The following is a 57,671-nucleotide window of genomic DNA, read 5'->3' on the forward strand; positions in this document are numbered from 1 at the left end:
GCTGAGCATCCGTACTGGTGGACTGAGTGGTCCTGCCGTAAAGCCTGTAGCTGTCCGCATGGTCAATGATGTTGCAAAGGCAGTTAAGATACCTGTTATTGGTCTGGGTGGAATTTCCACAGCTGAGGATGCCATCGAGTTCCTTATGGCAGGAGCTACCGCTATCCAGATAGGAACTGCAAACTTCATTGATCCGCAGGTTACGATTAAGGTGCGTGATGGTATTAATGGCTGGCTCGATCGTCATGGTTGTAAGTCAGTCACGGAAATCATTAACTGCCTCGCATAGGTTATGTAAAGATATATAATGAGTAGGGGCTGGTTCACGATTTTTGATTTGATTTATTTCACAGGTGAGTGGTTGGATGAACATTATCATAGCCTCCGTGGCGTTGATGGAGTAGGACTTGTTTTCTTAGGCACCATGTTCGCATTGATCGCTTGTCTGGGATATTTGAATACTTCTTTATTCCATCTGACAGGCTGGCGGGAGAATGTCGTCATGTATATGTCATTAGTGTTGCTCTATCTGATAGTATATTACGTGTACAAGGTGCGAGGGCGTCACGGTCGCGTGATGGCTCATTATCGTGGTTCCATCTATGATTCTCCCCCTGTCCACTTGATGGTTTTCTTAGGGTGGATGTTTGTTCCTGTTATACTTATCTTGTTGGTTAGGGAAGTCTACGGTAAGCAGTTTTAACGTCATCAGCTGTCCATTATGTGACTTCGCTTTTGAACCAGTGTCGTGAACCTATGAAAGGTATGAGGAAAAGGGCGGGCTGTTCTGCATAGGTAGTGTTTGTTTATCCTTGGTGGTTAACCCGTTCAGTGTGCAATGAGAGCGTGCTATATAAATTTGTTTCATGGTTATAAAAGGTTATATTGAATGAATAAGATGTTGTTGGTAGTCGACCCACAGGTCGACTTTATCAGTGGTTCACTTCCTGTAAAAGGTGCTGCCGGGGCGATGGATGCGTTGGCAGAGTTTGTAAGGGTGTATGGTGATGGATATGCTGTGAAGATTGTTACTTCAGACTGGCATCCTTATCATCACAGTTCTTTTGCTGAAGAAGGTGGACAATGGCCGCGTCATTGCGTACAACATTCAGTTGGTGCGGCGATATGGGAGACATTGTTGGTAGCTCTTAATGAGTCAAAGGGAGGTTTTACCTTGTTGTATAAGGGCGACAGCATCCAGAAGGACGAGTATTCTATTATGCAGAATGAGGAGTCAGCTGGTATTTTAAATCAGTTGATAAGGGCGTTGAAGATAGATCAGATTGATGTATGCGGCCTGGCAGGAAACATCTGTGTGCTGAATACTGCAAAGGATTTAAGGGATATGGTAGGGAGTACAAGGCTGAACATTCTCGAGTCCTATTCCCCCTCTTTGGATGACGGGTCGGCTTTGAGAGCATTTATGTCAACCTTAAATCCAAAGGTCATTTGATGTTCTCACCACTCCAAGATGCTGCGAAAAGCTATCGAGTAAGTAGAGAAAAAACACCCCTTTTGTAAGAATAAAATCAATCGCAGAAAATTACAGATGCTTAATTGCATCGCAACTAAGCCTTAATTGACGTGCAACTAAGGCTTAACTGGAGGCTTAAAGGGCGTTAGTTAGAACGTAATTTGGCACTGATAATTTTCTGTTTTGTAATCAGCTGATAGCCTGATGGTTGCACGCTTGGCGTTTTGTGGTGTTTGTTTGTGATAAAAAAGTTTTTCCAGTATATTGTGTAAAGATATTTCGTTGCCTCAAATCAGTTGTTCAAGAACCGTTTTCGTATTCTTGAAAGGTCTTCATGCGCCTGCACGGTGACGAATGTCAGTTTTCTTATTAAGAATAACAAAAGGTAATTTGTGGCAGTCAGCTTTTCTGTTCTCCACTGACTGTTCTGGGTTAGAGCCTGTTCGTCTTGCTTATCAGCAGCGCATCAAGCATTGTCATGGCAGCCATAGCCTCAACGATGGGTACAGCACGGGGCAGTACGCATGGGTCATGGCGACCATGCACGTCCATGGTGATGGGTTCTCCTTCCTTGTTTACTGTTTGCTGTTCCATGAGCAGTGTAGCAACCGGTTTGAAAGCTACACGGAAATAGATGTCTTCACCGTTGCTGATACCTCCTTGTATTCCACCGCTGTGGTTGCTCTGGGCTTTGGGCTTTGAACTTTGATTTGTGGTGTTGGCAGGCAGAAACACATCGTTCTGCTGGCTTCCCCTCCACGAAGAACCGGCAAAGCCTTCACCGTATTCAAAGCCCTTCACGGCATTGATACTGAGCATGGCAGCACCTAATAGTGCATGGAGTTTTCCAAACTCCGGCTCACCTAATCCCACAGGACAACCTTTGATGACACAGGTGACAACACCGCCGATGGTATCGCCTTCACGTTTTACCTGTTCTATGAGTGCTTCCATTTCCTTGGCTTTCTCTGGGTCTGGGCAGCGGACAGGGTTTGATTCGATGAGGTTGAAGTCGTAATTGTGGTAATTTCCATCAAGATGAATATCGCCTACCTGTGAGGTATAAGCTATGATGCTGATACCTTGCTGGTGCAATACAAGTTTTGCCAAGGCGCCAGCAACGACACGTGAAAGTGTGATGCGGGCTGATGAACGTCCGCCTCCACGATGGTCACGGATGCCATACTTGCTATAATAAGTATAATCGGCATGCGACGGACGGAAAAGGTCACGGATGCTATCGTAGTCCTTTGAATGTTGATTGGTATTGCGTACAAGGAATCCGATAGGTGCACCCGTCGACTTTCCTTCAAACACACCGCTCAGCAGTTCCACCTGGTCTGCCTCCTTGCGGTCGGTTGTGATGTGGCTCTGTCCTGGTCGACGTCGTGCCAGTTCATGCTGAATGAAGTCTGTGTCGATTGTTATGCCAGCCGGCATACCATCGACTACACCACCGACAGCAGCCCCGTGGCTTTCGCCGAAAGTGGTTAGTGTGAAGATTTTTCCAAATGTATTCATAAGAGACTGGCTGTTATGGAAAGCCTTACCCAACTCCATGAAAGAAGGGATGTGGCTGGCGATGGCAGGGTATAGCCAACCTTTCCCCATTGAATCTTTTTCCTTTATTTCCTTTCATTCAGTGACCATGCTGGACTTCAAAGGGGGTTAATGACACCCGCAGCAGCCCTCTTCGCCTTCTTCATGACCTCCGCAGCTGCAGTTGCCGTCACAGTTGCCACCGCCACCGCAATCGCCACCGCAGTCACCTCCACAGTTTCCGTTGCAATGATGCTGGTGCATCTGCTCAAAGAAGTTCTTTACTTCCTCTTCGCTTGCTTCACGGTTCTCAATGACATGACCACGGAACAGAAGGTCCTTGCCTGCAAGAGGGTGGTTGAGGTCAATGGTAACCTTGTCTTCAGACACTTCTAATACCTTACCCAGGAAACGCTGACCTTCCTCATTCTGCAAAGGTACGATAGCATCCTTGTATATATTAGCCGAATCAAAGACTCCATCAGGTGAGAAAGTCTCCTTGCCGAGTGCCAGTACGCTCTTGACATCATACTCTCCATAAGCCTGTTCCTTGGTGAGTGAGAACTCGAAGTCATCATTCTTTTCATATTTCACAACCTCCTGTTCGAAGGCTGGCAGTGCCATCTCGCAGGCAGTATAGAACTGCATGGGAGTCTGCTCCTCGGTCTTTTCGATGAGTTGTTCTTCACCGTTTTCTGTACTGTATAATTCGTAACTGACTACGATGAGTCGATGCGTATTATTCTCCATTGTTATTTTTTATATATAATAGTTGTTATATGTATCTGCAAAGGTAATGATTTAAAACGGAATAAAATATGGTTAGTTACTGTTTTTTCTTTTTCATACTATTATTCTATATGTTTTATAAGGAACAGCAGGGTAGTAAGTGTGTGTTTGTTACTGATTTAAATCAAACGCATTGATGTGTGTCAAAAATACATGCAAAAAAAGAACGAAGTGTGACAGATAGCCATTCTGTATGTGGATAATTTTGTAACTTTGCAACTGTAACAAGTAATTTAATTACAGAATATAAGATTTTAATGAGGATTTAAATAATTTAGAAAGGATAATGAATATGAAGAAGATTGTATTGACAGTGGTAGCAGTAATGAGTATGACAATGGCTTTTGCAGCTGGCGAGAACGATAACAACAACACAACCACAAATGCATATAAGTTCAATGTAAGCACATACGCTTTGAGCCGTGCACTGAACCTCAACCGGGATCAGATTGACATGGTAGAAGACGTAAACCGCACATTCGCTGCAGAGATGATGAATGCGTCAGTTGCCGACAGCTCTGAGCGTGAGGCAAAGGTAAACGAGGCTATCAAGAAGGATTTGTCTTACATGCGTTACATTCTGAACAACCGTCAGTACCGTGAGTATGTAAAGTTTCTCAATGTTACATTGAACAACCGCGGTTTGACTAAGTAAACAAACAATCCCACCCTCTTTGTGAGAGGACGGTTTCATACGGAATAAGTGAAAGGCTATGGGTCAGGAAACTGATCTGTAGTCTTTTTATTTTACGGCAGGTTCTTGGATTTCCATGTAGGAATCTTCGCTTTATGGATGCCGTTAGCATCTTGTGTTTTCTTGTATTCTCATTCAATCACATACGCAGCTTTGCCCTTTCATGAAGAACGGCGGGACAGTCCGTCTGTCGGGCAAAAGCCAATCAACTTTTCGGAACCAACCTTCAGACTTTCGTCTGTTGTCGGCTAATCGTATGTAAATATGTTCTGCTTTCTTAGGGTATTACATCTCTTTCCTGACAACAAGTTGAGTCCACATCGGCAATATATTGCATCGTGTTTAGCGCTCAACACCATTGGTGTTTACCAGCAACACGCCATGTGACTGGCAACAACACATCAGTTGAAAACGGCAAGAAGGGTTCATCATTGTCATTATATAGTAAGATACTGAAGACTACCTTATGCGTACTATGTTTATCGGACGGCATTATTTTCATATCCCATTATCAGACAATGACAAAAGTCTTTGTGATGTTATGATTTCAATACACTCTGATTCAATGGTTCTTCTTATAGCTCAGCACAGCCCATCCGCCCATGAAGAGTCCTATTCCCAAAAGGGCAAGAATCTGATGCTGGATGCTGCTGAAACTGCCACCGCGGATGAAGACCGTGCGCATGGCTTCGATGAAGTAGCTTACGGGGTTAATATACGTGGTGAGATAGGCAGCGGACGGCATGGAACGTGTCGGAGTGAAAAGACCAGAAAGCAAGAGGAGTATCACGACGAAGAACCACATCACGAAGATGGCTTGCTGCATGGTGTCGGAGTAATTGGATATTATCAGTCCGAATGACGAGAAGAACAATGCAAGCAGCATGGCGAGGAGATAGATGAGTGCGATGTTTCCCACGGGCGTTATGCCATATACAATCCAGGCCAGCAGGAGGCAGACGGTAATGGTGAAGAAGGCGATAATCCAGTAAGGAACAAGCTTGGCAAGGATAAACGTCCACCTGTTTACCGGAGTGACGTTTATCTGTTCTATCGTCCCGGCTTCTTTCTCGCTCACAATGTTAAGCGTTGGTAGGAATCCCGTCATCAGCATCATCACGATGGCAAAGAGTGCCGGAATCATGAAGAGCTTGAAGTTAAGATGCTTGTTGTAGAGGAATAACGTTGACACCTTCGACTGCACAGCAGCTGCGGAAGGCACAGCATTGGCTGTAACAATCTGGCTGAGATAGACCGAACCTATCGAGCCTTTCGTCCCATTGACGGCATTGGCTGCGATGAGTACCTGCGGCATGTGTCCCAATGTGAGGTCACGGCTGTAATGCTGTGGTATGATCACGGCAATGTCAGCCTCGGAATGTTCTATGTTGTTGAGTGCTGCCACATAGGTAGGTTGCTGTCCATGAAAGATGAAGTATCTGTTGGCTTCAATCTCATGTACCAGCCGTTGTGATTGTGTGGACCGGTCGTTGTCAACAACGTCCACGACAATGTTCTTTACCTCCATGTTCATTACCCAAGGCATGGCACACATGATTATAATCGGGAAGACAACGATGAGCCTTGAAAGAAACGAGTTACGGCGAATCTGTGTGAACTCCTTCCGTAAAAGATATTTCAGTGTCATAGACTTCTATTCTAATCGTTTATTGAACTTTACGAGCGAGAGAGTAAGTAATCCGACAAGCATACCTATAAGAATCGTCATCTCACGGTACACCTGTTCAATGCCAACGCCCATGATCATCAGTTTACGCATGGCGCAGGTATAGTAGCGTGTCGGGATAATTGCCGATACATACTGTAATATGCGGGGCATTGACTCAATCGGGAATATCATGCCCGAAAGCATCACGGTAGGCATCAGCAACACCATGGCTGAGAGCAGCAATGCGACAAGCTGGGTCTTTGCAACATTGGAAACAAACAGCCCTAATGAGAGGGACAGGAGTATGTATATGGTGGAAATAACGAATATCCAGAACAGGGAACCTTGTACCGGCACCTCCAGTACGAAGGCTGCCATGAGGAGTATTACTATCAGGATGACGAAGGCAAGCACCAGGTAGGGTATAACCTTTGCGATAATGATCATCAGGGGGTGTACAGGCGATACAAGAAGCACCTCCATGGTACCTTTTTCCTTTTCCCGGACAATGGAGATGGAGGTCATCATGGCGCAGACCAATATCAGCAATGTTCCCATAATGGCAGGGACGAAGTTATAAGCCGACTTCATCTGTGGATTATACAGTAACTTGGTATTTACGATACTGCTATCCGTGTTCATGATGACTGCACTTGCATAGTTCGACCACTGCTGTGCCATGTTGGGGTCGGCAGCATCTACAATGAACTGAAGTCCTGTCCGCCTGCTTGCATAGTTCTGTGCAAAGACGACAGACATGTCTGCCTTCTGGTTGCGGATAATCTGTTCTGCCTCGGCAGGTGTTGAGACAATATTTATGATTGTGAAATACTCTGATGCAGCCAGATGGTTGACAGCCTGCTGGGTGACGTGGTCAGCATTACTCATGACAATTACCGCACGCACATTCTTCACGTCGGTTGTGATGGCAAATCCGAAGAGAAGCATCATGACGACTGGCATGCCGAAGAGTATCAGCATTGTACGCTTGTCACGGATAATGTGCTTAGCTTCCTTGATGACAAATGAAATAAACTGCTTCATTATATATTTTAATGTATTCATTCTTAATCCGAAGTTCTTGTAGCTTGTCGTGCCAGATACGTAAAGACATGCTCCATGTCGGGCTGTTTGAGTTCCCGTTTCAGCTCATCGGGTGTGCCTAAAGCCTTGATCTTGCCATCCACCATGATAGAGATGCGATCGCAGTATTCGGCTTCGTCCATATAATGGGTGGTCACGAAGACTGTTATTCCCCGTTCTGCAGCGTTGTAAATCAGTTCCCAGAACTGACGGCGTGTAGCAGGGTCTACGCCGCTCGTAGGTTCATCGAGGAATACGATTCCCGGTTCATGGAAGATGCTGACAGAGAAAGCCAGCTTCTGTTTCCAGCCCAATGGCAGGCTGGCAACCAAGGTGTTGCGGTGTTCGGAGAAGTCCAGCCGTTGGAGAAGTTCATCGGTCTTACGCTGTATCTCGTCATCATTCATGCCGTAGATGCCGGCAAAGAGGCTGATGTTCTCTGCGACGGTAAGGTCTTCATAGAGTGAGAACTTCTGGCTCATGTAGCCAATATGCTTCTTGACCTGCTCATACTCGGTGCGTATGTCAAAGCCTACGACCTTTCCAGTCCCACTTGTGGGTTGATTCAAGCCTGTAAGCATGTGCATGGCAGTGGTCTTTCCAGCTCCGTTGGCCCCAAGGAAACCGAAGATTTCTCCCTTCTTGACGGTAAAGGAGATGTCGTCTACTGCGTGGAATGTTCCAAATGCCTTGACAAGATGTTCTACTTCGATGACATTCTCAGTCTCATTGCCTGTCTCGTTGTTTCCCTTGTGTTCAATACCGGGTGGATTGAATATGTCCCTGAACTTATGGAGTATTTTGTCAGGAGTACCAATGCCCTTGATACATCCTTCTGACAGGAAGGCTACGCGCTCACAGCTCCTCACCTCATCAAGGTAAGGAGTGGATGTAACGATAGTTGTCTCACTTTCTTTCAGTTGGGAAAGTATCTCCCAGAACTCCTTACGGCTGACAGGATCAACACCTGTTGTCGGTTCGTCAAGGAAGAGAACACTTGGTTGGTGAACCAATGCACAGCAGAGAGCAAGTTTCTGTTTCATTCCACCTGAGAGAGCCCCAGCCTTACGGTTATTGAATGGTTCAATCTGTGAATAGATGGCTTTGATGGAATCGTAGTTCTCTTCTACGGTTGTACCGAATAGCGTTGCAAAGAATTGTAGATTCTCTTCTACCGTTAGGTCTTGATAGAGTGAAAACTTGCCGGGCATATATCCAACTCTTTTCCGTATCTCATTCATCTGCTTTACCACATCATAACCATCTACGGTGGCTGTACCTTCATCGGGAAGAAGTAACGAGCAGAGAATGCGGTACATAGAAGTCTTGCCTGCACCGTCAGGTCCTATAATACCAAAGACTTCGCCTTTTCTTACAGAAAAGCTGACATCATGCAGTGCCTGTACTTTGCCGTAATGCTTGGATATGTTATCTACCTCGATTGCATTCATCATCATAAACTGAATTTCACTTCACCATACATCCCTATCTTTACATAGCCGTCATTCTGGAATTGTACCTTGACAGCATAGACCAAATCGGCACGTTCGTCATCCGTGAGAATTGTCTTAGGCGTGAACTCCGAACGACTTGAAATCCATGTAACAACGCCTTCGTAGATTTTCTTCTGCCCATCGCCATAGTCAGCCATGACCTTTACTTTCTGACCAAGTCTGACACTCTTCAGCTGGCTGGAGGTAATGTAGGCACGGATAAACATCTTCTTCGTGTCTGCCACCTTGAAGAGTGGCTTCCCTACAGACACGAATTCCCCCTGTTCAGCATACTTCTCCAGGACTGTTCCAGTGATAGGACTTTTCACAAAGGTATGGGTTATCTGGTCATTAAGTTGTGCCTGTTGGGCATGTAGTCCAGCCTGTTGTGCTTTGACTCCAGCCTGTTGTGCAGCGATACCGTCAATCTGTGCGGCAATGCCTTTGTTCTGTTCGGCTAATGAAGCATTCTGACTGGCTATCTGTTCTTCTGTGGCAGCGAGTTGTTTCTGCAATACCAGTATCTGATAATCTATGTCATCAACCTGTTTCCGTGCAACAGCTCCGTCCTGTAGCAGCTCGGCGAAACGCTGGCGTTCATGTTTTTGATTGGCAATCTGTTGACGTATGGATGCCAGTTGCTTCTCCAAATCCAGCTGTTTGCTTGCTGTTGCCCGTCTGTTGGCAGCCAGTTGTCGTTTATTTGCTTCCAGTTGTCCATGGGTAGCAGTCAGTTGGTCATTGTTCGTAGCCAGTTGGTCACGCTTCAATGTTAGCTGTCGGGAATCAATCTGCCCAACTGTCAGTCCACCATTGAGCAGCTGTCCTTCGGCAACATCAAAGTTTATCAGTTGCCCGGAGGACTCAGCAGACACGGTGACTTCCGTGGCTTCAAACGTTCCCGTAGCATCATAATCTTTTTTGTTTTCTCCACAGGATGCCATCATAAAGGCAAGACAGGCTAATAAAAGTATTTTCTTCATATTTGTCAGTTGTTTTATTCATTATTGGTATATTGCAGGTTATACATTTCCTTGAGCATATCAATCTCGTGGATAGCCTGTTGCGCCTTGGCTGCATTCTCATTGTTGATTTCCCGAAGCAGACTGTTTGTATCAATGATACCATGGGTGAGCCTTGATTCCGCAGCCTTGCGTACATTGGTGCGCAGGACAATAATCTCGTTGTCAGTTTGCATCATGGTATGGTATCGGCTGATATTCTCTGTCTGTTGTATCTGTTCCATATTGTTGTTGAACAGGAACACCTCACGTGCATTCTCTATCATTTCACGCTGTAGTCGCAGCTTTGCCTTGTCGTTCTTACGGGTATAGAGTGCTCCCACATTCCACGTTAACTTCACACCTACAACACCATTGAGGCTCCACTTGTGACTCAGCATGTCTTCAAACATGTTAAGTCCCGGATATCCATAATAGCCTTGGGCAAAAACACCTAACTTAGGTCTCAACAGTGCATCCAGACCCTTTTCCCGTGTATCGGCAAGTTGCAGTTGATTATCAAATAACCTGAGTTCCGGGCGATTGTTGGTTGAAGCAGCTGCTTTGATGATATCCGGCTTTCGGAGGTTGCTGACCTCAATACCACAAAAGACACTTAGCATCCGTTGTAGCATCAGCCGCTGTGCTTTCAGACTCGTATTCTGTTGTGCTGCGTAGAGCCGTTCAGCCTTGACATTCTCAAAGTCACTTGTGGCAGCCGTACCGCTCTTTACCATTGCCGACAGTTTCTTTTCACTCGACAACAGTAAAGCCACGACATCGTCGTTCAGCTTGATCTGTTCGTCAAGAAGCAAGAGAGAAAAGTACATCTCATTGACACGCTTGCGTACCTGGTACAGATTAGCTTCAGTTTGTGCCTCTTGCACCTTTCCCTCCTGTCGGGCTATCTTGTTCTGACTGCTGATGGCACCACCGTCATAGAGGGTTTGGTGGAGGTCAACACCAACTTTATATTGATCCTTGGTCAGCCCTTTCATCTTGAGTCCCATCTGCTGATACATATTCTGCATGCTTTCAGGCCACGCTACAACATCACTTTGATAAGTTGCCAGTGCTGAAGCTGTAACCTGTGGCAGCCATCCTTTCTGAATATTCCTGACCGTCAGATGAGTTGTCTGTGCGATTAAATCATACTGTTTGATAATGGGATAGTTCTTCTTGGCAGCCGACTGACATTCTTCCAGCGTCTGTGCCTGGATGACAGTAGCAAATGCTATTAACGAGAACAGTATTATTTTCTTCTTCATATTCTTTTTATCGTTTGATAATCAGTTGTTTCCTCTTACATGGCAAAGATAGGTCTTTTGTCGCACTATGTGGTTGTCAGATGCACAGAAATTATTGCTTTGTTGTATGATTCGTATGTTTTAATGCTCTGTATTAGGAAAAATAATGTTAGATTTGCAATTAAATCATACAATAAGGCAATACTATGGGTAGAGCAAAGACCGTAAGTCCGTTCTCGTTGAATAATATAGACCTCGGCGAACTGTCTGAGAAACATGGACAGTTTCTTGCAAACGACGATGTTGTGCTCGTCATTAATGGGCACATACAGTACAGTCCGTTTCTGGAGGAAGGAAAGATATACCAGGTTGTGGAGCCGCGTTTAGTGCTTGCCATGGAAGGTAATGCCGATATTTGTATCAACCTTCAGGACTGGCATATTGAGAAAGGAGCCATGATGCTTCTGCCTTCCGATACCATTCTTGAGGTCAAAGAGGTTTCTCCAGAAACACGTATCGTTGCTGTTGTTTTCAATGAAGGGATAGAAGTTTCAGAGGAAGCCATATTCACAACAGCACCGTCCGAGTTTGACCGCATATTGCGTATGGTCTATCTCACTTGGGATTTTGTGCAGCTCAAGCCTTATCGACGCAGGACTGTCCAGAATCTTCTGAAAGCGATGGTGTCTGATATTCAATATATTAAAGACATTGAAGAGAAGAATGAAAAGCATAATCACACCACACGCACACAAGAGCTCTTTATACAGTTCAAGCGTCTGATACATCGGCATTGTACCCATGAACGCTCCATACCTTTCTATGCAGAACAGCTTCATGTGACCCCGCACCACTTGTCGGCCATCATTAAGAAAGCCAGCAGCCAAAGCGTCATGTACTGGATTAACCGTGCTACGATTCAGGAAGCCAAATTGCTCTTGAAGACCAATGATGTGATGGGCTACGAGATAGCTGACCGGCTGAACTTCCCCAGTGCATCGGCTTTCTCCAAGTACTTCAGGCGTGAGACGGGCATGACACCTCGGATGTATCAGGAGAATGTGAGTAAATAATGTTTCTGAACATTCCGACAGCATCCGGCAGGGAAACATTGTAAATGCCAAATTGGTCGTTGGAAATTCTTACTACTTGCCAAATGCAGCGAAGTCTTACATGACGAACTTGAAGAAAACCGCCTTTTTTATGAGAACAAAATTGCGTACAGGAAGTTTATAGATGCTTACTTGCGTTGCAAGTAAGCCTTGATCGAGGTCTAACTAAGGATTAATTGAAGGCTTAAAGGGCGTTAGTTAGGAGGCAATTAAGCACTGATAATTTTGCTATTTTGTAACCACCTGATAGTCTGGTTGTATGTTTGTTTTTCTGTTGTGTCTGTTTATGATTAAAAGACTTTTTTCGTTGTCTTATGTAAGTTAGTGCTGACCGGTAAATTTACCCCTTACAAGTTAGTCTTTAGTGCCTGAATATATGCCTAATAATACCAATATGGGAATCTCTCTTCTATATTCTGCCGATGTGTTGTTGCCCATCACACGTGGTGTTTTTGGTAAACACCAATGGTGTTCAGTACTAAATACCTTGCAATATGTTTCTCTGTATGGGAGCAATCTTTTGTCAGAAAAGAGTTGTACTACCCAAAGCAAACAAACCTTATTTGATAGTGAGGGCTTACTTTTCCAAAGACAGCACGATATTATCCATTTAAAAGAGATTCCGCATGGGAGCGCATACTATTTGAGTTTTATCGGACAATAATATATGTAAATGCATTTCATTGTTTCAAATCAGTTGTTTGAGAAGCGTTCTCATACTTTTAAAAGAGCTTTCACGTGTCTATACCGTGACGAATGTTTGTCCCATTATCAGGCAATAACATTTTTGTTATGAGCTTATGATTTAATGAATAGATTTAGGATCAATAGCTCTCAATAAGATTATACTTCTAATGAATCGAGGTAAAAGCTAAAAAGGCTTGTCTCACGACAAGCCCATTTATAATACAAAAACATTATGAGTTTGCAAATCATACGTAACTCATTGATTTTCAGTACTATAAAGCTATGTCGGATTAATCCTCCACTGAGTCCAAGACTTTAGGGTATTTTGTGCAAAGATACTAAACTTCTAGGAGACTACCAAACTAAAAGGTAATAAAAAAGTAGCCTAACTTCTCAGTCAAGCTACTCAGTTACAATATAAAATTTATAGAAGGTTTTTATAATGAAAGTAAAACTAACTAACTTATTCTATTAGCCCTCTTTTCTTAGCCTCTAATATTGCCCTTAATACTAGGTCTTTAGTATCTGGGTTAATTATTGCACTATCAAACCTCTTTAAGAAATCTAAATCATCTTTATTTTTTTTCTCAGCTACTACTACCTCTTTCAAGCCCTTTAAGTTCTGTAGCAGTTCCTCATACATTCCTACCTGTTCCTCTACCTTCTTAACAAGTCCTTCCAGCTCTAAAGGTCTCTCATCTGTCACCTCAGCTAGGTATGTTCCAAAGTACTTGTTACGTTCCTGCCTAGTGGTCTTGAAAAGGTCTGCTACTGTCTCAAACTCTTTAGTCTCATTCTTTCTTGTTACTTTAATCATTGTTTACTGTCGCTGTTTATAGTGTGCCTCCACTTCTTTGTTATTACTTAATTATTGTTTTGTGTGTTGCAAAGTTAGTACGTCCTAGGTGGTCTTGCAAGTATTACTAAGATTCTGAATGTACACTATACAAAATACCTTCTATTAGTGTCCCTAGCTTGTCTGTATCGTCTTCTTCTAATAGGTCTAGGTTGCTCTTTAGTGTCCTTCTATCCCCTGTCTCCTTGAATGTCTCAGCCCACTTACTTTGTTCTAGGCTTGCTGGGTGTTTGGTTGGGTTAAATCTATATCCTGCCCTATCTAGTACTTCATAGGCAACAGTATAATAATGTCTGCTACTCTTACCAAGCCTCCTTAGTTCAGCTTGTATATCTTCATTCATACTACCCTGTCTAATCTGTTCCTGTAGCTGTTCTGTTAGGGTAGTTAGTTTTTTAGCCCTGTCTTTTACTTCTATACCTAATTCTTTCAGTGCAGCTATTACCTTCTTTCTATCCTTCATACCTACCTCTATTTCTATCTTGCCACCGTCCACTGTAAAGTAGTTAGTCTTCTGTAGGGTAAAGTTAATAGCACTGTCGATTAGTTCCTTAGTTGCTGGGTAGTTATAGTCTAAGCTAGGATATTTCATACTAGCCCACCTCTTCTTAACCTGTTCCCTGCTAAGTCTATATTCAAGCCCTAACCCCTGTAGCACCTCTTTAGCCTGTTCCGTCTTGCCTGTCTCTACCCTAATCATCAAGTCCTCACCTGCCTTAACAATTAGGTCATTAATCCACTGGCTAATATTTCTAGGGTTAACTGTTTCTAAGACCCTAACCGCCTCAGTATCTAGGTTAACGCTATATTTCTTAGTAGGGCTTGTTCGTCTCATCATTTCTATATCGTCCCTACCTGCAATGATTCTATACACTGTCTGCTCACTACCTATCCCAGTCAGTGCTAGTATCTCCTTTATACTGTACTTCTTACTTCTATACAGTCTAACTACATCCTCCTGCTGCTCACTACTTAATCTAGCCATATCTTTAGAAAATTAAAAGCCCAACCTACTAAAAGACTGGGCTAGTTACTTACTTACTTAACAGGTTCACTATATACCTCTTCCCTTGTTTCACTATCTACTATGCTAACTGTACCTCCTTTATAGTCTTCAAAATAACTATAACTTGTACCGTTATAAGCCTTAATGTAATCTAAGCAGTATTCATAGCTCTCACTAAAACCTTTGCAGCTACTATCTAGTGAATCATTAAACACTACATCAAATTTCCTAGTCTGTTTCATATTGCTAATGTTTTTAATTATTACACTGCAAAGATAGGTAGAATATTCCAACTATCAAAATAAAATAATATCGGATTGTACTAAAAAGAGTTAAAAAAAAGATTGTCCGTGATACCCTTTACTAGATACCACGGACTACAAAGACCTATTCTACTTCCTCTTTCTTATCCTTATCTTCCTCCTGTTCTATCAGCTTCTTTACTATTGCCTTGTTCGTGCTTATCTCATAGGACTTGAACTTTTGATTTATATAGAGTGTACACCCAAATATAGCACCCCCAAACGTAAGAGCCATAGAAAAATAAGCTAAGACACTATTCTCTACATATTTAAGCATGAAAAAACTAATATAACATAGTACAGCACCACTGATTATCATTAGTACAGCGGTCGTATAGCTGATTAGGTCTTTATGTTCCTTTGTCATTCTTATCATCATTGTATTATATTAGTATGTAGGAGTGATTTTATACAAGTTCCAGTATTTCCCATCAAACAGGACTTTTACCACACCTGTCCAGTCTCCAGATATTACAGTAGATTTCTCTAGTACAACCCCACTATTACCGTATCTGATTATAGTATGTTGTTTGTGAGTATCTCCGTCTACCATTACTGTTAGTCTACCCTGACCTCGTTTGTATATAGTATATTCCTGTCCAGTCTGTAGGGTCTGGGGCAGTTCACCATGTTTCTTTAGGTAGCTTATCTTTTCCTCGGTCGTCGGTTTTATACTAAGTTCCTTGTGAGTTAGGGTGTCGGTATCTGGAAGTTGTAGGGTAGTGTCTAGGTTTCCTGCCAACTCTTCCTCAACCTCTGCACTGTTTACTATGATATTCTTACAATATGTGTCAAGTCTATGTGAACCTGCCCCTATAATTCTGGTATATTCCCTCAGACCATACACATTGCCGTCTAGTATTGTAATTGCAGAATCCAGACTGTTACTCACACTGCTTATCTTTATGGCATCTTGACTGTTACTTACTATGTCTAGATTTACGTCTCTACTATAGGGACTGATTGCTACCTTACTATAGACACCTTTTTTCTTAATAGTCTCATCAACCCTAGAACTAAGACCGTGACTGTGTATATTAGTCTCTACCGTCTCATTGTCAACTCCCTTAACAGTACCACGATAATAAAAACCATCTTCCCCTACCTTATAAATACCTGTGGGACTTTCAATATAGCGAGTCTTAATTTTACCGTTCTCAAACAGTGCCGTTTCTGTATTGCCGTTCTTAATCTTTACCTTCCCTGCATCTAGTACAATATCACCATTCCGTACCTTAGCCTCTATCTTATCTGCACTCTGTTTAAGGTAAGATTCAGTGCCATTTATTCTCACTACACTCAAGCCCTGTATGTCTATCCACCAGCTCCTATTAGTATCTTGTCCTGTTTGGTATGCACTTTCAAAATAAATAGAAAGCGTGTTATCTACTACTTCTACTATCTTACTAACTGGCTGACCACTCACTATATTTGCAGGCTGTGAATAATCTAAGACTGAATCCTTACCAATTACTACCTTAAGTCTAACATCTGCTGCACTGAGGTAGGGTGTGAATCTAACCAAGTACTGACCGTTTGGAATTGCGCTACTATTACTATCAAACAAGACGGTATAGTCAATATCCTGTAACTGTCCCCCTGCCTTGTCAATATCAAATAACATCCTAACCGTGTCCGTGCTGTGATTGTAGGATATACTTTGTGCCGGGTGGTGGTCGTTGGGAAAGTTCTGTACAAAATCAAATCCTACCCTGTTCCTGCTGTAGTAATTATATATATCACTACTACTAGGACTCCAACCTGTCACTGTATTTCCTTCTTCTAGCTTTAAATCCCAGAACTTAATACTAACATACTTCAGCCCATCACTATAGGAATTTAGCCTTAGTTGGTAATGGTCAGTGGTTGGGCAGGTAAAAGTCCAAACCCCTTCACTCTCTGCATTTTCGCTTGTGAATAGTAGGTTATCAGATTTACCACATAACCACACTGTATAAGATTTCTCCGTTTCTCCACTATGACCGCTACTAAGGTGACCATCTGATTTTAGCTGTAGTGTATATTTCTTACCTGCTTCTAATAGTTCAGTTTCTACACCTCTATAGTACATATAACCGTCCTTTTCTTTGCTAGTATGTAATAGTGGGGTAGGCTGTCTAAAATCAATAACACCATTTAATAAGTTCTGACCTCCAACACTGAAATCTCTAACAGTCTCTTCAACCCTGCTAACCTTACTTTCAGTTTCGCTAGCTGTCTGTCTGAGTGTGTTAATGTCTCGTGTTGTGGTCTTCTTAAGGTTATCTAGTTCTGTCCTTGTCCCTGCTACTGTCTGCTCTATACTACCTGCTTTCTGTGTGAGGCTACTGATATTACTTTCAGCCCTTCCTAGCTTTCCTGTTACGGTGTCTAGGTTGGTCTTATTATTCTGTACCTGTGTCTTAATAGTGTCTGCCGTCTGAGTTAGCTGTGTTACCTTATTCTCAACTGTTCCTATCCTACCTGTTACATTATTAATACTCTGCTTTGTGTCTTGTACTTGTGCCTTGATTTGGTCTGTAACTGAAAAAACGGTACTTGGTAGGACGGAGACAGGGATAGTGAATGAGTCTACCAGCTTATCACCGCTTAGCAGGTTAAATGTAAAGGTAGTCTGTCCAGTATATGGTAGTGTCTGTGAGTGCTTAAACTTACCTTCCCTGTTAATTCCAATAAGTCCACCGCTATACTGTATCTTATTGGCTGGTGTATTATCAGAACTTACACTACTTGCACTCTGACCTACTACCTCTATCAGCCCTAAGTCAATGTTTAGGGATAGTCTATTTGTAGTATCTACCACTGCTACACTACCGCCCCTGTCATAGAGTTTATAGTATGGTGTTGGGTCTAAGTCTCTACCGTCTCTACCACGTTCACCCTGTGCAGATATACCTAGGTTCTGATTTCCAACCCACCATACACCGTTTACAATTCTAGGGCTAAGTCCATCACTACCACGCTCTCCCTTTTCGCCTCGGTCTCCTTTATCTCCTTTCTGACCTACTGCTGATATACCTGTGTTTGTATTACCTATCCACCACACCCCATTTTTAATAATAGGTGTACTTCCATCTTGTCCGTTCCTACCTGCTGCACTAATACCACTATCCTTATACTTGCTTTGGTCTTTATCCCAAATCATCCAATTACCAGTACTTCCAATATAAGGTGTACCACTAGCGGTTAGTTTAATTCTCTCAGCTATGTATTGTTCAAGTGTCTTTCCTGTCTCAACCTTAAACTCACCTTGAAACTTATTACCACTCTTACTTAGTACGTTCTGCCTGTATGGTTCAAGTTGGTAGCTAGATATTCCACTATACTGTACAATACTAGGGGCTTTAATAGTAGGGTCTAAGTAGGTTGAGTTATAAGCACTGATAATTATAGCTGAACTTCTTGTAGTATCTGTTAGGTTTCCAAGTTGTACAATCTCATCACCTACAGAAGGGTTACTATTACTCTTACTGTCCTTATCGGTATTGCTTAGGATTATGTAGTTATAGTCCCCATCCGTACCTGCCTCTATACATTTCCTCCAATAATACGTACTGCCTGTATTTAAGTTAAAAGTCTGACATACTACTAAGTCATTGGCTAGGAACTGATTTACAACTTTCTTATTATCATCGCTATTTTTCCAGCTACACTTAAAATTACCATTACCCTGTACCTCTACCTTATCAAGTTTAGCACTAGCAGGGGTTAATATTAATTGCCCACCTACAGCCCTAACTTCATCTATACTAAGACTAAAGAAATGTGCTGCTTTGTTGACTGTCAGATTATCTACTACTATATCCTTACCTGTTAACCTCTCTGTATCTACTCCCTTAGCTGTCAACTGTTGAGTATTGTGTGTTTGGGTTGTTAGGTCGGTTATAGTTCCTGTATCACTGTTTAGGTTTGTGGTGGTTAGTGATTGGCTAGTATGTGATTGAGTAGTTAGGTTTGTAATGGTAGAATCTGTTGCACTTACACTTCCTCCTATGATAGTGGTATATCTTAGTTCCTGTCCTGTCACGCTATCTATCTTACCTGCTTGCGTATTGATAGCCTTTGCACTAATACTACCGTCACTTTCGATATTACCAACTTCCTTTAGGTCTCCGCTTATGTCATGTCTACCATCATATACCTGTCCCCAAAGTAAGTGAGGCTCTAAGGTACTATTCTGACTGCCACCTATACCACCACTTCCACCACTGCCTACACTTTCCTTTTTCTTTGCATAACTTACTACTTCTATCATATCTCAATAAGTGTTATCCTCGCTGTTTTATTTCTTATGTCCCTACTAACTGACTGTACTAGGAACTTCTTACCTAGGGTCTTAGATTGATAGGTACTTGTAAAATCTATCCTAGTGTCATTCAATGTTACCTCTACCTTAAGTCTAGGTCTTGACATGAGACTATAATACTGTCTAATATAGTGTTCTTCTGCCTTACCTGTCTCATCAAGCACCTTATTATATATACTTCTCACAGGTAGACTTGTTGAGGTACTAAAGACACTGTTTAGGTACACCTCATTTTTAATACCTTTTTCCACTGCCTCACTACTGCTAAGCTGGGTGATAAACTTAAACTCTGTCCCATCATGCTTGTTTATATACTTAGTCTGTGCTGCACTTGAGTAGATTAGGTCATTATCGCTAGTACTTTCCAGCTTACCACTATCACTTACTAAGTTACAAGCAAAGTTTTTAATAATGATATTCTCTGTGTGTGCTAAGATATACCTACTACTACTTGTCCACTTAGTAGACCTAAACCATGTTCGATGTCTTCTTACTATCTTATCCCAAACTAACTGAATAGGTGCAAGTATCTTAAAACTCACTTTACCGCTAAGCCTGTCACTCTGTTTAATTGGTATTGCTGTTCCTTCCTTGCCGTCTAAGTTCATGGTATAGTCGATAGTATTCTGTAGGTTGTGTTCCTGTCCTATTATGTAATCACCAATTTTAGGATTAATACCGAGTGACATAGTGGTCTTATATTTAGTAGTGCCGTCAACGTCCTTATAGGTTAGGTCTGGTCTAGCTTTAATCTCTTCCATTGTGAGCCATTCAAACCTACTAGCACCGTACACATCCAAGACCGTTTCAACACAATACTTAGACCCTATCTTAAGTTCACATTCTAGGATAGGTAGCTTGTGGAATTTATCTGTACTATCACCAACACTACTATACTCAAACTTTAATCCCTGTGCTGCCTTATCCTTAGTCCATGGTTGAAAATAACTACCTGCACTATTATATAATGGTTTGTCGGTATTATAAGTTGCGCTATAATGTTTCCTAGTATAGTACCTTCCTTCACCGTTATACTCAGACTTTACTAAGTTACTGCCGTAGATAATACTTGGCAGGTCATAAAATGGTACTTCTGCCTTAGTCCCTTGTGTCTTAGCTGCCCCATGTTTTAGGATTTGGTCATAACTAGACAACCTACTAGCCCTACCTGTACTACTTTCATATAAGATAGGCTGCATCAACAAGCTACCACTAAATACTAGGTAATTGGTCGTTTCACTGTCTGGGGGACTAAATACACCACCGCTCTTATTACCTACATATTCAATCAGTGGGGAACAATTCTTAAGGTCTGTATCGCTTGGCTTATGTCCTTGCTCCGTATCAGTCTCATTACCGCCTACACTGATAACTAAGTAGTCGTCTGTGTCTATCTTACTAGTTGGGCTGTTATCTGTTGCCTTAGCTTTTCTCTCTACAGTACCAAGTCTTAGCAAGGCAGGGGTTAGTGGGTGTTCTCTGAGGTACTGTGCCACTTTATGCTGATTGATACCTGTCCCGTTCCCGTCAACCTCTAACATATCCTCACTCTTACGTAACTTCCATGTCGGATTATACATAGACCTCATATACCAGTCCGTCTCTGTTAACGAATCGTATGTAGTTGGTTGTCCCTTTACTGCTGCATTAAAAGCCTCGTTCGCTCTCTTACCACTACCTAAGCTACTAATCTCAGTGAGTATTAACTGCTGACCCCTGTAATGTGATTTTAGACTGTCTTCTGCTAAGGGTGATTCTATGATAGTGTCTTGTCCTTCTAAGCTACAGGATAATTGGAACTGATTAACTACTTCACTAGTACTAAGGCTTGTATCACTTCCTGCATAGTGTGAATGGTTAATACTGATAGACTGTGGCTGCTTACCTACTACCTCATCTGTCTGTATATCTAACCAGCTTATCGCCTTACCCTGTACCAGTGTGTCCCAATCATAGATATAAAAGTCTAATCCTTCCTGTCTGATATGAAGATTTAAGTATTGCATGACTTCTTTTAGTAGGTCTTCATTCGTCCAAGTGCTATCCTCATCTTTGCCAATTATGAATAACTCACTAATACCTAGCTCGTCAAATACTGTACCTTCCTTTCCCTTTGCCGTTCCCTTAGACTGGTCATATAATAATCTAGGCTTTTGGTTGTTGCTTAGGTTTAGTCCCCTTAGGTCAAACATTCCTTCTATGACCTGCTTAAAACTGGTACTTCCTGCCTCTTGTACTGCCTGTCTATAGTTTAAGGGTACTATATTCTTGTAACTAGTATATTGAAGGGTACTAAGAAAGTCTGTACAGTTAAGGGTAAATTCATCAATACTACTATTAAATGGTTGGCTGAAAGTGGCTGGCTCTACATATCCTGCAAAAACACACTCACTACCCTTCCAAATGTTAACTACTATATCTCTAGCAGCAGCAGTAAAAAGTAAGTCACCTAAGTAATCAGAGACAACTAAGTTAATAGTGGCTGATTTTCTTATGACGTGTTCTGTGAGGTCTTCTATACTCTCTTCTATCTGTACAGGGTCAGCAGCAAAGTATAAACCGTCCTTGCCTATCTCCTTAACAGTACCACTAGAACCACTCTTAATAATGACGGTTAGTAGTTCATCCGATAAGTCCCTAAACTCTCCTCTTAATATCATAGTAACCTCCTTCCTGTCTTACTCTGAACCTTGCTATAATTACTTAGGGCTAGGTATAAGTCGCTTCCTTTCACCCTTACACTGCTAACACCTACACCATTACCTCCTAGACCTGCTGTATTATTATCTAAGAGTCTGAATAGATTAGACTGTTGTGTATTGGTTAGTATCATCTCGCCTGCATTCACTCTAGCTAAGTTATGGTCACCAACGGTCTTACTACCTTGAAAAATACCGCCTTGGCTAAACTTCTTTAACTGTGATATTGTACTAATCATCACTGCTGTCCCTGCGGTGATTGCAGCTGCCCATCCCCAGAATCCTAATTTTGCCTCTTGTGCTGTTGCTTGTGCAAAACCTAAGATAGTCTGGCCTATCGCCTGTAAGACTAGGGCTGTTTTGGCAGCGTCTCCTTTCACACCTAATTCTTGCATAGTTTCTCCTAGGTATGATAGACTTGCACCTAACTTCTCTGCACTATTTGTCTGTTTATTAGTTAGTGCCTCCTTTAAGGCTTTTACATTATCTATCATCTTATTTATACCGCTACTCTCAAAACTACCTAAGCTATCCTTAACCTTCTGTAGTTCCTTAAAACTATCGACTGATTTCTGTAGCTCCTCAGTAAGTTTAGTAAGTGCTGAGTAATCAAGTCCCTTTAGTTCTAAACTTCTACCTAGTTCCTGTCCTAACTGTCTAGCCTTGTCTAATAGTGGTTGTAGTAGTTTATTGCCGGCTTCCTGTTCGTCCTTTGCCTGTTGGTCTAGGTTCTTGTTATAGATATTCAGATACTTCTCCTGTGCTACTTGGATTGCAGCCCGTCTTTCCTTCTCAATATCCTTAAGCAGTTCACTATTGCCGTGTGCCTTCTCTACCAGTGCTGCACTCTTCCTGTTTATCGCATCTATTTCGTCTTGTAGGTCGGCTTGTCTGAACTGTTCTAATTTGGTATAGTAGTCGTCAATTAGTTTAAGCTGATTATCAAGTGCCCCCTGTGATTTGATGGTATTGTTAACCTTGTCGGAATTATATGCACTGGTAATCTGTTCCTCACTGTTCTTCCTTGTGTTCTTCTCGTTGGTAATATGGTCGGTCTCAATAGTCTGCTTGACACTTGCTTGGTCTCCTGCTATCTTCTCGGCTGTCCTCTTTCTTTCCTGTTCTGCTTTCTTTGCTGCTGCCTCTGCCTCTGCGATAGCTTTCTCCCTAGCTTTCTTGATTTCATCTGCTTTTTTAAGTGCCTCCTTGGTATTCTGTTCCCTTAGCTGCCTTTCTGCTGTATAGCTTGCATTCAGTTCATTCTCATACTCGTCTGTACCCTTCGTTAGTAGTTTCAGTCTTTTATGATGGTATTCTACCTCAGATTTCAAGTTTTGACCGTGCTTGGCTACATATCGGGCGTGTTCCTTGTCGAGTGCCTCTAATTGTGACTTCCTAGACTTCTCCTGTGCTGCCTGCTGTTGGTTTAGTAGTTCTCTGTTTGCACCTACTTGGTAGTTCTTGGAAAAATTATAACCGTCCCTCAGTATCTTACCTGCATTTTCAACCAGACCCTCAAAGTTACCATGTAGGAGGTCATTAATTACGCTGGCTGCAGCTTTAAAGGGGGTTATGATGTACTGTAAGACTGAATTACCTACACCCATTATCACAACCTTTAGCTTATTGAAACTGCTACCTAGGTTATTAAGCTGTGGGAAAGTCTTTTTAAACCAACCTACGATGTCTTCCCAGTGTGATATAAGGCTGGAAACTGCTGTAATCAACAGACCTATACCAATACTAGACAGGGCGACTTTTAAACCCTTAGCTGCCACACTTCCAGCCCTCTGTGCTATTGTTAAACCTTCTGTTGCAGTTGTAGCCCCGACCGTTGCTGTAGAGTTTGCTGTTTGTGCTGCTGTCTGTTCATCTGTTACTGCTACCCCTGCTTGTCGTACTGTATTATTTGCTACCGCTGCCGTTGTATTAGCAGTTATTGCACTACTATTGGCTGTCTGTGATAGGGTATTAGCTGAGATTGCCGTCGTGTTGTTTGCCTGTTCTATTCCTACTAGCCTTAAGAGTGCATGATAAGCCCTGTATGTACCGCTAGCTTGATTCATAAAGGTATTCTGAAGCTGAGTTATACCGTTCAGAACACTCATAGCACCAGCAAGTTTAGTAAGGGTCTCTTTTGCATCCTCAGATTCTACTCCAAACAAAGCCAAACTACCAGCTACAGTCTGAAAAATACCTATACCTGTACCTGCAACATCTAGGGCAGCACTTAAACCTCTGGTATCATTTGCAAAGCCACTAATCACACCACGAGCATCTCCCATAGCGTCCATAATACTACCTGCACGGGCGGCAAGTTGTTGGAATTTCTCACTTGCAGGGTCTACACCATTTAGTAGCATCTGGCTCAGCTCACCCTGTATCGCTTTTAGTTCCTGCTTAATATTACCACTACTAGACTTAAATACAGTCTCAGTATTACCTACTTCACTTTTTACTTTATCTATAATGGACTTAAACTGTTTATCATCAAGTCTTATTTTGGTTACTAAATCTTGTGCCATATTCCTTCGCTTTCTGTTTAAGTCTTTCTATGTCCTCTTTGGTTGGTAGTGGGTCATTATCTCCTGCCTTGTCTACTAAGTCATCCCAACCTAGGGGCATGAATTTCCGTGGGTTATTTTCTTTTGTACCACCCCATACTTTGGCAGATGTAAAAATAGTCTGTCTTGCTATTTCCCAGTCATCCATCCTAGCACGATATAAGTTTTTAACTAAGATGTGTAGCTCTAACATACTCATCCTGTCTAGTACATACTCTGGGGATAGATTACCTTGATATACTAAGATACTAAATACATCTGCCATACTTAGTTTTTTCCCTTATCCTCCTCACCTTTCTTAGTGTCATCCTTACCCTTAAACTCTGCTTGTCTTGCTAATTCTGCTTTCATGAACTCTGTATAGACGGTAAAGATACTAGGGTCTTCATCTATGCTGTCTAAGAGTTTATCAAATGTAAGGTCAGTGTCTTTGTTACCAGCTAAGATACAACAATACAGGAATAGGTACTGGTCGCTAAGTGTATCTAGGCTAAATAACTTACTAGCTGCTGCCTCAAATAACATCATTGCACGTACTGAGTAGACTAGCTTATATTCCTTGTTGTTAATAGTTACTGTATTCATGATTGTATTAAAAAATTATTGGGCTACCTACTACACCCTTGTTAGTTTTGGATATAATAGGTATAGCCCTGTTTCATTATTATTTCTTTTATGCTGTTGCTACCTTCTTAAGTGCGCCTACACCTGTAAAAGTAGCAGAAAATGTAGCGTTATCCTCATTTGGTGCACTACACTCTAGGGATGTAATTAATACCTTGCCTGTATATGTGCCAGTAGTTGAAGGAACCCAACCGCCTTTAGTTACCTCATCTGCCTTAGTCTTATAGTTCTTCTCTAGGGCAAAGACTGCATCTATAGGGGTCTGTGCTGTCATTATATCAAAGAGTTGTTCAAAGCCTACACCTTCACCATCATTAGACATTAGGTTTTCAGTTGACATCTCCCAGCTGATTTTGCCTGCCTGTGCTGATACCCACTTACCGCCACTGTCCTTAGATGTAGTTTCTGTAGTATCTTGGCTAATTGAAAGACTGTGACTAGTTGCAAAAGCGATAGATTTACCATTAATAAAAAGCATTAGGTCACGTCCTTTTGTTACACTTGCCATATTATGTTATTTGTTTTTTATGTTTACTGTTATACTAAGTAGCTGTAGAAATGTGTCTTCCCTGTATTCCTCGCTAGTGTCTTGTAGTTCTAGGTCTGTTATTTCAAGTCCCCCTATAGTTCTACCTTGGCTTGCTAATAAGACATCTATTACCTTACTGCATATTCCTAGCCCCTGTCTATAATCACTGCTAGCTACTATAAAAGACATTCTAACCTGTGTATCATAAACCAGCTTATCTTTATTAGTGCTAGGTGTTAGTCCGTCCCTTCGATATACAATGAAAGGGAAACTAGTACCTTTATCAGCGACTAGTGGATATACCTTACTTCCTACTTGCCTACTTATATCCTCGTCTTGTAGTAGGATAGATTTAACTACCCTTCCTAATTCTAAACTCTCCATTACTTCTTATTCCATATCTTATCAATAGACTCAGAAAATAACCTACCCATAGAGTCCTCAACTTCTGACATCTTAGCCTGTACAGTGGGTTGGAAAAAACTATGTCGCTTATGAACACCCCTACTAGCACCTGCCTTTGTACGTCTCAGCTGTGTACCAAGTTCCCAAAATTTTAAGCGAAAATCAGCCATGATATGCACCTTAGCCGTCTCACTATCTTTACTTGGCTTACTGTACTTGATACCAGACTCTAGCGTTTTACCGTTCCACCAGTTAGGACGATTATAGCCCTTGGTTACTGTTCTGAGACTCTGTTTAGCTGCCTTAACTAGTATATCACTACCTTTTTTCAGTGCCATATTCTTAGCCTTAGTCTGTTCACGTCCTGTTAGTTCTGTGAATTTCTTAACCAGCTCTTCCGCCCCTGTTAGTTCTAAGTTGTCGTTATTCATTGATTAGCTCTGTTTCTATTACCTTCTTTTGTTGGGCTGGTACTGGAATGACACTTAAGACCCTGTACTTCTTATCCTTGTACATTATATAGTCTGTGTGTTCCTGTATTTTAACGTACTGCCAAACTTCAAAAGTAACTTGATAGGTATAGACTAGTTCATCACATACTACCTCTCTAGCCCCTGTCTTATAACCTACATTTGCTCTAGTAGTTGTTAATAGGCGGTGGTGATTAGTAGTACCTCCGAAATCGTCTTGTATTATTTCAGTCCGATAAATTGCTATGGTGTCTCTTAGTAGTCCTGTTCTCATTGCTGTACCTTTTCCTTTCCGCCTGTAAATTTCTTACTGTAATTCTTGTATAAGTCTAGTAAGTAGGTTAGACTATAGGGTAGCTCTGTGTGACTACTAAAAGCTATAGATTCACGGTTAGCGTATAAGTTTGCTGTTAGAATTAATATAGATTGAACTAGGGGAGGCGGTAATGTAGTCCTCCCACTAGCTATTAAGATATTTTCTAACTTATCGTCTATATGTCGTTCTACTGCTAATTCCGCTGCTTGTTCTAGGTCACATAAGTACTCATCGTCTTCATGAAAACTTGAATCTATGTTAAGATGTTTTTTTAGTTGCTGTAAGTTTACGTACATATAGAAACTTAGTTAACTAATTAGACTGCGAATGTACCAAACTGGAAAGCCTCCGGTCTGATAAGTGCTGCATCAAAGTAAGCATTAACTACTAAGCGAATCATACCATTAACCGCCTGAGTGTAGTTATCAACGACAATATCCAGACCGCCCCAACTTCCAATAGCTAGGTTACTGAAATCACCTACTACAAAAGTCTTAGCCTCTACGTTTGATGTTGAGAAAACAGGTGTACCGTCAAGCGTACCATCCATATAAGCAAGTTGTGCAGTACCCTTAGAACCCTTCATCATGTTACGGAAACTAGCACGTGCAGAAGGACTAGCAATATAAGAAATACCACCTAGTACATTAGCCTCTTCTACCTTTGCCTCAAGACCTACCAAGCCCTCAAAATCAGTAACCTTAGTAGGAGTCTTACCGTTGAAGATACCTGCTGGCTGATTTGCTGTTTTCCCAGCCTTACCTAAGATTGTAGACTCTAGCTTAGAATTAATTGCATTAATTAAGTCCTGCCTAATTGCATTCTCTACACCTACTGAATCCTGCGCAAGTAACATCTTAGAAATATCAACATAAGCCGTCAAACGCTTTGGAGTGAGAGTTACATTATTAAACAGTACATTGCCGTCTGTAGCTGCTGCTGTCTCACCTGCCCAGTTCACATTAGAGCCTGTCATTACTGGAATCTGTGCGCTATTAGTCAAGCCAGTATAGAACTTTGCACCTGCCTGTACTAGAACATTCTTTGCACGGAGAGGCTCGATAATATCGTATAAGTCTGTTGCTACTACATCTGCACCCTCTGAGGCAACTGTTACGGCTGCACGTGTTTCCATGGTTGGGATATAAATCTGACCTACAGTATTAAGACCTGCTGCCCTCATTTCCTTCATACCCTCATTACAAACTGCTGCCGTTACATTATCGAGCTGTCTGTTTTCTGCTACGTTACGGATTGCTCTAAGTAAACTAAATCTCTGTTCTTTCATCGTATTAATATTAATATGTTTGTGTGTTCGTGCTGAGCGTGTTTCTTCTTTATCTTCCTTATCTTCACCCTCAACATCGTTATCCTTGTCCTTATCCTCGTCTACTACTTCCTCATCAGACTTCTCTACAGTCTCTTCCTGTACTTCTTTATCTTCCTCGTCCTCTGTGTCAGTGTTTTTCTTTTCTACTTCTTCCTGTGTTGGTACTTCTTCCTGTACCTCCTCATCAGTCTTCTCTACAGTCTCTTCCTGTAATTCTTTCTTTTTTTCGTCCTGCATTTCTCTTAGTTGGTTAAGTTTATCTAGTGTCCTCTGACTAACTGAGGTACTACTATAAGCTGGATTCCAAACAGGGGAGACATCATGTAACTCATCAATCTTAAGTATCTCCCTGTATTGCCGTCCGTCTGTTCCTGTCGTCCATACCTCGCTACCTTCATCTGTGCTAACTGTAAAAGCGAAACTGCTACTATCAATGTCACCACGTCTAAGGTATTCTAGTAATTCATTCCCCAGATCCGTATTAGGTGCTGTGAAGGTATATTTAAGTCCTCGTTCGTCTAGCTGTAATTGTAGGCTACCTGTACCATTCTTAGACCTTGCTAGTACCTTGTCTTGGTCGTGGTTAAATAGGCAAAATACATCAGACCTCATTAGTACTTCCTCAGTGATTGCAGCAGGGTTAATAGTCTCATAAAATCCTAGGTCTTCACTTTGGCTGTTAAAAACTACTGCATAACCTTCTACTGTTCTACTGTCTTGACTTACTACTGGGGTACTTTTGGTTGCACGTACTTCTATGTTGTTATCCTTCCTCATCTGTACTACTTGTTAGGTTTGTCTTACTTACATCATTATAGGCTAGGTTGTGACTGTCTCCATTTTCAACTGGGTTATATCCTAACTGTTTTCTAACTTCATTGATACTTAGGACACCCATACTAAGAAGACTGTTATAGTACCCTGCTAGTTCTGCCTTGTTCGTTCTCAGTATTGCAGTTTCATCTAAGCCTATTTCTAATCCTGTACCGCCTGTTAGTTTCCTGTTTAGTTCCTCCTCTATCATCACAATATAGGGGTTAAGCGTGTAAGTAAGGTATTGTAAGTTAGATTCACCAACACTACTATAACTACTCTTGCTTAAGTCGCCTAGTAGTACAGGGCTGATATTAAAAAATCGTGCTATATCAACTACACTAAAATTTCTAGACTCTAACATCTGAGCATCTGAGCCGTTAATACTGATTGGCTGATAATCCATATTTACAGGCAGCACCACTACACCGCCTCCTTGATTACCTTGCCCAAATGTAGACCGCCAATTAGTAGATATTGCCTGCTTTTGTTCCTCACTTAGATTACTGTGCACCTTGATTATACCGTTCAAGTTACAACCATTGCTAAAAAAATTCTCTGCTACCTGCTCTGTTTGCTGTGCTATATTGAGACTTCTAGCTGCATGACTCAGAACACTAATACCCTGTACACCGTCAACACTGTACCTAAGAAAATGTAGAATCTCACTAGGTTGTATCTGTCTAGCACCAATGTACGAACATGTATAGTATAGGGTGTTATCTTCCTTTCTATAATTACACTGTACATCATCAGCTGGTAAGTATCTAAGTCCTACTACATCCTTACCCTTTTTCTCAATTAGTACATAAGCGTTACCCTTTAATAAGACTGACTGTACTATATTCTTAAGTAGTGTATAGCGTGTCATCCTATTGTTAGTAAAAATGTCATAAAGTGGGTGTTTGTCTAGTAAGTCTGTCCCCTTTGTATTCTTTGCCTTGACTTGAATAGGTAGGGTAGCAATTGAATCACTAATAAGGTTAACTGCACAATAGACCGCACTAAGACTCATAGCACTGCCAGACTGATAACCAAAGCCCCATCCTAGACTTTCTGATAAGTTAGGGTTATAAAAGGGTTGACCTCGTTTTTCTGGCTTGTCCCTACTTATATTTATACCTAGTATTTTCATAGTAGTTAAAAATTAAATCCTGTTATTTCGTTATTATATCGTGGCTGTTCTAAATATTTACCTAGTGCATTTAATGTAGAGTGTACACCGTCTATCTTACGTTCGCTGTTATTATTCTGCTTAACAGGTTTGATATTACCGTTACTGTCTTCCATGATTTCACAATTACCAAACATCCAACCTGTTATTAAGTTTTTATCTAGCTTGAGTGTGCCATTACGTGCTATCATTTCCAAGTGCCTAGTAGGTCTATTCATGCTGCCTGTAGTTTGGCTGTATGGTTGGCAGTTAAATCCTAGTTCTGTTAGCTTAATAATTGCCATTGTACTCTGCCACTGGTCATAACTGATACACTCAATAGGTAAAGTCTTGTTTATAGCCTGTATGTCTTCAATTATCCTGTTATAATCTACTACATTGCCTTCTGTGATATTTAGATAACCTAGTCCTTGCCAAAATTTATACTTATCCCTGTTGCTACTCTCACTTAGGGCAGACTGTGGCAAGTAGTACCAAGACTTAGAGTAGATTGTATTGTCGGTTGGTATTACTAAGGTCATTGCAGTAATATCACTAGTCGAAGATAAATCTAACCCTAAGTAGCCTGTACACCCTTGAAATTTTGGGTCTTGTAGGTCTATATGTGTCATTGAGTCCTGTATATATCTACTAGGAATCCACTCACCCCTTTCATTACTACACCAAATATTCATTAACTTAGTCTTATAGTTAGTGAGTAATAAAGGGCTATTCTTTGCTTTCCTTAGTTCAGATTGTAAGTAAGATTCTGTAACAGTTAAGCCTAGGTTTGGTTGACACTTTACCCAGTTTTTAGGGTCTTCTATGTCGTCTTCCTTGTCTAGTGTATAGATAGCTGAAAATATACTATCATCTTCTGCCTTACCTTCTAAGATACTTATAAATGTACTTCTTAAGGTGTAGCATGGATTAGACATATCAAAGCCTGCTGTAGTAATATATAACTGTAGGGGCTGAGTTCTCATACCTGTACTACTAGTTAAGACATTTGCAGTATTATTAGATTTGGCTGCGTGGTACTCATCTAGACAAAAAGCAGAACAGTTTAGACCGTCCAATTTATCAGCCTCACTACTCACGCACTTCATAGTAGACTTAGTAAGGGGAAACTTAATAGAATCCCTGTAATAGTTAAAGTACTTACCCTTCTTGTCTATACTACTGATAAAATTCTTAGACATCGTGAAAGCTAGCTGTGCCTGTGAGTAACTATTGGCTGCAAAAATTACTTGTGCTTCGCTTTCTCCATCTGCTATTAGGTGATATAACATAAGACCAGCTGCTAGTGTAGACTTTCCACATTTTCGGGCAACTTCTATATAGACTTCCCTAACTACCCTAGTATTATCTGAACACCACTTAAAGCCGTATATACTTGCTACTACCCATTTCTGCCATTCCTGCAATACTAAGGGCTTACCTGCAAATTTACCTGTAGACTGTGGTAGCTTTTGTAAGAAATTAACTACCTTATCAACTGCCTTAGAATCAAAGTACCTATCTTCTTTGTCAAACCAGCTTAGGTATCTAGAACAAGCAAGACGAACATACTCACACGCTACTACCTTACCGCCTAAGACATCCCTAGCATAAGATTTGTACTTCTCATCTATCATTGTGTTATCCTAGTATTAAAGGTTCTGGGTAGCCTGTCTTGTAATTATAGGCTAGTACTTCCTCCCTATTAGTAAGTCTTTTAACGGCTTCTATATGAGTTTCTGTAGTATTTAAGCAGTCTGTAGCGTAAATTTCTATAAGACCTAACAATTTTTTCCACTGTGCTAAAGGATAGGTAAATGTGTGACCGTGATAAATCTTGGTCATCGTCTCCTTGCCTAACTGTTCATGTGCTAAGAGTGCTGCATATAAAATACACCTTTCCTGTTTATCTAGCCACATCTTTAGACTACCAACCTTGAAACTATTAATCTCATCTGAACTGTCATAATATCGTATGTCATAAATCTTCTGTTCTATTGCAGTCTGTAGTAGTTCTTCTGGGGTTGGCTCTCTATGTTCCTCTACTATATCTTCTTGTTGGTCAGTAGTTGGGTTTTCTTCTATTACTTGCCATCCTGCTTGTACTAGTTCTTCCTCAGTTGGGTTAATTACTGTCTTACCGTCTATTTCCAAGTAACCGTTAAATAGGTGTCCTTCTTTTATATATCTTTTCATACCTTATAATGATTGACTACCAAACTCTAATACCGTACCAATGATAGTAACAGTGTAGATATGATTTGGTAAGATTATAAATGTACGTGGTAGTTTGATGTTAGAAGGTAGACTTATTCTAGGTGCTGTTCTTCCAGTCTTAAATCTAAATCCGTACTCATCTAGGAAAGGGCTGTTAGGGTCTGGCTGTAAGGTGATATTTAGACTTTCTACCTCTTCCCACTCATGAAACTCACCGCTCCTAATTGTTACTGTAGTCTCTGTTGGTTGGTGTCTTACTTCCTTACTTCTACCATCTACACCATTTCTACCATCTACACCATTTTTACCGTCTACACCTTTTACATATAGTCTGGTCTTCTTATACGTCTTCTTTGCCCTGTCATAGTTATATACATAGTAGTCACATCCTACATAAGGGCATTTTTGGGTTAAGTCATCCTGTACCCTAGATAAACCTTCTGTTAATTTCTGGTCTACTTGTGATAATTTTTCATCTGCCTTAGTACTGACTTTCTCAATACCTGCATTAATCTTATCATCCAACCTACTACTTACATCACGCTCTATCTTCTCACCTACATTACCTAAGACCTCATCATCATCTACTACTAAGTCACTGTCAATATAATAATCTGTGGTTCTAGTATAGTCTGTTCCTGTGGTGGGATTGTTTAGCTTATACTGCAATACGCCACGTCCCATGTTTTTAAGGTCATTCCACACTAAGATTACCTCATTATTCTCATTCAGACCGTTATAAGTAGTTCCAAATGTAGGGTTGACGGTAAAGAAAGTGATAGCACCGTCTTGTTCATAATCTGGTATAGTTAATTTTATACTACTACCCTTATATATGTGTTTCATTTATTCACCTGTTAATTTCTTTATAAAATCTTCTGCCGTCTCTTCCTGTACTTGTTCGGGTTTTGTCTCTATCTTACTGTTGCTAAGTGGTGATAGTCCCAGCTCCTTAGTACATTTGAGAATTTGGATTTGATAAGAGTTTTGAATCATTAATAAGGAGTGTTTGTTCCAATTACCGTATCTGTCCTTAATAAGTAGTCCATCTTCTTTTATCTTATCCTTGCAACTATAAAACATTTCTAGAGACTCAGTAAGGAGATTTAGTGTGCCTTTCCATTCTGGCTTAACTTCCCCATACTCAGCAATCAGAAACTTATAGACGGTAAAGATATAATCCTGCACAGACTCCCTAATATCTGGATATAGTTGCTGTATCTTTTTCTTTGTTATCATTGTTTTTCCTGTATTCTTTGGTCTAAGAATAAGTAGTATAAGACTGCATAGAACATATTAACAGAGTATGTATTACCAGCTTGTTTATATAGCTGCGTATCACTTACCCCTGCACTTCTTGCTAATTTAACATCCTCCTCTCTGAACCCCTGTAGTAAGAATGATTCAGTAGGTGTTATTTTTCTTAGGTCTGCTGTCTTATAATCTACACTACTATCCCTGTTCCCTGTTTGTATATAATCTAAGGTATAATAGTTTCCCATTGAAGCCCTCCTATCTGATTTACAAGTGAGAGTAGCTGCAATGTCTCTATCAAACTTAGGCACTGTTCTGTATGTTGTATTTTCACCTAGTATATAAGACCTGTAACTAGGAGATTTAGATAGGTTATACTTAGGGTCTACAGTTGGCTTTAGAATATCACGTACCTTAGTCTGTGTAGTAAGTGACCAATCCTTAGAGTAGTCCCTGTTAAATGTATTCTTAACTACCGTACTGTTAAATGTGAAACTTGGGAGACTCTTAGTAGTAGCAAAGATAATAAGCCTGTTTCTATTTTGGGCTAACTTATAATCTGCTGCATTAAATAAGTCCCAGTATACAGTGTAACCTAGATTCTCTAACGAGGTCTTGATTGTCCTAAATGTGTTACCCTTGTCATGTGTAGTCAATCCCCTTACATTCTCTAATAATATATAAGGTATCGGTTTCCCTTGTTGTAGTTTAACCTCTAAGATGTGTAATATCTCATAAAATAGCGTTCCCCTTGGGTCTAACATACCTGCTCTCTTCCCTGCACTACTAAAGGTCTGACATGGAAAACCACCACTAAGCAAATCTATATCTAAACTCCTTGTCTGTTCATCCTTTGTCTGATTCCATTCTATTAGGTCTCCCATGGATAAACTATACTTGTGGCTTGGATGGATTGCTCTGTAGGTCTTTATTGCGTGCTTGTCTATCTCACTGTAGGCTATGGTTGAAATACTAGTACCAAAATCCTTGTATAATAGTTCTGCAGCCCTACTAAGTCCTCCTATACCTGCAAATAGTTCTAAGTGGTTAATCATATCTTCTCTATTATTACACGCTTATATATTGTCTTATTTCCTAGCTTTGGATTGTTTAGCTTATCTACTACCCTAAATTGACTGCTACAGTGCTTAGTCATGAAATTTACAGGGACACCCATCCTACCTTTATAGTCGCTTGGTATATTCTTAACCTTGTCTACATTGATAGCTGGATAGTTACTGTAAGTTGGGTAGTCTGTTGGGTTATATGTAGCTGTTAGTTCTAGTTCTGGTCTGCTCACTTGTAAAGTAGTAAACCATGTCACGTTACCCATGTCTTCTATCGTACCGCTAGGGGTTGTAAAATATCTAAGTGTTGTGTAACCTAAACTTAAATGACCTGCCTTAAACATTGGAAAGATATTACTATAGGTTACTGCATTAAAACATCCTACTACTATAAAATCCTTGTCCTTGACAGTGTCTATAAAATCCCTAAACAAGCTAAAGGGTGGGTTTGTAATTACTATGTCACAATCCTTTAATATATCCAAACTAACTGGACTATTATAACTACCATCTCCACTTACTACTGTCTTTACTGTCTGTCCCTTGATATAATCTAATCTATATGTACTGTTCGGATTGTAGTGTGTAGCTGTTAGTCCCTTTAGTCCAAGCCTCTTATAGTTGGTTGTAAAGTAAGACCAAAACATACTATCCACGCTGTCACAATTACAGTACACCTTTTTATCCTTTAAATATGGTAGGTAATGTTCTAGTTCCTTCTCTATGTCTTCTATCCTTGTGTAGTATTCATCATTCTTTGCTTGCTTTGCGTTATTTAAGCTAGTATTACTCATTATATAATTTTTCTAGTAGATTTAATGAACGCTTAACCAGCTCACACTTCATTCTATGGTAGTCGTCTGTGGGTAAGTCGTCTGTCATGTAGGAACGGCTTGCAAACATTATATACCTCATTCGCTTTTCTAACATATCTTCTACACCTATTCTATATGCTAAGAGGTAGATATGATAGCCTGCTCTTTCTAAGTTTGTTAAGGTCTGTATCGCTTGTTCCTCCTTACCTGTTAACATATCTAAGCTAGGTAAGTAATGTATATCTTCTCCCCCTTGTCCTGTATCTAAGTGGGGTGTAGTTGGGTCTGTAATGTCGCCTAGGTATAAAAATTCTAAATCACCTCTACAACTCTTACACCCATTATAATAAGTCCAAACCCCATCTACTAGGTTTAATATTGGTCTCTTGTAGTCTAGCCTTAAACAGTCTAAGACTTCATCTAATGTTCTTGTCATAATCTCAAAATGTGTTAAAAATTACCCTCCCATGTGCAAATAAAACTGGGGTGGGGTAAAACGTTGATAGCCAAATAGTTAGGTAGGGGCGGGGGTATAAAGTGCTTAAAATCAAACTGTTACACTTTACTCTCTGCCTCACCCCAATAATAACTACCTGACTTTATACTTCAACCTAGTACTGTACATCACTAGGCATTAAATTCTTCTTCTTTGGGTTGTGGGTAGCGTGGTGACATTCCCTACATAAACTTTGGAGGTTGTCTAAGTCATACGCTAGTCTATCTCTTTCAACTGGATTACTAGTAGACATAAAACTAATTAAATGGTGTACGTCTTGAGCAACTCGGATTACACCAGCCTTAAGACAACATTCGCATAAGGGTTTCTGTCTTAGCTTTTCCTCCCTTAGTTGTTTCCATGTCGTGCTACTATATATTGCCTGTCGTTCTGCTTTTCGTTTGGCACTATAAGAATCTTTGTTTGTATTCTTTGGTGACCTGTATATTGTTGGCATAATTGTTTAGTATTGTTAGTTCTCAGTCTGTAGTAGTAAAGTGGTAAGGGCTAATATCACTACTAACCCCTACCGATTATGACATTAAACTATTACAGATTGAAAACAATAAATTAATTTCTTTCTTACTTATTAGGATTCTAGGGCTTCTTAACTGCAATATTACACATTACCTATTATCCTCTCTACTTATTAGGATTTTAGGGCTTGTGACTTGCAATATTGTACACTAGAATACCCTAAAGTCTAACCAGCTTTTCTTAGGTAGTTGTCGTCTTTCTGTCGCCTGCTTAAACCTTTCTAGTACTTCCTCCTTAGTTAGTTCCTGTACATCATTGTCTAGGGTTGCACGTTCTATCTCTTCACCCTTCTTATCTAATACTGACTTCTCTATATTCTTCTTCATTGCTGCTGTCCTCCTTGATTAAAGTTTATCCCACTTGCCACTAAGACCTAATAGACTGTTCTGTATCTTAATGTTGTCCTCTTTCTCATCACCTGTTAACCCTAGACTTCTTAACATAGGGTCTGATTGGTAAGGGTCTGATTGATTAGTAGTAGTTGTTGGGGTTGGATTGCATGGGGTATTATCTACAGGCTCATCTACAATACCTGCTAACTTCTTCCTCCTTGTCTCTAATACCATATCCCAAAACATATCATTACTACGACCGTCAAAGGTATATAGGCTTAAACGCTTAGACTCATCATTATACCTAACATTCTCTAAGGTAGATAAAAACTTCTCCCTAGCCTGTTCCTTCTCCTCCTTCTTACTTAGCTTAACTGTATCATCCTTCTTAATAGTCTCCTTTGGTTTGCTAGGTAAGATTGTTTCCCTGTTATCCTGTACATCACCGAATAACTCCTTTTCAAGTTGACGGCTATACTCCCTTCTAGCCTCTTCTGTCATTGTCTCAGTCTGATTTAATACTACTGCTGTCATATCTATTTAATGTTTTAGGTCCTAGGTTGAATACTAAGACGGTTAATTATTATGTTGTCCTTATTTTCTAAGTAATGTCCTTATTTTCTAAGTAATGTCCTTATTTTCTAAGTAATGTCCTTATTTTCTAAGTAATGTCCTTATTTTCTAAGTAATGTCCTTATTTTCTAAGTTACCCTAGTAGAAGGCTGTTTTATCCTAACTTACTACATATCAGTTAGTTATGTGATATTTGGCTAATTCTAGGCTTTATACTAGGTTTCTAGGGTGTCCTTATTTTCGCATTACTGTATATAATAGGTATCTTATATATACCTATACAGATACATATACGGACACACTACTACTAACGTTAAAGACGTAGTAGTGAGTCCTTTATCTTTAATTAATAGGCGCGCGCTTGGGTCGCTCGCCTATCTATCTTATATTCAATACTTTAGAAATCTCCCATTAACTTAGCGAAATCAAATTTAAGGTTACATAGTGGGTTAGTGTCTTCCAGTTTAGTAGGTTTTACCTCTTCCACTACAGGCTTGTCCTTCTTTTCTAAGTCTTCACCTTCTACCTTGTCCTTATTTTCTAAGTCTTCATTAATGTTAGGGGTTAGACTACTTAGGAATTTATCAAGCCCTACTATATCATTCAATGTAGGTTTAGGTGTAGACTGTAATTCCGTCTTTGCCTCTTTCTCATACTCACTAGGCAGGTATGTATTCTTATCGTTCATTGTTTTACTTAATGAACTTTCTTTCAATACCTTACAAATCCTATCCTTACTAATCTTATACCCTTTCCCTTTCAATAGGTCTAGGTTCTGTCTTACTGTCTGCATAGGATTTATTAGGTGTTTCAGTTCATCATCACCTAATCTATCACTTATCCCTTTATCTTTACAGTAATTATATAGGCTTGCTCTACCTACTTCAATTCCCTTAGCTTTCAGTTGTTCTAAGTTTTCCTGTATGCTTAATCTAGTGTTATACAGGCTTTCTATTTTTACATAATCTACTGTCTTCATATTTTTACCGTTCATTGTATTTTCGTTCAATGTTTTACTTATTGAATTCTAATGAACTTTCCTATTGTTTTAATGTCCCTTCCCTTTTATAGTTTAGGGTTGGAACTGGTTAATTATTTTCTGTATTCTATCCTTGCTAACCTTATACCCCTGCCCCTTGATGTTCTCTAGATTTTTACGTACACTTAGGTTAGGGTTGATTAGCTTTCTTAGGTCATCATCGGTTAGCTTATATACTATACCTCTATCTTTACAATATCTATAAAGGGTATCATCGCTTACCTCTACACCGTTTTTCTTAAGTACCTCTAAGTTATCCTTTACTGTCAAGTCTGGATTATAATACAAGTCGATTAGGTGGTAGTTCCATTCCTTTGTACCTGTTCTAATATCAGCCATCATCTTAGCCCGTTCATATTTTCCATAGTACTTAGGATTTACTACTAGTTTTTTCTCGTGGTAGTCGTCCTTCATTGCTTTTCTAACTGCCTCCCTGCTTTCCTCGTATTCCGTTTGTAGTATGTCTAATTCCTTCTTCATGGTCTTCTTAACAATACTCACTAGACAATCAATAGTTAGGGTATCATCTGAGTTATCAAAGAAACGTTCACGGTCTATGTACAAGTTATATAGTAGTTCTTCTGAGGTTGTATCATTCTTTATTAGTCGTCTCAGTCTTGCATAGTTGTTAAGTTTTGCCCTTCTATGCTCACCGTCAACATACTTCACTGGCTTATCATTTTCCCACCTAAAATAAAGTTGATAGTATCCGTGTCTTTCGCTAACTAATCTATACTTCTCACCGTCCTTAAAGTCTATCTGTGTTCTATAGTAGTATTCATAGACCTTACTGTACTTTGCGACTACTTGATTATAGCTTAGTAGTTTCAAGTCCCCCACTAACTGCTTATCTAGGGTTATCTTTGTATCTTTTTCCTCCTCCTGTAACAGTCTTAGTAGTTCATCAAAATATCCCCCTATATCTTTCAGCCCATACACATAACCACTAATATAAGATTCTCCTTCCTGTGTTGTGCCGTTAAAATATTGGTCTCCCCTTGTTCCGCACCTATCCTGTATTCTTTCTCCTGTTTCCTTTTCTATCTGGTTATGTAGTGCCTCAGATACTGCCTTATGTTCATTCCTTGCTAGTATCTTATCCATTACATAAACCATTCTGAACTTACGTTTTTCAGGCTTATCGGAGAATGTTGTATAGGTAAAGGTAGGCTGGCAGGATAACATACTAAGAAAAGCTGGTATATGTGTAAAGGCTGTCTCGTCTATATCAATACTCACTACTTGGCTACCTTCCCAATAATCAGACCTCTTAACACATCTTTTCATATAGCCGTCCTTTTCTGTTGGCATGGTATAGTACTGTTTTCCGCTACAGGTCTGAATAAATACCTTTCTTCCTTCCTTGTATTTATAGAGTCCGCAAAATGTATAGCCGTTCATGATATACCCTAGTAGCCCTTCAACTGTTAGGGTCATCTTCTTAAATCTCATACTTTCTGTTACACCTAGTTCAGCCATCTTCTTACGGTCATTCATAACTGCACTAATTGCCTCATCTTTACTGTTATACCCTTGCTTACTTAGGGATACAGTTACCTTAAAATTCTTGTCTTCCTTCATTTTTGTAATAGTTTAATAGTCCATTGTTCCCCTAGTCCACATCGAAGGGGTAGTATCAAAGCAGATATGGATTAAGTCCTGCCTTATACACTAGGGGATTGCTCAACAATAGATTAAGTTCGTTGAGACTTGAAGATTGGAGAATAATTTTTAATCGTTCATTGTTTTACTTAATGAACTTTATTAAACTTCTACCCCCATCATACACTTAAAAGCTCTCAGTACCCCTAGCCTTATCGAAAAGTAGTGCCTAGGTGGTTTTTATCCTCCTTACACACTAGGGGCTGTTTTACATCTATATCTGTACTATAGTCGATGTTTTAAGGAGTAGCATAGTAGTAGAATTTGGAGTTATATTTAGACTACTATACTAACCCTGTCTTTATAAGTTGCCCTATAAAAACCTGTCATTGCTAGGGGCTGGGCAGACAACCATTTAATCCTAGCTTTACTGTTTGTCACTCTAAGCTATCATCTATCATCACTGACCGACAACCCACTTAGTCAGCACGTACTATATCGACACGAACACTCACTACTCACCTTGCTCAGACTATATAATATTATACAGTGGTTTTCCGTGTGTCGTCCTTTTCCGTGCTTAGACATTGGGTAGTATCTATCATCACTGACCGACTACCTCGCTACTTTACATTCAATTAACAAAAGCTGTAAATTGCTTTGTTTGAAATATGAGAGTTCCTAGTGTCTTATCGAAAAGTAGTGACCTTATTACAGACACGCACTAGGATTTATATTATTAATTTACACTGACTATCTTATATCCATTTAGTCGCTTTAATACACCCATACAGCAAAGTCTAACATAATCTGTACTTTTAATAGGTAGTCTAAGCCCCTGTAATACATCTAGTTCAGTTTCATATCTACCTACTTCCATGTTCCTACTGTCAAATACTATATACTTTTTCATGAGTTTACTGTTTAATTCTGTCCTGTACCTTACTTTTTTCCATTGCCTTAGACTTCAATACTAAGACCTTTTGGAACTTTGCTTGTGCTATGTCTTTCTCTACCTTCAACATTTCACATCGTAAATTAAGACCTGCCCCAAGTATTAATAGAACACCGCCTACAATACTTAATACTTTATTACTCTTCATAGTTTATTATTGTTTAGTTATTATTTAGTATATCTCCATCCATAACCGCCAGCTGACTTACCTTTACCTCTTGCAACTATTGAAATATTACTCTTATATATTCCTGTACTTAAACCTGCCTCCTTTAAACTTGGATAGGTTGCAATAATTAACCCAGTCTTCATATCTAGCTGTTGGATAGGTTTAGATTTACCTTTAGCCACTCTTTCGATTCTAGTTCCGTAGTTAGCATTATATTTATTCGTACACCATTCTAGATTAGCTACTGAGTTATTACGTGGGTTTTCGTCTTTGTGGTTAATTATTGTTTTACTTTGGTCATTGTTAGGTATGAAGGTCTGTGCTACTAACCTATGTACTAGTTTTCTGGTCTTCTTAGTTTTATCATTATTGGCACTTGTTAAGTCTACCCTTGCATAACCTTGAGTGTTGTAGAATGGTTTTAATATTCTACCTGTCTTCAAATTCCTAACATTACCTTTACTACTCACCTCGTACTTAACATTATCAGTACAGGTAATAGGTTTCCATGTCTCTTTAGTATTTTTCATTTCTGTTTGTGTTTTTCCTATCCTGCCAGTGGGACAAAAATAGACCTGTTAATAATTTAATGTCATTGTTACTATTACTTGCTAGATTTCTGAAACGACAAAAACAAGCAAACAATAATTATAAAATGTTCGCACATACGCACGTACTTCTACTAATAAGAGATTTAGCCATTTCCCAGCCTAAAATTGGGGGGCAACTTGAGGCGGTGGGTGGGGTTTGTAGTGTTTTTCATGGTTTTTCTGCCCCACATACCCCCATATCCCCCACACACCTAAAAAACCTTCCAACTTTCTAGGTACTTGGTGTTAACGGTCTGATTATCAATACTTTATATAATCAACCCTTTTATCCTGTGTTTTTCGTGTAACTATCTGATTTAATGTAAGTTATGGTATAGACATGAAAAAAGGACAAACATACATCACTGTACATCTGCCCTCTTGTTATATCTAGGTTGGGTGGGTTAACTTTCCTGTATTATGTCTCTGATTGTCAATAACCTACTCATCATCATATCAGCCCTTACCACTATGTCCCCCACCTTATTAATAGAGTCTGGGTTAAGTTTCTGATAATATCCAATCAGTGCATCAATACTTATATCATTATCTATCAACCACTTAGCAACATCCCCCAGTCTTCCCTTACTTCTTTCAATCCTTCCTAACAATCTATCATAGTCTACGTTCAATGTCTCATGTCGCTTAGTTTGTGCAGTGGTGGGGGGATTTTCTACTGCCTTGCCCCTTATCTTCCCCAGCTCCTTAGTAATCATTTTAATCTTATCACTAGTAGTAAGGTGGGTGTAGATAGTTTTAATCATATTGTCGTCTGTATGTCCTGTTAGGTAGCATAGTTTATCTGGACTTATACCTTCATTGAGTTTCTGAGTAATAAATGTATGTCTTGCACAGTGGGAACTAATCTTATTGTAAGCTGGTTCTGTAATCTCTTTATCCTGTGCGTTTCTATATGTAATCTGTCTGTCAATTCCTGCTAATCTAGTTATCTCTTTTATTGCATGGTTATAGTAACTATTATTATTACCAATCTTAGCAATATCCACAAGAAACTTAGCAGTATTGTATTTCTCTGCAAACCATACTATATAATCATTTACTTGTATTAGTGCAGCCTCTTTACCTTGGCTCTTCTTAGTCTTTAGTTCATAGAATTTCAGCCCTTCTACCTCAACCACTCTAACTTTATCAGTTGGCTGTTTGGTTAGGTATAATAGCAATACAGAAAGGTCACTAACTCTAAGTCCTGTTTTACACTGCAATACGAATATATCCCTATACTCGCTTAACTGCCTACCCCTAAGACTAAGTGGGTACTTTGGATTAATACTACCGTCTTCTTGCCTTGGTAGAATAGGTTTCAAGTCGTATTTATCCGCAAGTTGAAAGGTCAGTAGTTCAATAGCCTTAAGTTCATCTACTGTAAGCGCAAATTTACCCTTTTCTGGTCTAATGTCTTTCTTTTTATTATACGCCACACCTCCCCCAATGTTATACTTTAGATATGGTTCTTCAACTGCTAGGACTTTATTAACTAGTCTAACAATCAACCCAACTTTAACGTTAATCTGTGCTTTGCTATCTCCCTTCTCAGATAGATACTTCGTATAGGCATTTATTCCACTCTGCTTAAACACTTCAAAGCTATCTAGGCTCTTCTCTTTCAGATAATCAGTATAACTATTAAGTCTAGATATATAAGTCTTTCTAGTATCTGAATTATTAGGGTACAAATAATGAAACGCACTCTCTATCAAGTCTTTAGCTGAATCTCCCATACCTACTAAATATTTACTAAGTGAAATAAAGTTTAATGTTTCTGTTTCGTGGGTGCAAATGTAGTCTAAATATTCTGAAATCTTATCTTTCACTTCATTAATTTTATTATTAGCTATCTGATTATTGTAGTTATCTAGTCTACCCTGCAGGTTACTAACTACTGCTTGTTGAAATTTTTTATCCCACTGACTAGCTAGCACTTTTACACCTAATGGGATTTTATGCTGCTTTCCATCTATTCTAGCAATACAATAAATACTAGTAGGTCTAACTGCTTTGCGGTCTCTAATGTTAAAAGACACACCTAGGTTTAACTGTCCTTCTATAATACACATAACTTACTTGTTCTTAATTTCGTTCTTAATTTCGTTCTTAAAATCGTGGTTAAATACCCATTTTAAGTCCTTTTTCAGTGTACTATAGAAAAACCGACTAGATTAACCTTTTCTCTATAACTGATTGATTAACAGCTATATAAAAGAAAATAAGGACTACTTCACAGTAGCCCCCATTTATAATACAAAAACATTATGAAATAATTTATTTCGCGAACAAGATTATCATTTAATAATTATGGCTCATGTCGCACGTTTACAAGTGCGGCACTTGCGTTCACAGTACCGCTCGCACTGTACGCGAATGTCATAACCTAACATCGCACCGAGGATGAAGTCCTCCTCTGGTGAGAGCTGGTTGAGGGGTTTGGTCACCATCAGCCGGATGGCGTCAAGGCATTCCTTACGTCCAAAGAACAGGTTCATGCGGTCGCGCCCCACCGGCTGAATGATGTAAGGGATATTCTGATGTTCGAGACGGAGCGTGGCGAACGATTCGTACTTCTTGTTGCAAGTGTACAGAACCATCTGTCGGACACCCTTCTTGAACTCGTAGATGTGATTCATCAACACTTTCATGTCGGCGGTCATCATATCTGTCATCATAGTTTATCCCTTTCGAAATGGTTATTATGTAAGCACTAAATCTCAATATTTCTTACAATGATGGCTTGATAGCTTCCAGCCATGCGTCAATGCGAGCCTCTGTCTGGTCGTCTTCGTTTACCTCGTCCAAAGCAAGACCTACGAACGCACCGTCAACAACAGCCTCGCTGTCATCGAATGTGTAGCCGTCTGTTGATACGCCTGGGAGGATATTTGCGCCCTGTGCTGCATCATAGATTTCCTTCATGGCACCACAGAATGTATCAGAATAGCTTTCAGCATCACCACAGCCAAAGAGTGCTACGGTCTTGCCGGTGAGGTCAGCACCTTTCAGTACGTTAATACCATCATACCAATCGTCCTGCAGTTCGCCTGCACCCCAGGTAGAAGTGCCGAGAATCAGGTTGTCATTCTCTGCCACTACTTCTGCAGAGAAGTCTGCCACGTTAATAGCTTCAACGCCGAGTTTCTCAGCGATGGTATTTGCAATGCTTTCGCATGTACCGGTTGATGAACCGTAAACAACAATTGTCTTCTTCATATTTCTGTTACTGATTTAAATTCTTGTTTTATTATTCTTTACGGTTGCAAAGATACAATGAAAAACTATTACTTGCAATACCTAAAAGTAGTGGTTTGTGCAAAATACCTACTTTTAGGGAGTGGTTTCTTTCACTTTACAAACTTCTTGCCGTTTCTTATGTATATTCCTTTAGGAAGTTCTGACAGGGAAGTCCCCACATAACGCCCGTCCGGCAGGTAGATGCGCTCGTCTGTCCCTCCTTTGTCATCAAGCTCCTTGATGCCCATTGCCTTTCTGCGCAGCACCTCATGCAGCCCGGCAACAACATCAATCTGCCCATAGCCGTAAAGATTATTGGGGTAATTGAGTGACACATCATAGCGTGTGCAGGTCTTGGAGAATATGTCCAGGCAGTCGGCAGGTGTCAGTGTAGGGTCAGCCTGCAGCCATAGCGCAATAGCACCTGCCACTACAGGTGCCGACATTGATGTGCCTGCATTGGCATTCCATGCATAGGTGCGACCGCCATAGGTGAAGTGGCGCACATCACTCTGTACAGATTCGTTTATATTCTTCGGGTTGTTGATGAAGAATGTGCTGTAAGATGAAATGATGTTCTGCCCCGGAGCCATCACGTCAGGCTTTATGCGTCCGTCAAAGGTGGGTCCCATGGCAGAGAAAGGTGTGCGAACACCATTCTGTCCACTGTCATATACCTTCTTTACACCCAGATAGTTGATGAACTGCGTACGGTAGCCTGTTGCGCCAACACAAATGACATCAGGCGAACTGGATGGGGAAAAGACCGTATAGCTGCAATCTCCTGCATCAAGTCCTGGGTCAAGTTCCTTGGGAAACATGTATCCTGACATGCGATAGAGCTCGATGTCAGCTTCCCTGCCCATCACCTGAAGTGAGACGTGCATACCACTGCCGACACCCGAAGTACTGCTGAGCTGGAAGTCATAGGCTGTCTCGTCATGGTCATAGCTGTTAGGATAAGCCAGTACTTGCCAGACATACTTCTTCCCGTCTATCACGGTAGAATCCGTAAAGAGGGAGTCCTGTGCATTGCAGACAGCAGCCGTTGAGACGTCAATCTTCGTAGGAGAGTCCACCTTATTATATATGGTTATGCGGAATGTAAACGGCTGTCTGGACTTGGCTGTACAGCTTGCACGGTTCGGATTGCCCATGAGAAACGCCCCGGCACGCTCCTTTCCTGCAGGTTTATGTATGTAGGTATGTTTTGCACCGTCATTCCCGGCAGAAGAGACGATGATATGTCCGGGACCTGTCAGCTTGGCAAGCAGTTCATAATACAGCTGGTCGTAACCATGGAAATCCTGATGTCCTCCCTCGCTGAAGTTGATTACGCAAGGTTGGTGTTGGCGGTCGGCATAGTCAAAGATATACTTGAAACCGAGTGCATCGGTGGCGTAAGTGTATTTATAATAGTCCTTCGGGTCAATCAGGTCGGCATTGTCTGCGGCATTGTCAACCAATACCAGGTCGGCATCGTAAGCCACACCACGATAAGGAGAAACCACACCGTTTCCTTCAGCTCCGCTGCCTGCAGCAATACCCGCTGTATGTGTGCCGTGCGTCTGTGTGTCACCGTCTACTGGATGTCCCAGCTGCAGCAAGGCTTCCTCGCCCACGTAGTCGCGACCCACATACAGGTTGGAACCGATCGTGTCACGTGACAGCTGGTCCCACATCGCCTTGATGCGATAGCGACCCATATCGGTTGAATAGAAGTTCGGATGTGTCAGGTCAAAACCAATATCCTGTACGCCCACGACAACACCACGTCCTGTATAAGTCTCTGGCAGTCCTTCGCCCGTATAGGCAGGTTCTGCATTGACAACCAATCGTGTGGTGTCCATCTGTATGCTGCATCGTCTGCCCGTCTCGATTCTGTTTACCTGCCGGTTACAGGACAAAGCTCCGAGCCTGCTGAGTGGTATGGCTGCAATACTGATATTCCCCATGCGAGCCAGTTCCTTGCAACCATGACGGCGTAGCACCTCAACAGCATCGCCGTCAATGCGCACAAAAGCTGTCAGCAGCCTGTTGTCAGCCTGCCCACGGGTAAGCTGTCTGGCTGTCAGTGTGGAGGTCATAGCCTCACGTACAAAGGGCGACATCTTCTCATAGCGTGGGCGCTGGGCACTGAGAGCGTGAGAAGCGAGTATAAAAAGGAGGGAGTATATGAAACGGTACATTCGCTTTTTCCTAATAGGGTTAAATGTGAACAGCATGGCAGAGTCTGCTATGTATTCATTTGCAAAGGAACAAAAAATAAATGACTTCTGCAAGAAAAGCGGATTTGTCCATAGTCAGTGAGAATATGCTGGGGGTATGTCGTTATCTTATCTGACTGGGACTTGATACCAATGCCAGTAATGCGATCATTAACGGTTGGTAAGATGATTGCAATGGCTGGCGATATTATTATGGCAAGCAGTGAGGATATATAAATCAGTCAACAGAGCACATTTTACCCCATATCTCTAAGTTTGAAATTCTCTCTACTCCAAGATACTGCGAAATTCTACTTACCAAAGTAGAGCCAGAATGTTCTTTTTGTAAGAATAAAATCAAACATAGAAAATTACAGATGCTTAATAGCATTGTAACTAAGCCTTAATTGATATGCAACTAAGGCTTAATTGAACGCTTAAAGGGCGTTAGTTGGAACGCAATTAAGCACTGATAATTTTGCAGCTTTGCAACAGGTTGGTAGTCTGATGGTTGCATGCTTGTGTTTTGTGGTGTCTGTTTGTGATTAAAAGAATATTTTGGTTCATCCGTTAAATGCGTGGACACTTCTCGTACAGCTTTATCGGAAGAACCGAAGTTATTTATTAAACAAAAAGCATAGCCAAGACGGTCTTGGCTACCTACTTTATTATCACCCTCCGATGCAGAAAACCTTTTCATGTTAATACTTTGAAATCCGCAGACAACGGGTTGAAAAATCATGACATAATTTCGGGTAAAATATCTACAAACAAAGGAAAAAACATGTGTAAAAAGCAAGTTCGCAACCAACAGTAAATCAATCAGTTATAAAGCAGTGCAAGAAAAGGTGCTTAATTGGACTTCAAAAGGGCGTTAGTTAGACCTCAAAAGGGCATCTATTGCAAGTCAATTGGGCGTCTTTTCAAAGCCAAGAGACCATGTGTTAGCTTTGAACTACATGAAAATAGTTTACAATCATTGATTGATATGGGAATAAGTTGTTTGTTGAAGATGGAGGACATAGTATTTGTTTTCTGCATTTATTATCTTGTGCTTTACCTCTTTTTATGAGACCGTCTGATCTTGGATAGTCATATTAAAGAGGTGGATAAGCCTTTGTTCTGTTTCCAATCTACGCATTTAACGGAAGAACCATATTTTTCAGTAAATTATATAAATATATTTCAAAGTCTTAAATCAGCTGTTTTAAAGTCGTTTTCATATCCTTAAAAGAGCTGTTATGTGTCTACACTGTGACGAATGTTTATCTCATTATCAGGCAATAATAGTTTTTCTTGATATATAGCTGAATCCTAAACTTGAGTAAACCGGCTTTATCTTAATTGTGTTTTTCTGATGAGCAGACTTGTTCCCTGTTTAAATAAGCATAGAGAAGAAATAGATGATAGATGAGTGAAAAACACACGAATGGTTGAATGTTTTAACCATTGTTTTCCGCAGCATAGACTTGACAAAAAAGAGGTTTAACTTTTTTTAAAAATAAATTGTCATGTGGACGTTTAAAAAGATTTAACTTTGCGATTGTAAAACCTAAAATAGTTTTTTTTACCTAAGTATACTTAAAGCCTATGTACCTAAAAAGAAAAAGGACTACGAGCTTGTTGATGGTGGCTTTGTTCAGTACAAGTTTACTGCATGCCAACATTACGTATGAAGCGAATGCAGCTGTTGTTCAACAGCAGTCTGTATGTAAGGGAGTTGTTGTAGACAACAATGGAGATCCTGTTATCGGTGCCTCTATTGTAGTTGTAAGTAATGGACAGAAGAAGGGAGGGATAACTGACCTTGACGGTAAGTTCGAAATTTCGGGTGTAGCCTCTGGTTCGACCATCACCATTTCATACGTGGGATACAAGACCCAGCAGGTGGTGTGGAACGGTAAGGACCTCACCGTGACAATGCAGGAGAGCAGTGAAATGCTCGACAATGTCGTGGTTGTCGGTTATGGTACCCAGAAGAAGGTAAACCTTACCGGTGCTGTCTCTGTCGTATCTTCAAAGGCACTTGAGTCACGTCCTGTAACGAGCGTTGCCCAGGCATTGCAGGGCGAGGTTCCCGGTTTGAACTTCAGTGTCGGTAATTCGGGCGGTTCACTCAACAGTCGTATGAGCATGAACATCCGTGGTATCGGTACCATCGGTTCAGGTTCAAACGCAGCTCCTCTCGTTCTTATCGACGGTTCTGAGGGTGATTTGTACTCAATCTCTCCGAACGATATTGAGAGTATCTCTGTATTGAAGGATGCTTCTTCAAGTGCTATCTATGGTTCACGTGCGGCATTCGGTGTAATCCTTGTTACTACAAAGAGCGGTAAGGATTCACGTATGAACGTGTCTTACAACGGTAATGTACGTTTCTCAACAGCAACTCAGATTCCAGAGATGCCGAACTCATACGACTTCGCACGTTATTGGAACGACGCTGCTGCCAACAGTGGTGCACCTGCTCCTTTCAGTCAGGCAATGCTGGACAAAATCAAGAACCATATAAACGGTACTCCGAAACCGGGTGATGAGGTGACAACTACATGGGCTGGTTACGATGCCAATGAGCCTTGGAGTATGTACACAGGGTCTTGGGACAATACCGACTGGTTCAAGGAGATGTATAAATCAGGTGTTCCTTCTACCGAGCATAACGTTGCCCTCAGTGGTGGCGGTGGCAAGGTGAACTATTATCTTAGCGGTGCTGTCCTCAACCAGCGTGGTCTTATCCGTCATGGGAAAGACGAACTCACACGTTACAACTTCTCTGGTAAGATTACTGCCAACCTGAAGGATTGGTTCACAGTTACCTATAATACGAAGTGGGTACGTGAGGACTACAGCCGTCCGTCTTACATGACAGGACTCTTCTTCCATAATATTGCCCGTCGTTGGCCGACTAACCCTGTTTACGATCCAAACGGACACTATGTTCATGGTAATGAGATTCTTCAGATGGAGAACGGTGGTCTTGACAATACACAGCAGGACAAGCTCTACCAGCAGTTAGCTCTCGAGTTCAGACCACTCAAGGGTTGGAAGATCCGTCTGGAGGGTAACTACAATACCGTTAATTACCACAATCATTGGGATGTATTGCCTATCTACTACTATGACCAGAAGCAGAAACCGATAGCAGCTGCATGGAGTGGTGGCTACGCTGCAGGTAAGTCTGATGTAGGTGAGAGAATGTCAAAGAACAACTATTACAATGGTCGTTTCTTCACAGAGTATATGTTCACACTGAACGATAAGCATGACTTTAAGTTCCTGGCAGGTTTGGATATGGAGTCTAACCGTTACACTTCTCTTGGTGCTGCACGTGCTGACCTGATCAGTCCATTGGTTCCATCACTCAACAATGCTACTCACAAGGATGTAAGACCAAGTTTCTCTAACACTCAGTGGGCAACGATGGGTGTATTCGGTCGTGTCAACTACGCATATGACTCACGTTACCTTGCAGAGTTCTCAATCCGTCGTGATGGTTCTTCACGCTTTATCGGTGATAAGACATGGAGTACTTTCCCATCATTCGCATTGGGTTGGAATATTGCTAACGAAGAGTTCTTCAAGCCATTGACAAAGACTGTTAATACACTTAAACTTCGTGCTACCTACGGTGCTTTGGGTAACACTAATATTAAAGCACTCTATCCTTGGTTCTTGAGTCAGCCAGCAAGTGCTTCTGCTTCTTCATGGCTTGTTAACGGTGAGCGTGTGAATATCTCTAATGTTCCGGGACTGGTTTCACCTAACCTGACTTGGGAGAGCGTTCGCTCATGGAATATCGGTCTTGACTTCGGTATGTTCAACAACAGATTGCAGGGTACTTTCGACTACTTCGTTCGTACAACGAAGGATATGGTAGGTCCTGCTCCTGTCAAACCTTCTATCTTGGGTGCTACACAGCCAGCTGAGAACAATAGTGATATGCGTTCTAATGGTTGGGACTTAGAGGTTAGATGGCGTGATAGAATTGGTCAGGTTGGCTATGGTATCAAGCTCGTTCTTTCTGATGACTTCCAGACAATTACACGTTACTACAATCCAAACCGTCTGCTTTCAGAGTGGTGCGAAGGCAAGCGCATGGGTGACATCTACGGTTATGAAGTAGAGGGTATTGCACAGTCAAACGAACAGATGAACGAATGGCTGGCTAACAACAGACCTTCATGGGGCTCTAACTGGGCGGCTGGTGACGTTATGTATAAGGACTTGAACGGTGACAAGAAGGTGAACAGCGGTAAGGGCACTTATGACGATATGGGTGACTTGCGCAAGATTGGTAACTCATTGCCACGCTATCGTTTCGGTATTACTTTGGATGCTAACTGGAAGGGATTCGACTTCCTTATCTTTATGCAGGGTGTTGGTAAGCGCGACTTCTGGGATTCTTCTCCTTACAGCGTAGGTGCAAATACTGGTATGTGGCAGGCTGCAGGTTTCAAGGAGCACTTAGATTACTGGCGTCCGGCAACAGACACCAACTTCGGTCCTAATCCTAACGGCTTCTACCCACGTCCTCTCTTTGGTCAGGGTTCCAAGAACTTCCAGACAAGTGACCGTTACTTGCAGAATGCAGCTTACATGAGAATCAAGAACATACAGATTGGTTACACACTTCCTATTGCTATTGCAAGCAAGATCGGTGCAAACCGTGTTCGTTTCTACTTCTCTGCAGAGAACCTTGCAACATTCACACAGATGAACAAAATCTTTGACCCAGAGGCTACTGGTGGTGACTGGGGACCTGGTAAGCTCTACCCACTCCAGAGAACAGTCTCTTTCGGTTTAAATCTTAACTTTTAATTCGTAGCAATTATGAAACATATCATTTCAAATATATTAAAGGGAGGATTGCCTATTCTTTGCTTAGGCATGACGGTTACGTCATGTAATGATTTTCTTGACAGACCGCCACTTGACCAAGTTCCTCCTTCTTCCTATTATCTGACAGCAGATCAGTTAGGCACATTCCCTATCAATTACTATACTTCTATTTTCCCAAACAACAGTGGATGGTGGGCTGGTGTAGCAACATTCGATGATGGAACAGATAACCAGGCTGCAAGAGGTGGTAACACTTCAATGTTCTTACAGGATCAGTGGAAAGTTCCTACATCTGGCGGTATCGGTATGAACAACATTCGTAACGTCAATAAGTTTATTAATGAGAATGAGCCGAAGATTGCTGAAGGCAAGGTATCTGGTGATGCGAATCTTATCACCCAGTATATGGGTGAGGCATATTTCATCAGGGCTATGCTCTATTACGATAAGCTCCAGGCTTATGGAGACTTCCCTATTCTGTTGACAGAACTTAAGGTTGAAGATGACCTTGTTACGCCGAATAAGCGTCAGCCTCGTAACCTTGTAGCCCGTCAGATACTCTCTGATATGGACAAGGCGATTGAGAAGCTGCAGGTGGATTTTGCCAAGAAGGTACGTATCAACAAGTATGCAGCTCTGGCTATGAAATCAAGAATTGCACTTTATGAGGCAACATTTGAGAAGTATCACAGAGGAACTGGTCGTGTGCCTGGTGATGCTAACTGGCCAGGTAAGAATAAGGAATGGAACAAGAGCTTCACTATCAATCAGGATGATGAGGTAAACTTTTTCCTTGATCAGGCTATTGACGCTGCCAAGAAGGTTTGCGATGCAGTTCCATTGAAAACTAAGAACAGTCATGTAATGAATCCAAGTATCGTTGGACTGTACAATGGATGGAATGCATACTACGATATGTTTGCCAGCCCAGACCTGTCTAAGTATCCGGAGGTGTTGTTGTGGCGTCAGTTCAATTCAGATATTAACGTGGCTCACCTCACATCAAACAAACTTCGTGGCGGTGCTGCAACAGGTTGGACACGCGGTCTCGTTGAGTCATTCCTTATGAAGAACGGTCTGCCAATCTATGCTGCCAGCTCTGGTTATAATGGCGATACCACGATTGACATGGTTAAGAAGGACCGTGACGAACGTCTGCAGCTCTTCCTCTTTGGTGAGTCTGATGTACTCGGTATTGACCAAAAGAGCATTGACCTTGTGAACGAGAAGCGTCCTGCCGGTACTGCACCTATTGACAAAATCAAGTTCAATGTTGCTGGTCTCTTTGCAACCGACCAGGCATGTAGGGATGTCACCGGCTATCGTCAGCGTAAGTTCTATAACTATGATCCTGCAATGCAGTTAGGTCAGACCTTCTCAGATGTTGACGGTCAGATTATCATCCGTGTAGAGGAAGCTATGCTCAATTACATCGAGGCTTCTTATCTCCGTAAAGGTTCATTAGATGCAACTGCAACAGGTTATTGGACAGCTTTGCGTGAACGTGCTGGTATTACTGCTCCTATCTCAACAACCATTGCTGCAACTGATATGACCAAGGAGGCTGATGTTAATCGTCCTTCTTACGACTGGGCAGCATTCTCTGCAGGCAAGCCTGTTGACGCTACGCTCTATTCTATTCGTCGTGAGCGTCGCAGCGAGTTTGCTGGTGAGGGTCTGCGCAATGATGACCTTATTCGTTGGGCATCTTTGGATCAGGTGAAGAATTACCAGGTTGAGGGTATTAACTTCTGGGATCAGACCTATCAGAATCCTTCTTTCGTAAATGATAAGGGTGTAAGTCTGATTATTGCTGATGGTGGTGATAAGGCTACGATGTCATCCAAGGACATTTCAAAGTATATCCATCCTTATCAGATTCAGAAGAACAACAATATTCTCTATAATGGTTATACCTTCTATCAGGCTCACTATCTGTATCCATTCTCTTATCAGGAGATGCAGCTCTGTTCACCTGATGGTACTGCAGAGAACTCTAACTTGTATCAGAATATCAACTGGCCGGTTGAGGCTAATGGTGAAGCTCTGAAATAGGGTTATACCGGATAAAGTATAATCAAGTATAAATCATATGATGACAAGAGGGTGTATCAAGAAATTGGTACACCCTCGTTATTTTGTTACAGTCAATAGAGACCTTGTCAATCATAGGAAGGATGTACTGGAATGGTATTCCGAAGTCTGCCATATTGTTAGAGGCAGTGCATGTTTTTATGGTTCTTTCGTTAAAAGCGTGGATGCTTTTCGTATAGTTTTAACGGAAGAACCTTTTTTGTGATTGAAAAATGTTTCTAAAAGGAGAGTGTTTCCTGTTTTTATTTGTATCTTTGCCATGTCTGTTGTTGAAATTGCTGCACTAAGGTAAGTGAATTTTACGACATGGCAGAATTCTAAACAGCTTATAGCTGTCTAGATATGTAAAGATACTTAAAAAAGAATGTGATTTTAAGGTTAAATTGAAAAGTCTTAGTATGGAAGTAAAAAGATGCGATTATGTTTCAGTCTTGGAAATAGCTCAATATCTTTGTGGAGAAATACAAAAAAATTTGATGTCAAGACATGTGAGAGAAATTAGGAATTTGCTTTCTTCTTATAGCAAAGGGAAAGAAGTTACTCAAAGGGCATTAGGATTAATGAAACCTTTAGGAAGATCTTTAGTGTTAGCTAATCCCTCTTATTCACCTTTACTCTCAGCTGCAATTTCAGACAGAATAGAAGGTCGTATGAAAGCATACGATAAGTGGAAAGGACTTGTATCAGCAGGACGGTCTTGGGATCATAAGAAAGAAATACAGAGACTTCAAGGGGATAAACATTGGTCTTGCGACAAGAGTAAACATATATTGTTTTTTTATGATTTATGGTCGAATATACATTATGGATTTATTGGAAAAGCTGCTGGCTTTACAGAATGGGAATTGACAGCTGGAGCTGGGGTTGCACAGCTGAAAGACAATAATCGGACTTTTACTTCATGGACTTCCCAATACTTTCAAAATAGGTTTAGAAACATTGGGGATGCGGACTTTCTCGCAGCTTTTGATGATGCGAGTGACAATGAAGCTATCAAAATTGGCTTTAGGCTATATGATAGATTTGGAAGAACACCTTCCTTGCTAACGGCTCAATCTATTTTAAGTGAAATGTATAAATCCTATCAGAATAATGGACTCATAAATATCAAAAAATGCCCAAATCATTAAAATTCTTTCCTATTGCGCTTGTCATTTTGCTTTTTGGATGTGAAAGCAATGATATGCCGTCAGATCATCAGATGTCAGATAATTTCTATCTCCATGAGTCTGCATTTGAGCGATTGAAGAATATCTCTTTAAAGTACGGTAATTTTCATTATCCTCCCTATGATGAAACAGATAGCTCCGCCTGTGCTGTTTCAGCTAAAGATAAGAAAGAACTGGATTCCTTGATAAGGAAAACTGGTGTTATCCGAGTGTCTTGTGATGATAGTACAGAAGTATGTATGCTTTTTCATACGTGGGGACTTTCAGTCAGCGGAGGGTATAAGGAATATGTCTATACTCCGTATATCGAGGATAATATAAAGAAATATAACAAAGAGGTTGCCTCAGATTCAACTACTGAGATGTATATCGTACAAAAGATTACGGAGGAGGATTTGAATCAAGTTGCGCAAAGGTATTCTGTAAATTTAGAGTTATATCGTCCTATAAAAACTGCTTGGTATATACATCTCAGCCGGGAGAATTGATACTTGGGATACATCTTGATGCTGCAACCTATGACTTCCTGGAAATTATTTTCATGATAATAAGAATTTCTTTTCATGAAGAAAAATATTTTTTTTCATGAAAAGAAATATTTTTTTTCGTGAAGATAATTTGCTGATCGCTATTGGGAAGGGCATGTCTGATCGTCTTATCAGTTGTTTACATTGTCTTGCAAGGATAGCGACTGGTCACCCTTACATGGCTCATAAGTGATACCCATGTAAGGATGTTGGTACAAGACAGCCCCTTGCTTATTCCATTGACTCCACAGTCACATCCTTGAATTCAGACATGAAACTGAGAAGATGGCTTTGATAGCTCTTGCGTTTGAGCTTCATTTCCATCGTCACAAGGTAGTAATGACCAGAGGAAGTGTTTTTGCGTTGCATCTCGTAGGAATAGATTATCACCTCTTTGTCACGCAGTCGTTGCAGTACAAGCTGGATATTTTCCTCTTTCGGTGAACTGAATGTTACGTTTATATTGCGTGTGCCGAAGTGCTGCAGGATGAAATAGAGTGCTTCCAGACAAAGAAGGACAAGGACGGTTGCGGCAATAGACAGCACATACATGCCTGCACCGGTAGTCATACCGATGGCGGATGTCACCCAAAGACCTGCTGCTGTGGTAAGTCCTCGTACCACATGTTTCTGAAAGATAATCGTTCCTGCACCAATGAAACCGATACCCGTTACTACCTGTGAGGCGATACGGCTGGGGTCGAGCGACACCTGTTCGTAATGTCCTAACACGCCGTCAAAGCCGAATTGTGACAGAATCATAAACAGAGCACTGCCTAATGCCACGAGAAAATGTGTTCGGAAGCCGGCTTCCTTCGCACGATATTCTCGTTCCAGACCAATGACACCACCCAGCATGGCGGCTATGAACAGCCGCAGCATGAATTCATAAGTTATCATGTTCATGTTCTTACTCCTTATACATTAATTAATAGATTGTTATCGCAAAAATACAAAAAACTTTACGCTTCCCGCTCTTTTCTTCCTTAAAATTACTTTTTTAGTGAATGAAATCCTCTGTTCCTTGGAAATAGATTCGTACCTTTGCTTGCATAAACGCTAAAGTCAATGTTATGACAGAGAAGGAAAAACAGCAGCAGGGGATGCTTTATCAGGCAAATGATCCGGAGGTTCTGAAGGACCTTTATCGCTGTGAGAATGAATGTTATGAAATCAATCAGATACCACCATCACGCAGGGAGGAGCGTATGGAACGCCTGGGGAAGCTGTTTGGTAAGGCTGGCGAAGGGATGTTTATCGTGGCTCCGTTCTTCTGTGACTATGGTTATAATATAGAAGTCGGTGAGAATTTCTTTGCTAATACCAACTGTGTAATCCTTGATGAGGCTAAGGTGACATTCGGTGACAATGTCTTTATTGCGCCTAACTGTTCTTTCTATACAGCCGGGCATCCTCTTGATGTTGGACAGCGGAACAGGAAGATAGAGTATGCCCTGCCCATTCACGTGGGCAATAATGTGTGGATTGGTGGCAACGTTGTCGTTGTCCCGGGTGTTACGATAGGCGATAATACCACGATTGGTGCCGGATCAGTCGTTACACATGACATTCCGAGTGGTGTCCTGGCTGCGGGTAATCCCTGTAAAGTCATAAGAAAGATTGAAGGGTAGGGGTGTTCCTCCTTAGTGGTTCAGACGGTCTTTTATAGTAGACAGTATCATATAGTCTAAGGATATTCGGCAAGAAAACATAAAAGGCAGATTCTAAAAACCATCAAAAGTGATTTTAGAGTCTGCCTGAAAGAATGTTCATGAACTATATCGG

At 40.9% G+C, this 57,671-nt stretch carries 50 protein-coding genes and 1 pseudogene (1 of these 51 cut by a window edge); 10 read left to right on the forward strand and 41 right to left on the reverse strand.

Annotated features, from left to right (window positions below):
- The 3 genes from ADJ77_RS01700 to ADJ77_RS01710 form a co-directional block, all read left to right on the forward strand.
- Window positions 1-289, forward strand: partial view of a dihydroorotate dehydrogenase gene (locus ADJ77_RS01700; protein WP_025078382.1) — the final stretch only. It extends 620 nt beyond the left edge of the window; 289 of the gene's 909 nt are visible here — the last part of the coding sequence; its start codon lies off the left edge, out of view; it ends in the stop codon at window positions 287-289.
- 18 nt (window positions 290-307) lie between these two features.
- Complete coding sequence (locus ADJ77_RS01705) at window positions 308-703, forward strand: hypothetical protein (protein ID WP_025078381.1); 396 nt, start codon at window positions 308-310, stop codon at window positions 701-703.
- 186 nt (window positions 704-889) lie between these two features.
- Window positions 890-1,453, forward strand: a complete 564-nt coding sequence (locus tag ADJ77_RS01710; protein WP_025078380.1) for an isochorismatase family protein — start codon at window positions 890-892, stop codon at window positions 1,451-1,453.
- A gap of 453 nt (window positions 1,454-1,906) precedes the next feature.
- Here ADJ77_RS01710 and aroC read toward each other — a convergent pair whose 3' ends face one another.
- On the reverse strand, window positions 1,907-2,995 hold the full coding sequence (gene aroC / locus ADJ77_RS01715) for a chorismate synthase (protein ID WP_025078379.1): 1,089 nt from the start codon (window positions 2,993-2,995) through the stop codon (window positions 1,907-1,909).
- 147 nt (window positions 2,996-3,142) lie between these two features.
- Window positions 3,143-3,763, reverse strand: coding sequence for an FKBP-type peptidyl-prolyl cis-trans isomerase (locus ADJ77_RS01720; RefSeq protein WP_025078378.1), 621 nt, complete (start codon window positions 3,761-3,763; stop codon window positions 3,143-3,145).
- Window positions 3,764-4,088: 325 nt separating this feature from the next.
- On the opposite strand from ADJ77_RS01720, the gene ADJ77_RS01725 reads away from it, so the two are divergent.
- A complete protein-coding gene (locus ADJ77_RS01725; RefSeq protein WP_025078377.1) occupies window positions 4,089-4,457 on the forward strand; it encodes a hypothetical protein in 369 nt (122 codons plus the stop codon).
- A 601-nt stretch (window positions 4,458-5,058) separates the two neighbouring features.
- Here the strand turns inward: ADJ77_RS01725 and ADJ77_RS01730 are convergent.
- From ADJ77_RS01730 to ADJ77_RS01750, 5 genes are read right to left on the reverse strand one after another with little or no spacing between them, the layout of a single operon-like run.
- On the reverse strand, window positions 5,059-6,144 hold the full coding sequence (locus tag ADJ77_RS01730) for an ABC transporter permease (RefSeq protein WP_025078376.1): 1,086 nt from the start codon (window positions 6,142-6,144) through the stop codon (window positions 5,059-5,061).
- 6 nt (window positions 6,145-6,150) lie between these two features.
- A complete protein-coding gene (locus tag ADJ77_RS01735; RefSeq protein ID WP_050696210.1) occupies window positions 6,151-7,209 on the reverse strand; it encodes an ABC transporter permease in 1,059 nt (352 codons plus the stop codon).
- A gap of 23 nt (window positions 7,210-7,232) precedes the next feature.
- On the reverse strand, window positions 7,233-8,699 hold the full coding sequence (locus ADJ77_RS01740) for an ATP-binding cassette domain-containing protein (protein ID WP_050696211.1): 1,467 nt from the start codon (window positions 8,697-8,699) through the stop codon (window positions 7,233-7,235).
- A 2-nt stretch (window positions 8,700-8,701) separates the two neighbouring features.
- Complete coding sequence (locus ADJ77_RS01745) at window positions 8,702-9,724, reverse strand: HlyD family secretion protein (RefSeq protein WP_025078375.1); 1,023 nt, start codon at window positions 9,722-9,724, stop codon at window positions 8,702-8,704.
- 14 nt (window positions 9,725-9,738) lie between these two features.
- Entirely contained in the window at window positions 9,739-11,010 is a 1,272-nt protein-coding gene (locus tag ADJ77_RS01750; protein WP_025078374.1) for a TolC family protein, read from the reverse strand.
- A gap of 185 nt (window positions 11,011-11,195) precedes the next feature.
- Between ADJ77_RS01750 and ADJ77_RS01755 the strand changes: the two genes are divergently transcribed.
- Window positions 11,196-12,062: a helix-turn-helix domain-containing protein gene (locus tag ADJ77_RS01755; protein ID WP_025078373.1), complete on the forward strand. Its 867-nt coding sequence runs from the start codon at window positions 11,196-11,198 to the stop codon at window positions 12,060-12,062.
- Between the two features lie 1,189 nt (window positions 12,063-13,251).
- On the opposite strand, the gene ADJ77_RS01760 is transcribed toward ADJ77_RS01755, so the two are convergent.
- The 33 genes and pseudogenes from ADJ77_RS01760 to ADJ77_RS01915 form a co-directional block, all read right to left on the reverse strand.
- A complete protein-coding gene (locus ADJ77_RS01760) occupies window positions 13,252-13,605 on the reverse strand; it encodes a hypothetical protein (RefSeq protein WP_050695964.1) in 354 nt (117 codons plus the stop codon).
- Window positions 13,606-13,711: 106 nt separating this feature from the next.
- Entirely contained in the window at window positions 13,712-14,629 is a 918-nt protein-coding gene (locus tag ADJ77_RS01765; RefSeq protein ID WP_050695965.1) for a hypothetical protein, read from the reverse strand.
- A gap of 53 nt (window positions 14,630-14,682) precedes the next feature.
- Entirely contained in the window at window positions 14,683-14,892 is a 210-nt protein-coding gene (locus tag ADJ77_RS01770; protein ID WP_042740945.1) for a hypothetical protein, read from the reverse strand.
- A 448-nt stretch (window positions 14,893-15,340) separates the two neighbouring features.
- Window positions 15,341-19,207, reverse strand: coding sequence for a hypothetical protein (locus ADJ77_RS01780; RefSeq protein ID WP_050695966.1), 3,867 nt, complete (start codon window positions 19,205-19,207; stop codon window positions 15,341-15,343).
- Complete coding sequence (locus ADJ77_RS01785) at window positions 19,204-21,918, reverse strand: hypothetical protein (RefSeq protein ID WP_025078369.1); 2,715 nt, start codon at window positions 21,916-21,918, stop codon at window positions 19,204-19,206. Before ADJ77_RS01785 ends, ADJ77_RS01780 begins: the two co-directional genes overlap by 4 nt.
- Window positions 21,915-24,482: a hypothetical protein gene (locus tag ADJ77_RS01790; RefSeq protein WP_050695967.1), complete on the reverse strand. Its 2,568-nt coding sequence runs from the start codon at window positions 24,480-24,482 to the stop codon at window positions 21,915-21,917. The genes ADJ77_RS01785 and ADJ77_RS01790 overlap by 4 nt, the downstream gene beginning before the upstream one ends.
- Window positions 24,448-24,786, reverse strand: coding sequence for a hypothetical protein (locus tag ADJ77_RS01795; protein ID WP_025078365.1), 339 nt, complete (start codon window positions 24,784-24,786; stop codon window positions 24,448-24,450). Before ADJ77_RS01795 ends, ADJ77_RS01790 begins: the two co-directional genes overlap by 35 nt.
- 2 nt (window positions 24,787-24,788) lie before the next feature.
- On the reverse strand, window positions 24,789-25,106 hold the full coding sequence (locus tag ADJ77_RS01800) for a hypothetical protein (protein ID WP_025078364.1): 318 nt from the start codon (window positions 25,104-25,106) through the stop codon (window positions 24,789-24,791).
- Between the two features lie 88 nt (window positions 25,107-25,194).
- Window positions 25,195-25,653, reverse strand: coding sequence for a phage tail tube protein (locus ADJ77_RS01805; protein ID WP_025078363.1), 459 nt, complete (start codon window positions 25,651-25,653; stop codon window positions 25,195-25,197).
- A gap of 404 nt (window positions 25,654-26,057) precedes the next feature.
- Window positions 26,058-26,510 carry an HK97-gp10 family putative phage morphogenesis protein gene (locus ADJ77_RS01815; RefSeq protein WP_025078361.1) on the reverse strand — a complete coding sequence of 151 codons (453 nt, stop codon included), beginning with the start codon at window positions 26,508-26,510 and terminating at the stop codon, window positions 26,058-26,060.
- Window positions 26,503-26,823: a phage head completion protein gene (locus ADJ77_RS01820; RefSeq protein ID WP_025078360.1), complete on the reverse strand. Its 321-nt coding sequence runs from the start codon at window positions 26,821-26,823 to the stop codon at window positions 26,503-26,505. Before ADJ77_RS01820 ends, ADJ77_RS01815 begins: the two co-directional genes overlap by 8 nt.
- Window positions 26,820-27,161 carry a head-tail connector protein gene (locus ADJ77_RS14470; protein WP_025078359.1) on the reverse strand — a complete coding sequence of 114 codons (342 nt, stop codon included), beginning with the start codon at window positions 27,159-27,161 and terminating at the stop codon, window positions 26,820-26,822. Before ADJ77_RS14470 ends, ADJ77_RS01820 begins: the two co-directional genes overlap by 4 nt.
- A gap of 20 nt (window positions 27,162-27,181) precedes the next feature.
- Window positions 27,182-28,432, reverse strand: coding sequence for a phage major capsid protein (locus tag ADJ77_RS01830; protein ID WP_025078358.1), 1,251 nt, complete (start codon window positions 28,430-28,432; stop codon window positions 27,182-27,184).
- A 75-nt stretch (window positions 28,433-28,507) separates the two neighbouring features.
- A pseudogene (locus ADJ77_RS14095) lies at window positions 28,508-28,972 on the reverse strand (HK97 family phage prohead protease); the annotation flags it as partial.
- The gene (locus ADJ77_RS01835) at window positions 28,959-30,143 is read right to left on the reverse strand and encodes a phage portal protein (RefSeq protein WP_025078357.1); all 1,185 of its coding nucleotides are present in this window, start codon (window positions 30,141-30,143) and stop codon (window positions 28,959-28,961) included. The gene ADJ77_RS01835 and the pseudogene ADJ77_RS14095, both read right to left, overlap by 14 nt.
- A 5-nt stretch (window positions 30,144-30,148) precedes the next feature.
- Window positions 30,149-31,798, reverse strand: a complete 1,650-nt coding sequence (locus tag ADJ77_RS01840) for a terminase large subunit (protein WP_050695968.1) — start codon at window positions 31,796-31,798, stop codon at window positions 30,149-30,151.
- 4 nt (window positions 31,799-31,802) lie between these two features.
- Entirely contained in the window at window positions 31,803-32,357 is a 555-nt protein-coding gene (locus tag ADJ77_RS01845) for a division/cell wall cluster transcriptional repressor MraZ (RefSeq protein ID WP_025078356.1), read from the reverse strand.
- Between the two features lie 3 nt (window positions 32,358-32,360).
- Window positions 32,361-33,224, reverse strand: coding sequence for a hypothetical protein (locus ADJ77_RS01850; RefSeq protein WP_025078355.1), 864 nt, complete (start codon window positions 33,222-33,224; stop codon window positions 32,361-32,363).
- The gene (locus tag ADJ77_RS01855) at window positions 33,225-33,617 is read right to left on the reverse strand and encodes a P27 family phage terminase small subunit (protein WP_025078354.1); all 393 of its coding nucleotides are present in this window, start codon (window positions 33,615-33,617) and stop codon (window positions 33,225-33,227) included. It lies immediately after the preceding gene.
- A complete protein-coding gene (locus ADJ77_RS01860; RefSeq protein WP_025078353.1) occupies window positions 33,614-34,687 on the reverse strand; it encodes a DNA cytosine methyltransferase in 1,074 nt (357 codons plus the stop codon). The genes ADJ77_RS01855 and ADJ77_RS01860 overlap by 4 nt, the downstream gene beginning before the upstream one ends.
- Window positions 34,684-35,493 (reverse strand): adenine-specific methyltransferase EcoRI family protein, encoded by an 810-nt coding sequence (locus ADJ77_RS01865; protein WP_025078352.1) that lies wholly within the window; start codon window positions 35,491-35,493, stop codon window positions 34,684-34,686. The genes ADJ77_RS01860 and ADJ77_RS01865 overlap by 4 nt, the downstream gene beginning before the upstream one ends.
- Window positions 35,486-35,950 carry a hypothetical protein gene (locus ADJ77_RS01870; protein ID WP_025078351.1) on the reverse strand — a complete coding sequence of 155 codons (465 nt, stop codon included), beginning with the start codon at window positions 35,948-35,950 and terminating at the stop codon, window positions 35,486-35,488. The genes ADJ77_RS01865 and ADJ77_RS01870 overlap by 8 nt, the downstream gene beginning before the upstream one ends.
- A 175-nt stretch (window positions 35,951-36,125) precedes the next feature.
- Window positions 36,126-36,467: an HNH endonuclease gene (locus tag ADJ77_RS13160; RefSeq protein ID WP_042740944.1), complete on the reverse strand. Its 342-nt coding sequence runs from the start codon at window positions 36,465-36,467 to the stop codon at window positions 36,126-36,128.
- Between the two features lie 229 nt (window positions 36,468-36,696).
- Window positions 36,697-36,873 carry a hypothetical protein gene (locus tag ADJ77_RS13705; protein ID WP_154663377.1) on the reverse strand — a complete coding sequence of 59 codons (177 nt, stop codon included), beginning with the start codon at window positions 36,871-36,873 and terminating at the stop codon, window positions 36,697-36,699.
- Between the two features lie 18 nt (window positions 36,874-36,891).
- Window positions 36,892-37,413: a hypothetical protein gene (locus tag ADJ77_RS01875; protein ID WP_025078350.1), complete on the reverse strand. Its 522-nt coding sequence runs from the start codon at window positions 37,411-37,413 to the stop codon at window positions 36,892-36,894.
- 436 nt (window positions 37,414-37,849) lie between these two features.
- The gene (locus ADJ77_RS01880) at window positions 37,850-38,431 is read right to left on the reverse strand and encodes a hypothetical protein (RefSeq protein ID WP_154663378.1); all 582 of its coding nucleotides are present in this window, start codon (window positions 38,429-38,431) and stop codon (window positions 37,850-37,852) included.
- 93 nt (window positions 38,432-38,524) lie between these two features.
- A complete protein-coding gene (locus tag ADJ77_RS01885) occupies window positions 38,525-40,072 on the reverse strand; it encodes a hypothetical protein (RefSeq protein ID WP_050695969.1) in 1,548 nt (515 codons plus the stop codon).
- Window positions 40,073-41,010: 938 nt separating this feature from the next.
- Window positions 41,011-41,196, reverse strand: coding sequence for a hypothetical protein (locus ADJ77_RS01890; RefSeq protein WP_025078347.1), 186 nt, complete (start codon window positions 41,194-41,196; stop codon window positions 41,011-41,013).
- Between the two features lie 20 nt (window positions 41,197-41,216).
- Window positions 41,217-41,747 (reverse strand): NUMOD4 domain-containing protein, encoded by a 531-nt coding sequence (locus tag ADJ77_RS01895; protein WP_025078346.1) that lies wholly within the window; start codon window positions 41,745-41,747, stop codon window positions 41,217-41,219.
- A 464-nt stretch (window positions 41,748-42,211) separates the two neighbouring features.
- Window positions 42,212-43,882 carry a tyrosine-type recombinase/integrase gene (locus tag ADJ77_RS01900; RefSeq protein ID WP_025078345.1) on the reverse strand — a complete coding sequence of 557 codons (1,671 nt, stop codon included), beginning with the start codon at window positions 43,880-43,882 and terminating at the stop codon, window positions 42,212-42,214.
- 243 nt (window positions 43,883-44,125) lie between these two features.
- Window positions 44,126-44,485 (reverse strand): DUF2023 family protein, encoded by a 360-nt coding sequence (locus ADJ77_RS01905; RefSeq protein ID WP_025078344.1) that lies wholly within the window; start codon window positions 44,483-44,485, stop codon window positions 44,126-44,128.
- 55 nt (window positions 44,486-44,540) lie between these two features.
- Window positions 44,541-45,029 (reverse strand): flavodoxin FldA, encoded by a 489-nt coding sequence (gene fldA, locus ADJ77_RS01910; protein ID WP_025078343.1) that lies wholly within the window; start codon window positions 45,027-45,029, stop codon window positions 44,541-44,543.
- 131 nt (window positions 45,030-45,160) lie between these two features.
- A complete protein-coding gene (locus tag ADJ77_RS01915; protein ID WP_025078342.1) occupies window positions 45,161-47,239 on the reverse strand; it encodes a S8 family serine peptidase in 2,079 nt (692 codons plus the stop codon).
- Window positions 47,240-48,847: 1,608 nt separating this feature from the next.
- Here ADJ77_RS01915 and ADJ77_RS01925 point away from each other — a divergent pair.
- The 4 genes from ADJ77_RS01925 to ADJ77_RS01940 all read left to right on the forward strand — a co-directional run bounded on the left by ADJ77_RS01925 (window position 48,848) and on the right by ADJ77_RS01940 (window position 55,847).
- Window positions 48,848-52,075, forward strand: coding sequence for a SusC/RagA family TonB-linked outer membrane protein (locus ADJ77_RS01925; protein ID WP_025078340.1), 3,228 nt, complete (start codon window positions 48,848-48,850; stop codon window positions 52,073-52,075).
- 12 nt (window positions 52,076-52,087) lie between these two features.
- Window positions 52,088-54,151 (forward strand): RagB/SusD family nutrient uptake outer membrane protein, encoded by a 2,064-nt coding sequence (locus ADJ77_RS01930; RefSeq protein WP_050695970.1) that lies wholly within the window; start codon window positions 52,088-52,090, stop codon window positions 54,149-54,151.
- Window positions 54,152-54,588: 437 nt separating this feature from the next.
- Window positions 54,589-55,320 carry a polymorphic toxin type 44 domain-containing protein gene (locus ADJ77_RS01935; RefSeq protein ID WP_025078339.1) on the forward strand — a complete coding sequence of 244 codons (732 nt, stop codon included), beginning with the start codon at window positions 54,589-54,591 and terminating at the stop codon, window positions 55,318-55,320.
- On the forward strand, window positions 55,305-55,847 hold the full coding sequence (locus ADJ77_RS01940) for a DUF4948 family protein (protein ID WP_234398117.1): 543 nt from the start codon (window positions 55,305-55,307) through the stop codon (window positions 55,845-55,847). The genes ADJ77_RS01935 and ADJ77_RS01940 overlap by 16 nt, the downstream gene beginning before the upstream one ends.
- A 270-nt stretch (window positions 55,848-56,117) precedes the next feature.
- On the opposite strand, the gene ADJ77_RS01945 is transcribed toward ADJ77_RS01940, so the two are convergent.
- Window positions 56,118-56,792 (reverse strand): MgtC/SapB family protein, encoded by a 675-nt coding sequence (locus tag ADJ77_RS01945; RefSeq protein ID WP_025078337.1) that lies wholly within the window; start codon window positions 56,790-56,792, stop codon window positions 56,118-56,120.
- Window positions 56,793-56,959: 167 nt separating this feature from the next.
- Between ADJ77_RS01945 and ADJ77_RS01950 the strand changes: the two genes are divergently transcribed.
- Complete coding sequence (locus ADJ77_RS01950; protein WP_050695971.1) at window positions 56,960-57,517, forward strand: sugar O-acetyltransferase; 558 nt, start codon at window positions 56,960-56,962, stop codon at window positions 57,515-57,517.
- The last annotated feature ends 154 nt before the right edge of the window (window positions 57,518-57,671 follow it).

This window comes from Prevotella fusca JCM 17724 (genome assembly GCF_001262015.1).
Taxonomy (GTDB): domain Bacteria; phylum Bacteroidota; class Bacteroidia; order Bacteroidales; family Bacteroidaceae; genus Prevotella; species Prevotella fusca.

What these genes read in the sequence shown, in the direction of transcription:
- ADJ77_RS01740 (WP_050696211.1), bottom strand. Translation starts at nt 8,699, where the DNA reads ATGAATGCAATCGAGGTAGATAACATATCCAAGCATTACGGCAAAGTA.
- ADJ77_RS01900 (WP_025078345.1), bottom strand. Translation starts at nt 43,882, where the DNA reads ATGTGTATTATAGAAGGACAGTTAAACCTAGGTGTGTCTTTTAACATT.
- ADJ77_RS01790 (WP_050695967.1), bottom strand. Translation starts at nt 24,482, where the DNA reads ATGGCACAAGATTTAGTAACCAAAATAAGACTTGATGATAAACAGTTT.
- ADJ77_RS01755 (WP_025078373.1), top strand. Translation starts at nt 11,196, where the DNA reads ATGGGTAGAGCAAAGACCGTAAGTCCGTTCTCGTTGAATAATATAGAC.
- ADJ77_RS01735 (WP_050696210.1), bottom strand. Translation starts at nt 7,209, where the DNA reads ATGAAGCAGTTTATTTCATTTGTCATCAAGGAAGCTAAGCACATTATC.
- ADJ77_RS01950 (WP_050695971.1), top strand. Translation starts at nt 56,960, where the DNA reads ATGACAGAGAAGGAAAAACAGCAGCAGGGGATGCTTTATCAGGCAAAT.
- ADJ77_RS01850 (WP_025078355.1), bottom strand. Translation starts at nt 33,224, where the DNA reads ATGAAACACATATATAAGGGTAGTAGTATAAAATTAACTATACCAGAT.
- ADJ77_RS01835 (WP_025078357.1), bottom strand. Translation starts at nt 30,143, where the DNA reads ATGAAAATACTAGGTATAAATATAAGTAGGGACAAGCCAGAAAAACGA.
- ADJ77_RS01875 (WP_025078350.1), bottom strand. Translation starts at nt 37,413, where the DNA reads ATGACAGCAGTAGTATTAAATCAGACTGAGACAATGACAGAAGAGGCT.
- ADJ77_RS01730 (WP_025078376.1), bottom strand. Translation starts at nt 6,144, where the DNA reads ATGACACTGAAATATCTTTTACGGAAGGAGTTCACACAGATTCGCCGT.
- ADJ77_RS01820 (WP_025078360.1), bottom strand. Translation starts at nt 26,823, where the DNA reads ATGAGAACAGGACTACTAAGAGACACCATAGCAATTTATCGGACTGAA.
- ADJ77_RS01800 (WP_025078364.1), bottom strand. Translation starts at nt 25,106, where the DNA reads ATGAATACAGTAACTATTAACAACAAGGAATATAAGCTAGTCTACTCA.
- ADJ77_RS13705 (WP_154663377.1), bottom strand. Translation starts at nt 36,873, where the DNA reads ATGAAGAAGAATATAGAGAAGTCAGTATTAGATAAGAAGGGTGAAGAG.
- ADJ77_RS01895 (WP_025078346.1), bottom strand. Translation starts at nt 41,747, where the DNA reads ATGAAAAATACTAAAGAGACATGGAAACCTATTACCTGTACTGATAAT.
- ADJ77_RS01710 (WP_025078380.1), top strand. Translation starts at nt 890, where the DNA reads ATGAATAAGATGTTGTTGGTAGTCGACCCACAGGTCGACTTTATCAGT.
- ADJ77_RS01855 (WP_025078354.1), bottom strand. Translation starts at nt 33,617, where the DNA reads ATGATAACAAAGAAAAAGATACAGCAACTATATCCAGATATTAGGGAG.
- ADJ77_RS01860 (WP_025078353.1), bottom strand. Translation starts at nt 34,687, where the DNA reads ATGATTAACCACTTAGAACTATTTGCAGGTATAGGAGGACTTAGTAGG.
- ADJ77_RS01845 (WP_025078356.1), bottom strand. Translation starts at nt 32,357, where the DNA reads ATGAAAAGATATATAAAAGAAGGACACCTATTTAACGGTTACTTGGAA.
- ADJ77_RS01705 (WP_025078381.1), top strand. Translation starts at nt 308, where the DNA reads ATGAGTAGGGGCTGGTTCACGATTTTTGATTTGATTTATTTCACAGGT.
- ADJ77_RS01805 (WP_025078363.1), bottom strand. Translation starts at nt 25,653, where the DNA reads ATGGCAAGTGTAACAAAAGGACGTGACCTAATGCTTTTTATTAATGGT.
- ADJ77_RS01765 (WP_050695965.1), bottom strand. Translation starts at nt 14,629, where the DNA reads ATGGCTAGATTAAGTAGTGAGCAGCAGGAGGATGTAGTTAGACTGTAT.
- ADJ77_RS01865 (WP_025078352.1), bottom strand. Translation starts at nt 35,493, where the DNA reads ATGAGTAATACTAGCTTAAATAACGCAAAGCAAGCAAAGAATGATGAA.
- ADJ77_RS01725 (WP_025078377.1), top strand. Translation starts at nt 4,089, where the DNA reads ATGAATATGAAGAAGATTGTATTGACAGTGGTAGCAGTAATGAGTATG.
- ADJ77_RS01870 (WP_025078351.1), bottom strand. Translation starts at nt 35,950, where the DNA reads ATGACAAGAACATTAGATGAAGTCTTAGACTGTTTAAGGCTAGACTAC.
- aroC (WP_025078379.1), bottom strand. Translation starts at nt 2,995, where the DNA reads ATGAATACATTTGGAAAAATCTTCACACTAACCACTTTCGGCGAAAGC.
- fldA (WP_025078343.1), bottom strand. Translation starts at nt 45,029, where the DNA reads ATGAAGAAGACAATTGTTGTTTACGGTTCATCAACCGGTACATGCGAA.
- ADJ77_RS01940 (WP_234398117.1), top strand. Translation starts at nt 55,305, where the DNA reads ATGCCCAAATCATTAAAATTCTTTCCTATTGCGCTTGTCATTTTGCTT.
- ADJ77_RS01945 (WP_025078337.1), bottom strand. Translation starts at nt 56,792, where the DNA reads ATGAACATGATAACTTATGAATTCATGCTGCGGCTGTTCATAGCCGCC.
- ADJ77_RS01840 (WP_050695968.1), bottom strand. Translation starts at nt 31,798, where the DNA reads ATGATAGATGAGAAGTACAAATCTTATGCTAGGGATGTCTTAGGCGGT.
- ADJ77_RS01720 (WP_025078378.1), bottom strand. Translation starts at nt 3,763, where the DNA reads ATGGAGAATAATACGCATCGACTCATCGTAGTCAGTTACGAATTATAC.
- ADJ77_RS01785 (WP_025078369.1), bottom strand. Translation starts at nt 21,918, where the DNA reads ATGATATTAAGAGGAGAGTTTAGGGACTTATCGGATGAACTACTAACC.
- ADJ77_RS01780 (WP_050695966.1), bottom strand. Translation starts at nt 19,207, where the DNA reads ATGATAGAAGTAGTAAGTTATGCAAAGAAAAAGGAAAGTGTAGGCAGT.
- ADJ77_RS01890 (WP_025078347.1), bottom strand. Translation starts at nt 41,196, where the DNA reads ATGAAGAGTAATAAAGTATTAAGTATTGTAGGCGGTGTTCTATTAATA.
- ADJ77_RS01885 (WP_050695969.1), bottom strand. Translation starts at nt 40,072, where the DNA reads ATGAAGGAAGACAAGAATTTTAAGGTAACTGTATCCCTAAGTAAGCAA.
- ADJ77_RS01925 (WP_025078340.1), top strand. Translation starts at nt 48,848, where the DNA reads ATGTACCTAAAAAGAAAAAGGACTACGAGCTTGTTGATGGTGGCTTTG.
- ADJ77_RS01880 (WP_154663378.1), bottom strand. Translation starts at nt 38,431, where the DNA reads ATGAAGACAGTAGATTATGTAAAAATAGAAAGCCTGTATAACACTAGA.
- ADJ77_RS01795 (WP_025078365.1), bottom strand. Translation starts at nt 24,786, where the DNA reads ATGGCAGATGTATTTAGTATCTTAGTATATCAAGGTAATCTATCCCCA.
- ADJ77_RS01745 (WP_025078375.1), bottom strand. Translation starts at nt 9,724, where the DNA reads ATGAAGAAAATACTTTTATTAGCCTGTCTTGCCTTTATGATGGCATCC.
- ADJ77_RS13160 (WP_042740944.1), bottom strand. Translation starts at nt 36,467, where the DNA reads ATGCCAACAATATACAGGTCACCAAAGAATACAAACAAAGATTCTTAT.
- ADJ77_RS01935 (WP_025078339.1), top strand. Translation starts at nt 54,589, where the DNA reads ATGGAAGTAAAAAGATGCGATTATGTTTCAGTCTTGGAAATAGCTCAA.
- ADJ77_RS01760 (WP_050695964.1), bottom strand. Translation starts at nt 13,605, where the DNA reads ATGATTAAAGTAACAAGAAAGAATGAGACTAAAGAGTTTGAGACAGTA.
- ADJ77_RS01830 (WP_025078358.1), bottom strand. Translation starts at nt 28,432, where the DNA reads ATGCAGGACGAAAAAAAGAAAGAATTACAGGAAGAGACTGTAGAGAAG.
- ADJ77_RS01905 (WP_025078344.1), bottom strand. Translation starts at nt 44,485, where the DNA reads ATGACAGATATGATGACCGCCGACATGAAAGTGTTGATGAATCACATC.
- ADJ77_RS01770 (WP_042740945.1), bottom strand. Translation starts at nt 14,892, where the DNA reads ATGAAACAGACTAGGAAATTTGATGTAGTGTTTAATGATTCACTAGAT.
- ADJ77_RS01815 (WP_025078361.1), bottom strand. Translation starts at nt 26,510, where the DNA reads ATGAATAACGACAACTTAGAACTAACAGGGGCGGAAGAGCTGGTTAAG.
- ADJ77_RS01750 (WP_025078374.1), bottom strand. Translation starts at nt 11,010, where the DNA reads ATGAAGAAGAAAATAATACTGTTCTCGTTAATAGCATTTGCTACTGTC.
- ADJ77_RS01930 (WP_050695970.1), top strand. Translation starts at nt 52,088, where the DNA reads ATGAAACATATCATTTCAAATATATTAAAGGGAGGATTGCCTATTCTT.
- ADJ77_RS14470 (WP_025078359.1), bottom strand. Translation starts at nt 27,161, where the DNA reads ATGTACGTAAACTTACAGCAACTAAAAAAACATCTTAACATAGATTCA.
- ADJ77_RS01915 (WP_025078342.1), bottom strand. Translation starts at nt 47,239, where the DNA reads ATGTACCGTTTCATATACTCCCTCCTTTTTATACTCGCTTCTCACGCT.